This window comes from Actinosynnema sp. NPDC059797 (assembly GCF_042732085.1).
In the GTDB taxonomy this organism is placed as follows: domain Bacteria; phylum Actinomycetota; class Actinomycetes; order Mycobacteriales; family Pseudonocardiaceae; genus Actinosynnema.
Window position 1 is genome coordinate 55,631 of the sequence record NZ_JBHWIE010000002.1, and the last position, 57,671, is coordinate 113,301.

The 57,671-nt window shown below is 74.1% G+C and carries 46 protein-coding genes (2 of these 46 running past the window's edge); 28 read left to right on the top strand and 18 right to left on the bottom strand.

The window, feature by feature from the left end; all coding sequences use genetic code 11:
• Both ACFV4N_RS01200 and ACFV4N_RS01205 read right to left on the bottom strand, forming a co-directional pair.
• On the bottom strand, positions 1-84 hold the 5' end (the start) of the coding sequence (locus ACFV4N_RS01200) for an Rv3212 family protein (protein ID WP_499670467.1). Its footprint begins 1,230 nt before the window's first position; only the first 84 of its 1,314 coding nucleotides appear in the window; the start codon lies at positions 82-84; the stop codon falls past the left edge of the window.
• Positions 85-874: 790 nt separating this feature from the next.
• Positions 875-2,536, bottom strand: coding sequence for a DEAD/DEAH box helicase (locus ACFV4N_RS01205; RefSeq protein ID WP_499670468.1), 1,662 nt, complete (start codon positions 2,534-2,536; stop codon positions 875-877).
• A gap of 299 nt (positions 2,537-2,835) precedes the next feature.
• Here ACFV4N_RS01205 and ACFV4N_RS01210 point away from each other — a divergent pair, with 299 nt between their 5' ends.
• Both ACFV4N_RS01210 and ACFV4N_RS01215 read left to right on the top strand, forming a co-directional pair.
• Positions 2,836-3,513 (top strand): ferritin-like fold-containing protein, encoded by a 678-nt coding sequence (locus ACFV4N_RS01210; RefSeq protein ID WP_499670469.1) that lies wholly within the window; start codon positions 2,836-2,838, stop codon positions 3,511-3,513.
• A gap of 40 nt (positions 3,514-3,553) precedes the next feature.
• Entirely contained in the window at positions 3,554-3,781 is a 228-nt protein-coding gene (locus ACFV4N_RS01215) for a DUF3107 domain-containing protein (protein ID WP_499670470.1), read from the top strand.
• A 70-nt stretch (positions 3,782-3,851) separates the two neighbouring features.
• Here the strand turns inward: ACFV4N_RS01215 and ACFV4N_RS01220 are convergent, their stop codons facing one another.
• Positions 3,852-4,181 (bottom strand): DUF4873 domain-containing protein, encoded by a 330-nt coding sequence (locus tag ACFV4N_RS01220; protein WP_499670471.1) that lies wholly within the window; start codon positions 4,179-4,181, stop codon positions 3,852-3,854.
• Entirely contained in the window at positions 4,181-4,915 is a 735-nt protein-coding gene (locus tag ACFV4N_RS01225; RefSeq protein WP_499670472.1) for a TetR/AcrR family transcriptional regulator, read from the bottom strand. Before ACFV4N_RS01225 ends, ACFV4N_RS01220 begins: the two co-directional genes overlap by 1 nt.
• Before the next feature lie 64 nt (positions 4,916-4,979).
• Between ACFV4N_RS01225 and ACFV4N_RS01230 the strand changes: the two genes are divergently transcribed.
• Both ACFV4N_RS01230 and ACFV4N_RS01235 read left to right on the top strand, forming a co-directional pair.
• A complete protein-coding gene (locus ACFV4N_RS01230) occupies positions 4,980-5,879 on the top strand; it encodes an AurF N-oxygenase family protein (protein WP_499670473.1) in 900 nt (299 codons plus the stop codon).
• Positions 5,876-6,736, top strand: a complete 861-nt coding sequence (locus ACFV4N_RS01235) for an alpha/beta fold hydrolase (protein WP_499670474.1) — start codon at positions 5,876-5,878, stop codon at positions 6,734-6,736. Before ACFV4N_RS01230 ends, ACFV4N_RS01235 begins: the two co-directional genes overlap by 4 nt.
• Positions 6,737-6,778: 42 nt before the next feature.
• On the opposite strand, the gene ACFV4N_RS01240 is transcribed toward ACFV4N_RS01235, so the two are convergent.
• A complete protein-coding gene (locus ACFV4N_RS01240) occupies positions 6,779-7,435 on the bottom strand; it encodes a TetR/AcrR family transcriptional regulator (protein ID WP_499670475.1) in 657 nt (218 codons plus the stop codon).
• 138 nt (positions 7,436-7,573) lie between these two features.
• Here ACFV4N_RS01240 and ACFV4N_RS01245 point away from each other — a divergent pair, with 138 nt between their 5' ends.
• From ACFV4N_RS01245 to ACFV4N_RS01305, 13 genes are all read left to right on the top strand, one after another.
• Positions 7,574-8,557 (top strand): alpha/beta fold hydrolase, encoded by a 984-nt coding sequence (locus ACFV4N_RS01245; RefSeq protein WP_499670476.1) that lies wholly within the window; start codon positions 7,574-7,576, stop codon positions 8,555-8,557.
• Between the two features lie 69 nt (positions 8,558-8,626).
• Positions 8,627-9,658, top strand: a complete 1,032-nt coding sequence (locus ACFV4N_RS01250) for a DUF3152 domain-containing protein (RefSeq protein ID WP_499670477.1) — start codon at positions 8,627-8,629, stop codon at positions 9,656-9,658.
• 101 nt (positions 9,659-9,759) lie between these two features.
• Complete coding sequence (gene moeZ, locus ACFV4N_RS01255) at positions 9,760-10,932, top strand: adenylyltransferase/sulfurtransferase MoeZ (protein WP_499670478.1); 1,173 nt, start codon at positions 9,760-9,762, stop codon at positions 10,930-10,932.
• Between the two features lie 238 nt (positions 10,933-11,170).
• On the top strand, positions 11,171-11,968 hold the full coding sequence (locus ACFV4N_RS01260; RefSeq protein WP_499670479.1) for a TIGR02569 family protein: 798 nt from the start codon (positions 11,171-11,173) through the stop codon (positions 11,966-11,968).
• Positions 11,969-12,165: 197 nt separating this feature from the next.
• Entirely contained in the window at positions 12,166-14,139 is a 1,974-nt protein-coding gene (locus tag ACFV4N_RS01265; RefSeq protein ID WP_499670550.1) for a molybdopterin oxidoreductase family protein, read from the top strand.
• Positions 14,136-15,584 (top strand): FAD-dependent oxidoreductase, encoded by a 1,449-nt coding sequence (locus tag ACFV4N_RS01270; protein WP_499670480.1) that lies wholly within the window; start codon positions 14,136-14,138, stop codon positions 15,582-15,584. Before ACFV4N_RS01265 ends, ACFV4N_RS01270 begins: the two co-directional genes overlap by 4 nt.
• 100 nt (positions 15,585-15,684) lie before the next feature.
• Entirely contained in the window at positions 15,685-17,037 is a 1,353-nt protein-coding gene (locus ACFV4N_RS01275) for an MFS transporter (RefSeq protein ID WP_499670481.1), read from the top strand.
• Positions 17,038-17,152: 115 nt separating this feature from the next.
• The gene (nirB, locus tag ACFV4N_RS01280; protein WP_499670482.1) at positions 17,153-19,672 is read left to right on the top strand and encodes a nitrite reductase large subunit NirB; all 2,520 of its coding nucleotides are present in this window, start codon (positions 17,153-17,155) and stop codon (positions 19,670-19,672) included.
• The gene (gene nirD, locus ACFV4N_RS01285; RefSeq protein WP_499670483.1) at positions 19,669-20,031 is read left to right on the top strand and encodes a nitrite reductase small subunit NirD; all 363 of its coding nucleotides are present in this window, start codon (positions 19,669-19,671) and stop codon (positions 20,029-20,031) included. Before nirB ends, nirD begins: the two co-directional genes overlap by 4 nt.
• Positions 20,028-21,143 carry a uroporphyrinogen-III synthase gene (locus ACFV4N_RS01290; protein WP_499670484.1) on the top strand — a complete coding sequence of 372 codons (1,116 nt, stop codon included), beginning with the start codon at positions 20,028-20,030 and terminating at the stop codon, positions 21,141-21,143. The genes nirD and ACFV4N_RS01290 overlap by 4 nt, the downstream gene beginning before the upstream one ends.
• Positions 21,140-21,808, top strand: a complete 669-nt coding sequence (locus ACFV4N_RS01295; RefSeq protein ID WP_499670485.1) for a sirohydrochlorin chelatase — start codon at positions 21,140-21,142, stop codon at positions 21,806-21,808. Before ACFV4N_RS01290 ends, ACFV4N_RS01295 begins: the two co-directional genes overlap by 4 nt.
• A 370-nt stretch (positions 21,809-22,178) precedes the next feature.
• Positions 22,179-23,138 carry a pirin family protein gene (locus ACFV4N_RS01300; RefSeq protein ID WP_499670486.1) on the top strand — a complete coding sequence of 320 codons (960 nt, stop codon included), beginning with the start codon at positions 22,179-22,181 and terminating at the stop codon, positions 23,136-23,138.
• Positions 23,135-23,548: a tetratricopeptide repeat protein gene (locus ACFV4N_RS01305; protein WP_499670487.1), complete on the top strand. Its 414-nt coding sequence runs from the start codon at positions 23,135-23,137 to the stop codon at positions 23,546-23,548. Before ACFV4N_RS01300 ends, ACFV4N_RS01305 begins: the two co-directional genes overlap by 4 nt.
• Here the strand turns inward: ACFV4N_RS01305 and ACFV4N_RS01310 are convergent.
• Complete coding sequence (locus tag ACFV4N_RS01310; RefSeq protein ID WP_499670488.1) at positions 23,511-23,837, bottom strand: MGMT family protein; 327 nt, start codon at positions 23,835-23,837, stop codon at positions 23,511-23,513. The genes ACFV4N_RS01305 and ACFV4N_RS01310 overlap by 38 nt on opposite strands.
• A gap of 66 nt (positions 23,838-23,903) precedes the next feature.
• Between ACFV4N_RS01310 and ACFV4N_RS01315 the strand changes: the two genes are divergently transcribed.
• Both ACFV4N_RS01315 and ACFV4N_RS01320 read left to right on the top strand, forming a co-directional pair.
• Entirely contained in the window at positions 23,904-27,077 is a 3,174-nt protein-coding gene (locus ACFV4N_RS01315; RefSeq protein WP_499670489.1) for an ATP-dependent helicase, read from the top strand.
• Between the two features lie 87 nt (positions 27,078-27,164).
• Positions 27,165-30,827, top strand: coding sequence for an ATP-dependent helicase (locus ACFV4N_RS01320; RefSeq protein ID WP_499670490.1), 3,663 nt, complete (start codon positions 27,165-27,167; stop codon positions 30,825-30,827).
• A 158-nt stretch (positions 30,828-30,985) separates the two neighbouring features.
• Here the strand turns inward: ACFV4N_RS01320 and ACFV4N_RS01325 are convergent, their stop codons facing one another.
• On the bottom strand, positions 30,986-31,522 hold the full coding sequence (locus ACFV4N_RS01325; RefSeq protein WP_344040946.1) for a hypothetical protein: 537 nt from the start codon (positions 31,520-31,522) through the stop codon (positions 30,986-30,988).
• Positions 31,523-31,601: 79 nt separating this feature from the next.
• Positions 31,602-31,982 carry a DoxX family protein gene (locus ACFV4N_RS01330; protein ID WP_499670491.1) on the bottom strand — a complete coding sequence of 127 codons (381 nt, stop codon included), beginning with the start codon at positions 31,980-31,982 and terminating at the stop codon, positions 31,602-31,604.
• A gap of 58 nt (positions 31,983-32,040) precedes the next feature.
• On the opposite strand from ACFV4N_RS01330, the gene ACFV4N_RS01335 reads away from it, so the two are divergent.
• Both ACFV4N_RS01335 and ACFV4N_RS01340 read left to right on the top strand, forming a co-directional pair.
• On the top strand, positions 32,041-33,453 hold the full coding sequence (locus tag ACFV4N_RS01335) for a M20/M25/M40 family metallo-hydrolase (RefSeq protein ID WP_499670492.1): 1,413 nt from the start codon (positions 32,041-32,043) through the stop codon (positions 33,451-33,453).
• Positions 33,450-34,514 (top strand): potassium channel family protein, encoded by a 1,065-nt coding sequence (locus ACFV4N_RS01340; protein WP_499670493.1) that lies wholly within the window; start codon positions 33,450-33,452, stop codon positions 34,512-34,514. The genes ACFV4N_RS01335 and ACFV4N_RS01340 overlap by 4 nt, the downstream gene beginning before the upstream one ends.
• 182 nt (positions 34,515-34,696) lie before the next feature.
• Here the strand turns inward: ACFV4N_RS01340 and ACFV4N_RS01345 are convergent, their stop codons facing one another.
• Together ACFV4N_RS01345 and ACFV4N_RS01350 are read right to left on the bottom strand one after the other, a co-directional pair.
• Positions 34,697-36,274, bottom strand: a complete 1,578-nt coding sequence (locus ACFV4N_RS01345) for a sensor histidine kinase (RefSeq protein ID WP_499670494.1) — start codon at positions 36,272-36,274, stop codon at positions 34,697-34,699.
• Complete coding sequence (locus ACFV4N_RS01350; protein WP_499670495.1) at positions 36,271-36,948, bottom strand: response regulator transcription factor; 678 nt, start codon at positions 36,946-36,948, stop codon at positions 36,271-36,273. The genes ACFV4N_RS01345 and ACFV4N_RS01350 overlap by 4 nt, the downstream gene beginning before the upstream one ends.
• An 848-nt stretch (positions 36,949-37,796) precedes the next feature.
• Here ACFV4N_RS01350 and ACFV4N_RS01355 point away from each other — a divergent pair.
• Positions 37,797-38,240: a hypothetical protein gene (locus tag ACFV4N_RS01355; RefSeq protein ID WP_499670496.1), complete on the top strand. Its 444-nt coding sequence runs from the start codon at positions 37,797-37,799 to the stop codon at positions 38,238-38,240.
• On the opposite strand, the gene ACFV4N_RS01360 is transcribed toward ACFV4N_RS01355, so the two are convergent.
• Complete coding sequence (locus tag ACFV4N_RS01360) at positions 38,210-39,109, bottom strand: neutral zinc metallopeptidase (RefSeq protein WP_499670497.1); 900 nt, start codon at positions 39,107-39,109, stop codon at positions 38,210-38,212. The genes ACFV4N_RS01355 and ACFV4N_RS01360 overlap by 31 nt on opposite strands.
• Before the next feature lie 15 nt (positions 39,110-39,124).
• Positions 39,125-40,102, bottom strand: a complete 978-nt coding sequence (locus ACFV4N_RS01365; RefSeq protein ID WP_499670498.1) for a neutral zinc metallopeptidase — start codon at positions 40,100-40,102, stop codon at positions 39,125-39,127.
• 456 nt (positions 40,103-40,558) lie between these two features.
• Between ACFV4N_RS01365 and ACFV4N_RS01370 the strand changes: the two genes are divergently transcribed.
• The 5 genes from ACFV4N_RS01370 to ACFV4N_RS01390 all read left to right on the top strand — a co-directional run bounded on the left by ACFV4N_RS01370 (position 40,559) and on the right by ACFV4N_RS01390 (position 47,676).
• Positions 40,559-42,199: a DUF2207 domain-containing protein gene (locus tag ACFV4N_RS01370; protein ID WP_499670499.1), complete on the top strand. Its 1,641-nt coding sequence runs from the start codon at positions 40,559-40,561 to the stop codon at positions 42,197-42,199.
• A gap of 320 nt (positions 42,200-42,519) precedes the next feature.
• On the top strand, positions 42,520-43,806 hold the full coding sequence (locus ACFV4N_RS01375; protein ID WP_499670500.1) for a M16 family metallopeptidase: 1,287 nt from the start codon (positions 42,520-42,522) through the stop codon (positions 43,804-43,806).
• Positions 43,803-45,191, top strand: coding sequence for a M16 family metallopeptidase (locus ACFV4N_RS01380; protein ID WP_499670501.1), 1,389 nt, complete (start codon positions 43,803-43,805; stop codon positions 45,189-45,191). The genes ACFV4N_RS01375 and ACFV4N_RS01380 overlap by 4 nt, the downstream gene beginning before the upstream one ends.
• On the top strand, positions 45,188-46,138 hold the full coding sequence (nudC, locus tag ACFV4N_RS01385) for an NAD(+) diphosphatase (protein ID WP_499670502.1): 951 nt from the start codon (positions 45,188-45,190) through the stop codon (positions 46,136-46,138). Before ACFV4N_RS01380 ends, nudC begins: the two co-directional genes overlap by 4 nt.
• Before the next feature lie 335 nt (positions 46,139-46,473).
• Positions 46,474-47,676, top strand: coding sequence for an ROK family protein (locus ACFV4N_RS01390; RefSeq protein WP_499670503.1), 1,203 nt, complete (start codon positions 46,474-46,476; stop codon positions 47,674-47,676).
• A gap of 118 nt (positions 47,677-47,794) precedes the next feature.
• Here ACFV4N_RS01390 and ACFV4N_RS01395 read toward each other — a convergent pair whose 3' ends face one another.
• From ACFV4N_RS01395 to ACFV4N_RS01405, 3 genes are read right to left on the bottom strand one after another with little or no spacing between them, the layout of a single operon-like run.
• Positions 47,795-51,991: an SbcC/MukB-like Walker B domain-containing protein gene (locus ACFV4N_RS01395; protein WP_499670504.1), complete on the bottom strand. Its 4,197-nt coding sequence runs from the start codon at positions 51,989-51,991 to the stop codon at positions 47,795-47,797.
• Positions 51,988-53,157 carry a TIGR02678 family protein gene (locus ACFV4N_RS01400; protein ID WP_499670505.1) on the bottom strand — a complete coding sequence of 390 codons (1,170 nt, stop codon included), beginning with the start codon at positions 53,155-53,157 and terminating at the stop codon, positions 51,988-51,990. Before ACFV4N_RS01400 ends, ACFV4N_RS01395 begins: the two co-directional genes overlap by 4 nt.
• Complete coding sequence (locus tag ACFV4N_RS01405) at positions 53,157-54,635, bottom strand: DUF2397 domain-containing protein (protein ID WP_499670506.1); 1,479 nt, start codon at positions 54,633-54,635, stop codon at positions 53,157-53,159. The genes ACFV4N_RS01400 and ACFV4N_RS01405 overlap by 1 nt, the downstream gene beginning before the upstream one ends.
• Positions 54,636-54,687: 52 nt before the next feature.
• Here ACFV4N_RS01405 and ACFV4N_RS01410 point away from each other — a divergent pair, with 52 nt between their 5' ends.
• On the top strand, positions 54,688-55,656 hold the full coding sequence (locus tag ACFV4N_RS01410; RefSeq protein WP_499670507.1) for a cobalamin biosynthesis protein: 969 nt from the start codon (positions 54,688-54,690) through the stop codon (positions 55,654-55,656).
• On the opposite strand, the gene ACFV4N_RS01415 is transcribed toward ACFV4N_RS01410, so the two are convergent.
• The 3 genes in view from ACFV4N_RS01415 to ACFV4N_RS01425 are tightly spaced (at most 16 nt apart) and all read right to left on the bottom strand, a layout consistent with a single transcriptional unit that may run on beyond the window.
• Positions 55,598-56,392, bottom strand: coding sequence for an SURF1 family cytochrome oxidase biogenesis protein (locus ACFV4N_RS01415; protein ID WP_499670508.1), 795 nt, complete (start codon positions 56,390-56,392; stop codon positions 55,598-55,600). The genes ACFV4N_RS01410 and ACFV4N_RS01415 overlap by 59 nt on opposite strands.
• Before the next feature lie 16 nt (positions 56,393-56,408).
• On the bottom strand, positions 56,409-56,972 hold the full coding sequence (locus ACFV4N_RS01420) for a DUF1349 domain-containing protein (protein WP_499670509.1): 564 nt from the start codon (positions 56,970-56,972) through the stop codon (positions 56,409-56,411).
• 7 nt (positions 56,973-56,979) lie between these two features.
• Positions 56,980-57,671 carry the 3' portion of a fructosamine kinase family protein gene (locus ACFV4N_RS01425; protein ID WP_499670510.1) on the bottom strand. 139 nt of this gene lie beyond the right edge of the window, so only the last 692 of its 831 coding nucleotides appear in the window; its start codon lies beyond the right edge, outside the window — the gene reads right to left on this strand; its stop codon occupies positions 56,980-56,982.

The window sequence follows — 57,671 nt, forward strand, 5'->3', positions numbered from 1 at the left end:
GTCGTGGAGGTCGGCGGGCTCTTCCAGGACGTCCTCCTCCAGGACGACCCGCCCGTTTCCCTCCGCCTGCTCCGGCTGACCCACTGCCCGGCTCCCCGTTGGTCGGCGATCTGTCTGGCGGACATGCTGCCACCACGGGGAAGAGGTCGGTGTGAACCTCAGCCCCTGTGACACCCGAACAGCCCCTGTGACACCTGTCGGCCCAGGTGGCACCCGTCAGTCCTTGCGACACCCAACAGCCCCGGTGACACCGGTCAGCCCCGGTGACACCCCGACCGCCCTGGCGGCCAGGACCCGCCCGGACGGGGCCGCTGCTGCCGGGGGTCCCGGCCTCGGCAGGGCTCCGGCTCGGGTCGGCGGTGGCCTGGTGGGGCTCCGGCCCTGGTCGGCTGGTGGCCGGTGGGCTCCAGCCCGGCTCGGCTGGTGGCCCGGTGGGGCTCCGGCCCTGGATCGCTTTGGTCCGGTGGGGCTCCAGCCCTTGGTGGCCGTGGTCCGGTGGGACGCCGGCCCTGGGCGGCCGTGGCCTGGTGGGGCTCCGGCCCTGGGCCGGCTGGTGGTCCGGTGGGGCTCTGGTCCCGGGTGGCCGTGGTCCGGTGGGACCTTGGCCCGGGGGGCGGCTGTGCCTGGTGGGGCGAGGCCCTGATCGGGTCTCAACCCCGGTGGACCGCGGTCCGGGATTCGCGCCCCGGGAGTCGCCGCCTCATGGGTGGACCGCGGCCCTGGTGAGCCGCGGTCCTGTGGTGGTCGGCGCTCCTTACTCCATTAACCGAGTATCGGTAACGCCGTTTTCGTACATTGTCGGCCCATGATCACTCAATCGTGTGATCCGCGAACCGTCCAGCCAGGTCAAAAGCCCTGTTGGGCCGGGGTGAGCCTACTCGGCCGACGGGGTTTCCGCCGCCTCGCCGCCACCGGTGCGGCGGCGCCTGCGCCTGCGCGGACGGCTCGCGCCACCCTCGGCGGCGGCACCGCCCTCGGCGTCGGCGGGCGCGCCCGCGGGCACCTCGCTCGTCTTCTCCTCGCCCTCGACGGCCACGCCGGCACGGCTGCGGCGCCTCCGGCGCGGGCGCTTGGTCCCGTCCTCGCCGTCCGAGGACGACGAAGACGAGGACGACGACTTCGCGGGGGTCTCGTCGCCGCCCGCCTCGCCCCGGCCCCGACGCCGCCGGCGCGACTTCTTATCGGACTTCAGGTTCTCCTCGGGCTCGGCGTCCAGGCCCGCCCGCGTGCGCAGGCCCAGCGGCAGCCGGCCGGTCGAGCCCGCCGGGATGTCCAGGTCGGCGAACAGGTGGTCCGACGTCGAGTAGGTCTCCACCGGCTCCGGCTTGCCCAGGCCGAGGGTGTCGCTGATCATCTTCCAGCGCGGCTCCTCGTCCCAGTCCACCAGCGTGACCGCGACGCCCGTGCGCCCCGCGCGGCCCGTGCGGCCGATGCGGTGCACGTAGGTCTTCTCGTCCTCCGGGCACTGGTAGTTGATGACGTGGGTGACGCCCTCGACGTCGATGCCGCGCGCCGCCACGTCGGTGGCCACCAGCACGTCGATCTTGCCCGCGCGGAACGCCCGCAGCGCCTGCTCGCGCGCGCCCTGCCCCAGGTCACCGTGGACGGCGGCGGCCGCGAAGCCGCGCTCGACCAGGTCGTCCGCCACCTTCTGCGCGGTGCGCTTGGTGCGGGTGAAGATCATGGACAGGCCGCGTTCGCGCGCCTGGAGCATCCGGGCCAGCAGCTCGGTCTTGTCCAGGGCGTGGGCCCGGTAGACGAACTGCTCGGTGCGCTCGTGGATCGCGCCCGCGTCGTTCTCCTCGGCCCGCACGTGCGTGGGCTGGTTGAGGAACGTCCGGGCCAGCGTGATGATCGGCCCCGGCATGGTCGCCGAGAACAGCATGGTCTGCCGCTCGTCGGGCACCATGCGCAGGATCCGCTCGATGTCGGGCAGGAAGCCCAGGTCGAGCATCTCGTCGGCCTCGTCGAGCACCAGCCCGCGCACCTTGCCGAGCACGAGGTGCCGCTGCTCGGCCAGGTCGAGCAGCCGGCCCGGGGTGCCGACGACGACGTCCACGCCCTTGCGCAGCGCCGCGATCTGCGGCTCGTACGGCCGGCCGCCGTAGATGGCCAGCACGCGCACGCCCAGGTGCTTGGCCGCGTCGGTCAGGTCGTGGGTGACCTGGAGGCACAGCTCGCGCGTCGGCACCACGACCAGCGCCTGCGGCGTGCCGTCGCCGGGCGTGGTGATGCGCTGGAGCAGCGGGATGCCGAAGCCGAGCGTCTTGCCGGTGCCCGTGCGGGCCTGGCCGATGACGTCGTCGCCCGCGAGCGCGAGCGGCAGGGTCAGCTCCTGGATGGCGAACGTCCGCTCGATGCCGGCCTCGGCGAGCGCGCGCACGATCTCCTCGCGCACGCCCAGCTCGGCGAAGGTCGGCGAGTCGGTGAGCACCGGCGCGGGGGTGGCCTCCAGCGGGTGCGAGGTGTCCTCCGCGGGGAGGCCCGCCTCGCTGTGCTCCAGGGTCACGGGATCAACGGGGGTCTCTTCGTTCATCGCGGTCAGGGTGATCGCCTCTCTCGTACCAGCGCGCACGGCCTGTACGGGCCGCTCGACCGCGTCACCGCCGCTGGGCCGCCGAGGGCCGGGCGAGTCGCGGGAGGGGCCGGCGAGGTTTGTGCGCGCACCCTCTCCAGGCGGCACGGTGCCGCCGCAGTTCAGCCGTCGGCACCGCTGCGGGCCCCTGCTGGGCCGCGCCGCGCCGGGCGTCGAACAACCACAATACCCGTCGACCTGGACGATAGGGGCACAACGACGACGTCGCGGGTGCGGCGCGCCCGGCTAGGCTCCCCGGCATGAGCGAAGCGGAGGCGGGTCGGGCGGTGGCGGCCGAGGACTTCGCCGAGGGGGTCGTGGACCTGCTCGGCGCGATCGCGTACGGCGAGCTGTCGGCGTTCGACCGGATGGCCGAGGACGCCCGCACCGCGCCCACGCTGGCCGGGCGCGCGGCGCTGTCGCGGATGGCCGCGGCCGAGATCGGTCACTACGCGCTGCTGGACGGCTACCTGGCGGAGCGGGGCCGCTCGCTGGAGGAGGCGATGCGGCCGTTCGCGGCGGGCTTCGACGCCTTCCACGCCTCCACCGCGCCGCGGTCGTGGCTGGAGTCGCTGGTCAAGGCCTACGTGGGCGACGCGCTGGCGGCCGACTTCTACCGCGAGGTGGCCGAGTGGCTGGACGCGCCGACCCGGGAGCTGGTGCTGACCGTGCTGGCCGACACGGGGCACTCGGCGTTCGCCGAGCGCGAAGTCCGGGCGGCGTGCGAGGCGGACCCGAAGCTGCGCGACCGGCTCACCCTGTGGGGCCGCCGGCTGCTCGGCGAGGCGTTGACGCAGGCCCAGTACGTGGTGGCGGAGCGGGACGGGCTGGCGGAGCTGATCATCCGCGGTTCGGGGGACCTGGCCGGCATCGCCACGCTGTTCCGCCGCCTCCAGCAGAGCCACACGCGCCGCATGACCGCGCTCGGCCTCGGCTAGTGTTGGTTCGACAGCCATCAACGCGCGCACGGAGGTCAGCGTGGAGGTCAGGGTCGGCATCGCGGACAGCCCGCGGGAGCTCGTGGTGTCCAGCGGGCTCACCCCCGATGAGGTCGAGGCGCAGGTCGCGGACGCGCTGAAGGCGGGGTCCGGGCAGCTCGTGCTGGTCGACCAGAAGGGCGCCCGCTTCGTGGTGCCCGCGGCGCGCATCGCCTACGTGGAGATCGGTCCGAGCGACGCCCGCAAGGTCGGTTTCGTCACCGGCTGAGCCGTTCGACCGAGCCGCAGACGACCGGAAGGGCACCCGAACGGGTGCCCTTCCGCGTGTCGCGGTCCGCTCAGCCGACCCGGAACGGCGGGGTGGAGATCCCGGTCACGCGGTAGCGCCGCCACGGGTCCGGGTCGGTCAGCGACCCGTTCGCCGAGCCCTCGGGCGTGCGCAGCAGCGCGGTCCGCGCGCCGCCCTCCACCAGTTCGGCGACCTGCTCGTTCGCCGCGATCCGGCCGTACCAGTGGTAGCGGCCGTCGATGGGCTGGAAGTGGCCGCGCAGCTCGACGCTGACCGGCACCTCGCGCCGGTCGAACACCAGGACGGCCTCGCCGGTGTAGCCGTCGTCGTGCGAGTTGTCCTCGTGCTCCCCGTGCTCGTGCTCCTCCTGGCCGGACATCACGCCTCCTCGCCGTTGACGAGCCGCAGCCGGGGCTCGGGCAGCGCGCCCCCGGTGGCGAACTCCGAGGTCAGCGGGGCGTCCGGGTCGAGCTCGACGCCCGCGGAGCGCAGCAGCCCGTCGATGGCGTGCCAGATGATCGTGGTCAGGTAGTCGCTCAGGCTCGCCCGCGTCATCGACTGCCGGTCGAGCCACCAGTCGCCCGCGTTCTGCACCATGCCGACCAGGGCGTGCGCCCACGGCTCGGCGCCGCCGGAGTCCATGCCGAACGCCCGCAGGTAGTCGCCGAGCAGCCGCGCCAGCGCGTTGGCGATCATGGTCTTGTCCTCGCTGACCACGTCCTGCTCGACGGGGCGGTCCGCGAACGACGCGCGCACCACGAACCGGTACAGGTTCGGGTGCTCCTCGATCACCGACAGGTAGGCGTCGACGATCCGCTTGATCCGCACCCGGATGGGGCCCTCGTGGCCGATGGCCGGGCCGAGCCGGTCCATCAGCATCTCCGTGGCCCGCTGCCCGACCGCCAGGTACAGGTCGGACTTGTCGGCGAAGTGCCGGTAGAGCACCGGCTTGCTCACGCCCGCCTCGGCGGCGATCTCGTCCATGCCCACGTCGGGGCCGTGCCGGGCGACGGCGCGGATGGTCGCCTCGACGAACTCGGCGCGCCGCGCCTCGCGGTGGCCCTTCCACCGCTCGCGCCGCGCGTCCGTACCGCCCTTGACAGTTCGAGCCATGTGACGCACGCTACCAGAAGTAACCGTTACCTGAAGTAACATGTACCCGATCGTGGAGGGGCCGATGACGAGGGCGTTGAAGGTCACGGACCGTGAGAAAACCGCCGAACGGCTGCTCAACTCCTCCGCCGACAAGTTCTACGACCCCGAGGTCGACATCGACTGGTCCGCGCCGCTGGTCGACGGCCTCCGGTACACCCCCGAGCACCGCTGCTCGCTCTACGGCACCGCGCTGTGGGACCGGATGAGCCCGGAGCAGCGCATCGACCTGTCCCGGCACGAGGTCGCCAGCATCGCGTCCGTCGGCCTGTGGTTCGAGATCCTGCTGATGCAGCTCCTGCTCAAGGAGGTCTACCGCTCGGACCCGACGACCAGGCACGCCCAGTACGCGCTGACCGAGGTCGCCGACGAGTGCCGGCACTCCACGATGTTCGCGCGCATGGTCGAGCGCATCGGCTGCCCGCCCTACGGCCCCCGCCCGCACACCCACCGGCTCGGCAAGCTGCTGCCGGTGATCGGCTACGGCCCCGCCCTGTACGGCGCGATCCTGGTCGCCGAGGAGGTCCTGGACCGGCTCCAGCGCGAGACCATGGCCGACGAGTCCGTGCAGCCGCTGGTGCGCATGGTCAACCGCATCCACGTGCTGGAGGAGGCGCGCCACGTGCGGTTCGCCCGCGAGGAGGTCGTGCGCGGCGTGGCGCGGCTGACCCGCAAGGAGTTGCCCTACCAGCGGTGGCTGCTCGCCACCACGTCCATGTTCGTCACCCGGTCGCTGATCAACCCCGAGGTCTACGCCGCCGTCGGCCTGGACCGGGACGAGGCGCACCGGGCGGCCCTGGGCAACCCCCACTGGCAGGGGACGATCCGCTGGTCGGGCGAGCGGATCATGGAGTTCCTGGACGAGGTCGGCCTCGTCGGCAAGCCGGGGATGCGCGCGTGGCGCCGGTCCTTCCTCCTCGGATGAGCGCGCCGGTGAGGACCTTCACCACCTCGGACGGCGTCGGGCTGCACGTGGTGGACACCGGCCCGCGCGACGCGGCGACCACGACCGTGCTGGTGCACGGCTGGACCCTCGACCACACCTCGTGGGACGAGGTCGCGCGGGACCTGCCCGGCCGCGTGCTGCGCTACGACCTGCGCGGGCACGGCCGCTCCGAGCCCGCGCCGCCGGGCTCGGCCACCATCGCCCGGTGCGCCGACGACCTGGCCGAGCTGATCGCGGACCTCGTGCCCGAGGGGCGGGTCGTGCTGGTCGGGCACTCGATGGGCGGCATGACGATCATGGCGCTGGCCGAGCAGCACCCCGGGCTGGTCGACCGGGTCGCGGGCGTGGTCCTGGTCGCCACCTCTTCGGGTGAACTCGCGGGCACGACGCTGGGCCTGCCCGACCCGTTCGGCCGGCTGTTCCAGGCGGGGGAGAAGGCGCTGAACCAGCGGATCGCCCGGTCCCGGCAGCCGCGGCTGCTCAAGCGCACCGGCGCGGTGCGGCCGGGCCTGCGCTGGCTGCTGTTCGGCGAGCGGCCGTCCCGGCGGCACGTCGCGATGACGGCGGACATGGTGGGGCGGTGCCACCCGGTCGGCATGGTGGCGTTCCGGGGCTCGCTGGACGAGCACGACCGGCGCAAGGCGCTGGCCCAGTTGGCGCGGGTGCCGGCGGTGGTGCTGGCGGGCACGGCGGACCGCCTCACGCCGCTGAGGCACGCGCGGGTCGTCGCGGACGAGCTGCCCCACGCGGAACTGGTCGTCTACCCCGGCGCGGGCCACATGCTGCCGCTGGAGAGGGCCGCCGAGGTCACGGAGCACGTCAAGGCACTGCTGTAACCGGTGGGTGGGCCGCCTGGGGTGCAGGCGGCCCCCACGTCTTCAGTGGTCGGAGTGTTGCAGGGGGAAGCCGCCGCCGATGCCCTTCCAGGCCAACGTGGAGATCAGCGAGACCGCGTCCTCCTTCGGGACCTTCCGGTCGTCCGCCAGCCACGCCCGCGCCGTCACCTGCGACAACCCCACCAGGCCCACGGCCAGCAGCCGCGCGCGGTGCTCGTCCAGGCCGGTGTCGGCGGTGATGGTCTCGGTGATCGCGTCCACGCTGTCCGTCGTCGCCCGCTCCACGGCCTGCGCCACGGCGGGCTCGCCCCGCAGGTCGGACTCGAACACCATCCGGAACGCCTGGCCCTCGCCGTCCACGAAGTCGTAGAACGCGCCGACCGTCGCCTTGACCCGCTGCTTGTTGTCCGTGGTGGACTCCAGCGCGCTGCGCACCCGGTTCACCAGCTCGTCCACGTGGGACTCCAGGAGCGCCATGTACAGCTCCAGCTTCCCGGGGAAGTGCTGGTAGAGCACCGGCTTGCTGACGCCCGCGCGCTCGGCGATCTCGTCCATCGCCGCGGCGTGGTAGCCGTTGGACACGAACACGTCCTGCGCCGCGGCCAGCAATTGGGCGCGCCGGGCCGTGCGGGGGAGCCGAACGCCCCGTCCCGCGGCGCCGCCGTGGTGCCCGACCGCAGTCTGGGCCGTCTCCGTCATGGTGCCTCCAGCCAACCAATCATCGCGGAACCGGGAAGGGGTTGCCCCCGCCGGCTCGTCGGCAACCTTACTCGCTGGTAGGAGCGATTCGGGAAAGCTCCTCGTTTCACGGGGCGTCCGGGCAGGCATCCTGAGGTCGTGACCGAGACCCTGGAGGCGAGCAGAGCCGCCATCACCCACGTACCCCTGTCCTCCGCGCCCCTACCGCCACTGGACACAACGATCGGGCCGTGGCCTGGTGACTACGTCGAGGTCGAAGGGCACCGCGTGCACGTCCGGCGCACGCCGGGCGAGGGGACGCGGACGGCCGTGTACGTCCACGGCCTGGGCGGCTCGTCCACGAACTGGACCGACCTGTCCGCCCAGCTCGCCGGGTACGCGGAGGGGCACGCCCTCGACCTGCCCGGGTTCGGCCGCTCCGAGCCGATCGACGGTTACGACTTCCGCATGCTCACCCACGCGCGGGTGGTCATCGGCTACATCGAGTCCCTGGGCGTCGGCCCGGTGGACCTGTTCGGCAACTCCATGGGCGGCGCGATCACCCTCATGGTGGCCGCGTCGCGACCCGATCTGGTGAAAACGCTGACCTTGGTCTCGCCCGCCGTGCCGGACCTGCGGCTGAGCCTGCGCCGCGTGTCGGACCGCCGGCTGCCGCTGGCGTTCCTGCCGGTCGTCGGCGCCCGCGTGCGGCAGCAGCTCGCCACCGTGACGCCGCGCGAGCGCACCCACCAGATGCTGCGCCTGTGCTTCGCCGACCCCTCCAGCGTGCCGGACAACCGCATCCAACAGAGCGAGGACGAGTACACCGAGCGGTCCGCGCAGGCGTGGGCGGGCAACGCGCTCAACCGCAGCACGATCGAGCTGATCCGCACCTGGCTGGTGCCCCGGTCGAAGTCGATGTGGCTGCTGCCGCCGAAGGTCACCGCGCCGGTGCTGGTCATCTGGGGCGCGGAGGACAGGCTGGTCAGCGTGCGCAAGGCGCCCCGGGTCGCCCGGCTGCTGCCGCGCGGGCGGCTGCTGGTGCTGCCGGGCACCGGCCACGTGGCGCAGATGGAGCGCCCGGTGTCCGCGGCCCGCGCCGTGCTGGGCATGTGGGAGGCGGCCGACCGGGGCGAATGGTGAGGTGGATCGGTTCAGCTCCCAGCTCACCGGGGTCGGGCCGATCAACGCGGCTGTGGCACCCTGGTGGGCGTGAACCGGACGACGCAGGGCACGGCGGACCCCGCCGGGTCCCCCTCGGGTGACCGGCCGTCGCTGTCCGAGGACCGCTACCGCCGGGGCGCGCGGCGCACCGGCGCCGAACCGCTGGCGGCCTCGTGGGAACCGGCGGGCCGCCGACCGCGCAGGCGGCGCCGCGGGCTGAAGGGCCTGGTCGCGAACTACGGCTGGCGGGTCTACGCGGTGCCGGTGCTGCTGGTGCTGACCGCGCTGGTCGTGCTGGACACCGCCACGCCGGCGGGCACCGGGCAGAACACCGCGGCGAACGGCGGCGAGGTCGGCGACCGGGCCGTGCCGACCAGCCCCGCCACGCCCGCCGCCAGCGAGAAGCCGCCGGCGGACATCGACCTGAGGAACTTCCCGACCGCCATGCTGCCCGAGGGCCCGAAGTTCTCCGAGCAGGGCGCGGGCACGTGGCAGGTCGTCCCCGGCCGGACCGAGAAGGTCGGCGAGGGCAGGCTCTACCGGTACAACATCGCCATCGAGGACGGCGTGGAGCCCGCCGACTACGGCGGCGACCGCGAGGCGTTCGCGCGCACCGTCGACTCGTTCCTGTCCGACCCGCGCAGCTGGGTGGGCACCGGCCAGGCCTCGATGCAGCGCGTGGAGGGCGACGACGTCGACTTCACGATCAGCCTGACCACCACCGGCACCACGCACTCCATCTGCGGCTACTCGATCCAGTTCGAGTCCTCGTGCTGGCACCAGCCGACCGGCCGGGTGATCATCAACGTGGCCCGCTGGGTGCGCGGCGGCAAGGTCTACAACAACGACATCACGGCCTACCGCACGTACGCCATCAACCACGAGGTCGGGCACGTGCTGAACAACCCGCACGTGGGCTGCGCGGAGAACGGCAAGGCCGCGCCGGTGATGATGCAGCAGTCGTTCGGCGTGGCCAACGACTACGTCGCGCAGCTCAACTCGGTGCCCGGCGGCGACCGCAACGCCGTGCCCGCCGACGGCAAGGTGTGCACGCCCAACCCGTTCCCGGTATCCCCCTAGAGGGCTTCCCGAGGCGTGGGACGACTTCCCGCGCGGGAAGACGGCGGGGCAGGCTGGTGTTGTCCGTCGGTAGAGGACATGTTTCGTCGAGGAGGACTCAGATGGCGCTTCCGCCGCTCGTGGAGCCCGCAGCGGAGCTGACCAAGGAAGAAGTGGCGCGGTACAGCCGCCACCTGATCATCCCCGACGTCGGGGTCGACGGGCAGAAGCGGCTGAAGAACGCGAAGGTCCTGGTCGTCGGCGCGGGCGGGCTGGGCAGCCCGGCCCTGCTGTACCTGGCCGCGGCGGGCGTCGGCACGCTCGGCGTGATCGACTTCGACGTCGTCGACGAGTCGAACCTCCAGCGCCAGGTCATCCACGGCCAGTCCGACATCGGCCGGCCCAAGGCGGAGTCGGCGCGGGACTCGGTCGCCGAGATCAACCCGTTCGTGAAGGTGGTGCTGCACCAGGCCCACCTGAACTCGGAGAACGCGCTCGACATCTTCCGGGACTACGACCTGATCCTGGACGGCACGGACAACTTCGCCACCCGGTACCTGGTCAACGACGCCGCCGTGCTGCTGGGCAAGCCGTACGTGTGGGGCTCGATCTTCCGGTTCGAGGGCCAGGTCAGCGTGTTCTGGGAGGACGCGCCGAACGGGCAGGGCCTGAACTACCGCGACCTCTACCCCGAGCCGCCGCCCCCCGGCATGGTGCCGTCGTGCGCCGAGGGCGGTGTGCTGGGCGTGCTGTGCGCGTCGATCGGCTCGATCATGGTGACCGAGGCGATCAAGCTGCTGACCGGCATCGGCGACCCGCTGCTCGGCCGGCTCATGGTCTACGACGCCCTGGAGATGTCCTACCGGACCATCAAGATCCGCAAGGACCCGCAGAGCCCGAAGATCACCGAGCTGATCGACTACGACGCGTTCTGCGGCGTGGTCTCCGACGAGGCCCAGCAGGCCGCGGCGGGCAGCACCATCACCCCGCTGGAGCTGAAGCAGAAGCAGGACGCGGGCGAGGACTTCCTGCTCGTGGACGTCCGCGAGCCGCACGAGTACGAGATCGTGAAGATCCCGGGCTCGGTGCTGATCCCGAAGGACCGGATCCTGTCGGGCGAGGCGTTCGCGGAGCTGCCGCAGGACAAGCCGGTGGTGCTGCACTGCAAGTCGGGCGCGCGTTCGGCGGAGGCGCTGGCCGCGCTGCACCGGGCCGGGTTCAAGGACGCGGTGCACGTCGGCGGCGGCGTGCTGGCGTGGGCCCGCGAGGTCGACCCGAGCCTGCCGACCTACTGACCGGCTCCCACTGACCGCCTCCCACCGGGGTCGCCCTCGCCGGCGGCCCCGGTGGAGCGGGGTACCCCTCCGCGGCGGTCGCGCACCTCGCCGGCGCACGCCACGCGCGTGAGCCTGCTCACAGCTCCGCCGTCGTTGCTGAAACCGCATTATTGCGGTTAGGCCGAATGCGTGGACACCACAGGTTGCCGTCGCGAGGTCCACCACCGAGACGGCCCGTGCAGGTAGCGTGCCGGCCGTGAACCCGTCTCCGGAGCCGCCACCGTCGCACGTGCGCGCCGCGTTCGGCGCGCGGGACGCCGAACCGGAGCTGATCGACGGCGGCCCGGTCTGGAAGTGCGGCGACGCGGCCGTCCGGCCCGCGGGCAAGCCCGCCGAGGCCACCTGGGTCGCCAAGACCCTCGACGCGCTCGACGTCGACGACCTGCGCGTGGCCCGGCCCCTCCGCTCCACCGACGGCCGCTACGTGGTCGGCGGCTGGGCGGCCACCAAGTACCTGGCCGGCCGCGCCGAACCCCGGCACGACGAGGTCGTCGAGGTCGCCGTCAAGCTCCACCGGGCCACCGCCGGGCTGCCCAGGCCCCGGTTCCTCGACGCCCGCACCGACCTGTTCGCCACCGCCGACCGCCGCGCGTGGGAGGAGGGCGACGCCGACCTCGACCCCGACCTGGGCGGGCGGCTGTTCGAGCGGTACGCGGCGGAGCGCAAGCCGGTCGCGCTGCGCCCCCAGGTCGTGCACGGCGACCTGTTCGGCAACGTGCTGTTCGCGGGCGACGCGCCGCCCGCCATCATCGACTTCACCGCCTACTGGCGGCCCGCGCCCTACGGCGCCGCGGTCGTCGTGGTCGACGCGCTCGCGTGGGGCGGCGCGGACCACGGCATCCTGGGCCGGTGGGCCCACCTGGAGGAGTGGCCGCAGGTGCTGCTGCGAGCCGTCCTGTTCCGCCTCGCGGTGCACGCCCTGCACCCCCGGTCGGGCCCCCGCTCGCTGGTCGGCCTGGAGCGCGCCGCCGCGCGGGTGGCCGAGCTGCTGTGACCTCACCCGGGCGCCGCCCGCGCTGAGCAGTCAAGTTCGCGTGGACGAAACATCGCGCGTTCTGGCGTTAACAGCCCCTTCTTACCGTCGGCCGGGTGACCGACTCCACCGCCGCCGGCCTGCCCGTGCTCGACGCACCCCGCGCGAAAGCGACCGGGGTCGACACGCACTGCCCGTACTGCGCCCTCCAGTGCGCGATGACCATCACCGACGGCGCCGTGTCGCCCCGGGAGTTCCCGACCAACCGCGGCGGCCTGTGCCAGAAGGGCTGGACCTCCGCCGAGCTGCTGACCTCGCCCGCCAGGCTCACCACGCCGCTGGTCCGCCGCGACGGCGAGCTGCGGCCCGCGACCTGGGACGAGGCCCTCGACCTCGTGGCGGACCGGCTGGCCGGGCTGCGCGCGGCGCACGGCCCCGACGCGGTCGGCGTGTTCGGCGGCGGCGGGCTGACCAACGAGAAGTCCTACCTGCTCGGCAAGTTCGCCCGGGTCGCCCTGGGCACCTCCCAGATCGACTACAACGGCCGGTTCTGCATGTCCAGCGCCGCCGCCGCGGGCCTGCGGGCGTTCGGCCTGGACCGCGGCATGCCGTTCCCGGTCACCGACCTCGACGGCGCGGACGCCGTGCTGCTGGTCGGCGGCAACCCGGCGGAGACCATGCCGCCGTTCGTGCAGCACCTCAAGGGCGCCGAGCTGATCGTGGTGGACCCGCGCCGCACCGCCACCGCCGAGCTGGCCACCCTGCACCTCCAGCCCGCGCCCGGCACCGACCTGGCGCTCGCGCTGGGCCTGCTGCACACCGCGGTCGCCGACGGCCACCTGGACCGGGACTACCTGGCCGAGCGGACCGGCGGCTTCGAGGACGCCTGGCGGATCGCCGCCACGTGGTGGCCCGAACGGGTGGAGCGGGTCACCGGCGTGCCGGTCGCCGACCAGCGGGCCGCCGTGCGGATGCTCGCCGAGGCGGGCAGCGCCTACGTGCTCACCGGCCGCGGCACCGAGCAGCACGCCAGCGGCGCGGACACCGTGTCGGCGTGGATCAACCTGTCCCTGGCGCTGGGCCTGCCCGGCCGGCGCGGCTCCGGCTACGGCTGCCTCACCGGCCAGGGCAACGGCCAGGGCGGCCGGGAGCACGGCCAGAAGGCCGACCAGCTCCCCGGCTACCGCAAGATCGACGACCCGGCGGCCCGCGAGCACGTCATGGGCGTGTGGGGCGTCGACGACCTGCCCGGACCCGGCCGGTCCGCCTACGAGCTGCTCGACGCGCTCGGCCAACCCGGCGGCCCCAGGGCGCTGCTGGTGTTCGGCAGCAACGTCGTGGTCTCCGCGCCCCGCGCCCAGCACGTCGCCGACCGGCTGGCCGCGCTGGACCTGCTGGTCGTGTGCGACCTGGTGCTGTCGGAGACGGCCGCGGTCGCCGACGTGGTGCTGCCGGTCACCCAGTGGGCCGAGGAGGGCGGCACCATGACCAACCTGGAGGGGCGGGTCCTGCTGCGGCAGCGGGCCGTGCCCGTGCCCGAGGGCGTGCGCAGCGACCTCGACGTGCTCCAGGGCCTGGCCACCCGGCTCGGGCAGCCCGCCGAGCGGTTCCCCACCGAGCCCGAGGTGGTGTTCGAGGAGCTGCGCCGGGCCTCCGCGGGCGGCGCGGCCGACTACTCCGGCGTCACCTACGAGCGGCTGCGCGCCGGCGAGGCGCTGCACTGGCCGGTGGTCGAGCGGAGCACCCCGCGGGTCTTCCTGGACCGCTTCGCCCACCCCGACGGCCGGGCCCGGTTCGTGCCGGTCGAGCACCGCGGCCCCGCCGAGCTGCCCGACGCCGACTACCCGCTCCAGGCCACCACGGGCCGGGTGCTCCAGCACTACCAGTCGGGCGCGCAGACCCGGCTGGTGGCCGAGCTGAACGCCGCCGAGCCCGAGGCCTACGTGGAGGTCCACCCGGACACCGCCGCCCGCGCGGGCCTGCGCGACGGCGACCGCGCGGCCGTGGTGTCGCGGCGCGGCCGGACCGCGGCGCGGGTGCGCTGCGTGCCGTCCATGCGGATCGACGTCGTGTTCCTGCCCTTCCACTACGCCGGCGACGGCCGGGCCAACCTGCTGACCAACCCGGTGCTGGACCCGACCAGCCGGATGCCCGAGTTCAAGGTGTGCGCGGTCCGATTGGAGACGGTATGAGGAACGTTGTCGTCGTGGGCTACGGCATGGCCGGCGCCCGACTGGCCGACGAGATCCGCCGTCGCGACCCCGCGGCCGAGCGGGTCGCGGTGACCGTGCTGGGCGACGAGCGGCACCCCGCCTACAACCGGGTGCTGCTGTCCAGCGTGGTGGCCGGGTCCCTGACGGCGGACGCGGTGCGGCTGCACGACACCGACTGGGCCGCCCGCCACGGCGTGGACCTGCGGCTCGGCGAGTCCGTCACCAAGATCGACCGCACCCGGCGCGTGGTGCACGTGGGCGACGGCGAGGTGCCCTACGACGCGCTGGTCCTGGCCACGGGCGCGCGCTCGTGGGTGCCGCCGACCGAGGGGCTGCTCGACGGCAACGGCGAACTGGCCCCCGGCGTGGTGGCGTTCCGGTCGCTGGACGACTGCGCCCTGATCGTGGAGAAGGCGTCGCCGGGCACGCCGGTCGCGGTCATCGGCGGCGGTCTGCTCGGCCTGGAGGCCGCCCGGGGCCTGGCCGGCCGGGGCTGCCTGGTCACCGTCGTGCACCCGGTCGGGCACCTCATGGAGCGCCAGCTCGACCCGGGCGCGGGCCGCGTGCTCGCCAAGACCCTCGAGGGGCTCGGCATCGAGTTCCGCCTCGGCGCGCTGGCCGGGCGGTACGTCCCGGGCGAGGGCCTGGAGCTGGACGACGGCACGCACGTGCCCGCCGACCTGGTCGTGGTGTCCGCGGGCGTGCGGGCCGAGACGGCGCTGGCCGAGCAGGCGGGACTGGCGGTCGACCGGGGCGTCCTGGTCGACGACGCGCTGCGCACCAGCGACCCGCGCGTGCACGCCATCGGCGACTGCGCGCAGCACGTCGGCACGGTGTCCGGCCTGGTCCAACCCGCGTGGGAGCAGGCCGCCGTGCTCGCCGACCGGCTCACCGGCGCCGCGCCCGCCGCCCGCTACGCGGGCACCACCGTGGTGACCAGGCTCAAGGCCCGCGACGTCGACCTGGCCGCGCTGGGCGACGTGCACGTGGAGGTCGACTGCCCGGACGCCGAGGTGCTGTGCTTCCAGGACCCGGCGCGCGGCCGCTACGCCAAGCTGGTGCTGCGCGACGACCGGGTGGCCGGCGCGATCGTGCTCGGCGCGCCGGACGCCGCGGCGGCCATCACCCAGCTCTACGACCGCGGCCTGCCCGCGCCCACCGACCGCCTGGCCCTGCTGCTGGGCCGCGCGCTGCCCACCGCGGGCGGCGTCGAGGCCAGCCCCGCCGACCTGCCCGCGTCCGCCGTGGTGTGCCGCTGCAACACGGTCAGCAAGGGGCAGCTGGTCAGCGCCTGGCGGGCGGGCGCCACCACGGTGTCCGCCATCGCCGACGCCACCAGGGCGAGCACCGGCTGCGGCGGCTGCAAGGACGCGGTGTGCGGCATCGTCGACTGGCTCGCGGCCTCACAGCCCCAGCCCGCGTGATGTGCGCGGGAGTTGTCGGCCGCGACACCTCTTCCAACGCGGGGGTAATAGGCCGTTCCTACCGTTCGCACCAGAGCGAATCGGTGTTCGGGAGGGTCCTATGAGCACGGTGGTGGAGACCGGGGCCGTTGCGCCGCAGAACAAGCGCGGCGGGCGGTGGATCGAGCACTGGGAGCCGGAGGACCCGGCTTTCTGGGAGCGCACGGGCAAGCGCGTGGCGCGCAAGAACCTGGTGTTCTCGATCCTGGCGGAGAACCTGGGCTTCACGGTGTGGAGCCTGATGAGCATCGTGGTGGTCAGCCTCGGCCCCGTCGGGTTCGACTTCTCCGTGGGGCAGCAGTTCTGGCTGCTGATCGTGCCCAACCTCGTCGGCGCGGTGCTGCGCATCCCCTACACGTTCGCGGTGCCGCGCTTCGGCGGCCGGGCGTGGACCACGATCAGCGCCAGCCTCCTGCTGATCCCGTGCGCCATGCTGATCGTCGCGGTGACGAACCCGGGCACGCCCTACTGGTTCTTCCTGCTCACCTCGGCCGCGATGGGCTTCGGCGGCGGCAACTTCTCGTCCTCCATGGCGAACATCTCCTTCTTCTACCCGGAGGGCAGGAAGGGCCTGGCGCTGGGCCTGAACGCGGCGGGCGGCAACCTCGGCGTGGCCATGGTGCAGCTGGTCGTGCCGATGGTCATCACCATCGGCACGGGCGTGAACCTCGCCTACGCGGCCGCGTTCTGGATGCCGTTCATCGTGGTCGCCGCCGCCTGCGCGTGGTTCCTGATGGACAGCCTGGTGCAGGCCAAGCCGGACGGCACCTCCTACAAGAAGGCGATGACCAACAAGCACACGTGGGTGATGTCGTTCCTCTACATCGGCACGTTCGGCTCGTTCATCGGCTTCTCGTTCGCGTTCCCGTCGCTGATCAAACTGAGCTTCGTCGACTACAGGGGCTTCGTCGCGCTGGCGTTCCTGGGCGCCCTCATCGGCTCGGTGAGCAGGCCGTTCGGCGGGTGGCTGTCCGACCGGTTCGGCGGCGCGCGGATCACCCTGCTGACCTTCCTCGGCCTCGCGGTCGGCACGGTCGGCGTGCTGGTCAGCACCGAGGTCGGCAGCTTCCCGCTGTTCTTCGGCTCGTTCATCTGGCTGTTCGTGCTGGCCGGCGTGGGCAACGGCTCCACCTACCGGATGATCCCGGCGATCTTCGCCACCCAGGTGGCGGACGTCGCCTCGGCCAAGCGGCAGGCCGCCGCGGTGGTCGGCATCGCGGGCGCGGTCGGCGCGTTCGGCGGCGTGCTGGTCAACCTGGTGTTCAAGTTCTCGCTGGAGGGGAGCAGGACGCTCGCGCCCGCCCTCACGGCGTTCCTGGTGTTCTACGCGCTGTGCGTGACCACGACGTGGTGGTTCTACCTGCGGCGGCGCGTCTTCGTCCGGGTGCCGAGCCTCGCGTACGCGGGCGTCTGACGCACACCGCGCTGACGTGCGGCGTGAACCTGCTTTAACGCCTGCGCAACATTCGCGACCTTGGCACGACACGGTGCCCGGTGAGCATAACCGGGCAGAAGGAGGGGATTGGTCCATGACTCGAACGCTCGTGGTGGTCGGTCACGGCATGGTCGGGCACCGTCTCGTCCAGGCGCTGCGGGAGAAGGACGCGACCGACCAGTGGCGGATCGTCGTCTTCGCCGAGGAGAACCGCCCCGCCTACGACCGCGTCGCCCTGTCCTCCTACGTCGACACCTGGGACGCCTCCTCGCTCGCGATGGAGCCGCACGACGACGACCTGGTCGAGCTGAACCTCGGCGACCCGGTCGTGAGCCTCGACACCGCCGCCCGGGAGGTCCGCACGGCCGCCGGCCGCACCCAGCGCTACGACGCGCTGGTGCTGGCCACCGGCTCGATCCCGTTCGTGCCGCCGGTGCCCGGCCGCGACCTGCCCGGCTGCCACGTCTACCGCACCATCGAGGACCTGGACGCCATCCGCGCCACCGTCGAGGCCTCCCGGTCCGCGGGCCGGCACGCGGGCATGGTGCTCGGCGGCGGCCTGCTCGGCCTGGAGGCGGCCAACGCGCTGCGCGGCATGGGCGTGTCGCCGCACGTGGTCGAGCTGGGTCCCCGCCTGATGCCGCTCCAGGTCGACGAGGGCGGCGCGGGCCTGCTCAAGCGGCTGGTGGAGAAGCTCGACCTGACCGTGCACACCGGCACCTCCGCCTCGTCCATCGAGCGCGACGGCGACCGGCTCATCGCCAAGCTGTCCAACGGCACCGAGCTGGACCTCGACGTCGTGGTGTTCTCCGCGGGCATCCGGCCCCGCGACGAGCTGGCCCGCGCGTCCGGCCTGGCCGTCGGCGAGCGCGGCGGCGTCCTCGTCGACGGGGGCTGCCGCACCTCCGCCGAGCACGTCTACGCCATCGGCGAGTGCGCCAACCTCGACGGCGTGGTGTACGGCCTGGTGGCGCCCGGGTACTCCATGGCGGAGGTCGTCGCGGACCGGCTGCTCGGCGGCGGCGCGGCGTTCCCCGGCGCGGACACGTCCACCAAGCTCAAGCTCCTCGGCGTGGACGTGGCCTCGTTCGGCGACGCGCACGCCAGGCAGGAGGGCGCGCTGGAGGTCGTGGTCAACGACGCGGTCGCGGGCACCTACGCCAAGGTCGTGGTGTCCGACGACGCGAAGACCCTCCTCGGCGGCGTCCTCGTCGGCGACGCCTCCAAGTACCCGCTGCTGCGGCCGCTGGTGGGCCGCCCGGTGCCCGGCGACCCGGTGTCGCTGATCGGGCCGGCGGGCGGCGGCGCCGAGCTGTCCCTGCCGAACGACGCGCAGGTCTGCTCGTGCCACGCGGTCACCAAGCAGCACATCGTGGACGCGGTGACCTCCGGCGACGCGGTGGACGTGCCCGGCATCAAGGCGTGCACCAAGGCGGGCACCGGCTGCGGCTCGTGCGTGCCGATGCTGAAGAAGCTGCTGGCCGAGTGCGGCGTCGAGCAGTCCAAGGCGCTGTGCGAGCACTTCGACCAGTCGCGCGCCGAGCTGTTCGAGGTCGTGCGGTCCACCGGCATCACCACGTTCTCCGAGCTGGTCGCCCGCTTCGGCCGCGGCCGGGGCTGCGACCTGTGCAAGCCCGCCGTCGCCTCGATCCTGGCGTCGCTGGACCACGGCCACGTGCTGGGCCGCGAGCAGGCCGCGCTCCAGGACACCAACGACCACTTCCTGGCCAACATCCAGCGCAACGGCACCTACTCGGTGGTGCCGCGCATCCCCGGCGGCGAGATCACCCCGGAGAAGCTGATCGTCATCGGCGAGGTGGCGCGCGACTTCGGCCTCTACACCAAGATCACCGGCGGGCAGCGCATCGACCTGTTCGGCGCGACCGTGGACCAGCTCCCGCGCATCTGGAAGCGCCTGGTGGACGCCGGGTTCGAGTCCGGCCACGCGTACGGCAAGGCGCTGCGCACGGTGAAGTCCTGCGTGGGCACCACGTGGTGCCGCTACGGCGTGCAGGACTCCGTGGGCCTGGCCATCGCGCTGGAGCTGCGCTACCGGGGCCTGCGGTCGCCGCACAAGCTCAAGTCCGCCGTGTCCGGCTGCGCGCGCGAGTGCGCCGAGGCGCGCGGCAAGGACTTCGGCGTCATCGCCACCGAGAACGGCTGGAACCTGTACGTGGGCGGCAACGGCGGCTTCACCCCGCGCCACGCCGACCTGATCGCCTCCGACGTGGACACCGAGACGCTGATCAGGCTGATCGACCGGTTCCTGATGTTCTACATCCGCACCGCCGACCGGCTCCAGCGCACCTCGACGTGGATCGAGGGCCTGGAGGGCGGCCTGGACCACCTGCGCGCGGTGATCGTGGACGACAGCCTCGGCATCTGCGCCGACCTGGAGGCCGCGATGGCCAAGCACGTGGACGGCTACGCCGACGAGTGGCGCGGCGTGCTGGAGGACCCGGAGAAGCTGGCCCGGTTCACCTCGTTCGTCAACGCGCCGGGCACGCCCGACCCCACCATCTCCTTCCGCGAGGAACGCGGTCAGAAGGTTCCGGTCCTGCTCGGGGTACCCACCCCGGGCGGAGCGAACGACCAGGCGGAGGTTTCCCCATGACACCCGTGTGCGAGTTGAGCGCCCTGCTGCCCGACCGGGGCGTCGCCGCCCTGCTCCCGGACGGGACGCAGGTGGCGGTGTTCCTGACCTCGGCGGGCACGGTGCACGCGCTGGGCAACATCGACCCGTTCAGCGGCGCGGCCGTGCTGTCGCGCGGCATCGTCGGCGACCGCGGCGGCGTGCCGGTGGTGGTGTCGCCGGTCTACAAGCAGGCGTTCGAGCTGGCCGGCGGCAAGTGCCTGGACGACCCGGCCACCGCGGTGCCCGTGCACCCGGTGGAGGTGGTCGACGGCGTGGTGCTGGTCGGTCCGGCCGACGGGGCCCCGGTGGGCGACGTCGTCCGGGTCGGTTCGGCGTGAACGCCGCTCCGCTGGCCGGGTACACGATCGGCGTGACCGCCGCCCGGCGGGCCGACGAGCTGGGCGCCCTGCTGGAGCGCAAGGGCGCCACCGTGCTGCACGGCCCCGCGATCCGCATCGTGCCGCTGCCCGACGACGCGGAGCTGCTGGCCGCGACCAGGACCGTGGTGGAGGAGCCGGTGGACGTCGTGGTGGCGACCACCGGCATCGGCTTCCGCGGCTGGTTCGAGGCCGCCGAGGGCTGGGGCCTGGCCGCGCGGCTGCTGGCGAAGCTGTCCGGCGCGGCGGTGCTGGCCCGCGGCCCGAAGGCCAGGGGCGCGGTGCGCGCGGCCGGGCTGGTGGAGGAGTGGTCCCCGGAGGGGGAGAGCAACGCCGAGCTGCTGGACCACCTGCTGCGGTCCGGGGTGGCGGGCAAGCGCATCGCGGTGCAGCTGCACGGCGAGCCGCTGCCGGAGTTCACCACGACCCTGCGGGACGCGGGCGCGCACGTGATCTCGGTGCCCGTCTACCGGTGGACCGGCCCGCAGGACCCGGCGCCGCTGGAGCGGCTGCTGGAGGCCGTGCTGGCGCGCCAGGTGGACGCCCTGACGTTCACCAGCGCGCCCGCCGCCGCGTCCGTGCTGAGCACCGCCGAGCAGCAGGGCAGGCTGCCCGACCTGGTGTCGGCGCTCAAGGGCGACGTGCTGGTGGTCGCGGTGGGCTCGATCACCGCGGCGCCCCTGGTGCGGGCCGGGGTGCCGGTGGTGCAGCCCGCCCGCGCCCGCATCGGCGCGCTGGCCCGCGAGCTGACCCTGGAACTGCCCGCGCGGGCCACCCGCCTGCGCATCGCCGGCCGCGAGGTCGAGCTGCGCGGCCAGGCCGTGGTGGTGGACGGCGAGCTGCGCCCCGTGCCGCCCGCGCCGATGGCCGTGCTGCGCGCGCTGGCGGCCGCCCGCGGCCGGGTGGTCTCGCGCCGCGACCTGCTGGCCGCCCTGCCCGGCGGCGGAGAGGAGCACGCCGTGGAGACCGCCATCGGCCGGCTGCGGACGGCCCTGGGCGAACCGCGCATGGTGACCACCGTGGTCAAGCGCGGCTACCGCCTGGCCATGGACCCCGCCGGGGTGGCCGTATGACCCTCGTCCTGGTCGCCCACGGCACCCGGGACCCCGCCGGCGCCGCCGTGGTGGAGGAGATCGCCGCGCTGGTCCGCGCCCGCCTGGGCGGCGTGCCGGTCCGCGTCGCCTACGCCGACGTGCGCCAACCCGACGTGACGTCGGTCCTGTCGTCGGTCGACGGCCCGGCCGTGGTCGTCCCGGCCTTCCTGGCCGCCGGCTACCACGTCCGCGTGGACATCCCGGCCCAGGTGGCGGCCTCCGGCCACCCGGACGCCGTGATCACCGCCCCCATCGGCCCCGCCCTGGTCCCGGCCCTGCTGTCCCGCCTGGCGGAGGCGGGCCGGCGCCCCGGCGACTCGGTGGTGCTGGCCGCCGCCGGCTCCTCGGACCCCCGCGCCCTGGCCGACGTGCGCGCCGTGGCGGACGCCCTGTCCCGCCGCGTCGGCCGCCCCGTCGCCATCGGCTACGCCGCCACCGCCACCCCCCGCATAGCCGACGTGGTGGCCCAGTCCCCGGGCCGCGTGGCCGTGGCCTCCTGGCTCCTGGCCCCGGGCCTGTTCCACCGCGCGGTGGCGGCCTCCGGCGCGGCCGTGGTGGCCGCCCCCATCGGCGCCCACCTGCGCGTGGTGGAGGCGGTCCTCCTGCGCTACTACGAGGCCCGCTGCTTCCAAGACGTGGCCTGACCCCACCCCACCCACCCACCCGGCCTCGACCGAACAACTCACCGGTCCCGAACGTACGACTCGCGACACCGGAACGTACGACTCGCGATGCCTGACCGGACGACACGCCGACAACAGCCCTCCCCGACCCGCGTGTCCTCCGGCCAGGCATCGCGTGTCCTCCACTCGGACACCGCGAGTCGTACGTTCGGGACGCGCGAGTCGTACGTTCGGGACGCGCGAGTCGTACGTTCAGGGCGCGCGAGTCGTACGTTCGGGGTGCCTGTGTTGTGCGTTCGGGGCGGTGGGCGCGCGTGGAATAGTTGAGGTTTCAACCAGGTTGACGCGGGTGAGTCGCCCGGTCCGGGCGGCCCAGCCGAAGGAGGCAGCCATGCCCGCCGTCACCGCCGACACGCTCACCCTGCCCCGCCTCCCCGCGCTGCCCGACACCGCCACCGCGTGGCGGCCGGTCCGCAAGGTCGTCCAGGCGCGGAAGTTCCTGGAGGGCGAGGGCTTCCAGGTCCGCCGCCCCTTCCCGGGCGTGGACCTCGCCGACGCCGACCCGTTCCTGCTCCTGGACCACATGGGCGCGGTCGAGTACGGCCCCGGCGAGGCCAAGGGCGCGCCCTGGCACCCGCACCGCGGCTTCGAGACCGTCACCTACATGATCGACGGCGCGCTGGAGCACCGGGACTCCGCGGGCGGCGGCGGCCTGATCACCGACGGCGGCACCCAGTGGATGACCGCGGGCAGCGGCGTCCTGCACTCGGAGCTGCCGCCGCAGGACGTCATCGCCAGGGGCGGCCTGTTCCACGGCGTCCAGCTGTGGGTCAACCTGCCCCGCGCGGAGAAGTGGACGCCGCCGCGCTACCAGGACATCGCCGCCCGCGACACCACCCTGCTGTCCAGCGGCGACGGCGGCGCGCTGGTCCGCGTGATCGCGGGCGACGTGGCCGGCTCCACCGGCCCCGGCCTGACCCGCACCCCGATCACCTACCTGCACGCCACGCTCGGCCCCGGCGCCCGCCTCGACCTGCCGTGGCCGGAGGACTTCACCGCCATGGTCTACGTCCTCGCCGGCCGCGGCACCGTCGGCCACGAGCGCCGCCCGCTGGACGAGGGCCACCTGGCCGTCTTCGGCCGGGGCGGAGCGCTGACGATGCACGCCGCCACGACGTGGGACGTGCTGGTGCTCGGCGGCCTGCCCCTGAACGAGCCCGTCGCGCGCTACGGCCCGTTCGTGATGAACACGCGCGCGGAGATCATCCAAGCCATCGAGGACTTCCAGGCCGGGCGGCTCGGGCGGACCCAGGTCCCCCACGTCACCGCGGCGGACGAGGAGCTGTCATGACCGACGTCGTCGAACTGCTGCGCCGTGGCCGCGGTTTCCTGGCGGCGGGCGACCCCAGTGGCGCCGCCCGCTACCTCGCCGAGGCCGCCGAGCAGGCGCCGCGCGACCGCACCGTGCTCACCGAGCTGGCGCTGGCGCACTTCCGGTCCGCCGCGCTGGGCAAGGCCGAGCGCGTGCTGACCGAGCTGGTCGAGCTGGACCCGGCCGACGGCTACGCCCGCCTGCTGCTCGGCCGCACGCTCAGCCGCCAGAGCCGGCACGCAGAGGCGCTGCCGCAGCTCAGGCTGGCGGCCGCGCTGACCCGCGACCCGGAGGTGGAGCAGGAGGTGGCGCGCGTCGAAGCGCGCGTCACCCCGAACGTCACCACGGGCGTCACCACAACCCCGGAGGCTCCTCCGCGGGCTCCTTGACGGCCTCCTCCCACCGGTACTTGCGCAGGTCGACCTTGCCCTCCTGGTCGATCACGCCCTCACCGCGCAGCCGCTGCAACTGCTCTTCGGCGATGTGGGGCGCGCAAGTGCCGTTGGCGCGCAGCACCCGGTGCCACGGCAGGTCGTGCCCGTCGCCGTTGAGGACCTGGCCCACCAGCCGCGGCGACGGGGCGCGCGCCAGGTCGGCCACGTCGCCGTAGGTGGCGACCCGCCCGGCCGGGATGGAGCGCACGACCTCCCGCACCGCCTCGTGCAACTGTTCGTCCACGGGAAACAGCATTCCACGGCCTGCCGGTGACGGGTCTGTCGGTGGGCCGTGGTTCCATCTCCTGCCGTGGTGGTCAACAGGGCGCCGTTGCTGGTGCGGCCGGAGCGGCGGGAGGAGCCCCGCCGCGACTGGGACGCGCCCGCGCGGGAGGTGTTCGCGCACGCCGGCGGCCCGCTGCGGGTCCTCGGCGGTCCGGGCACCGGCAAGACGACGCTGCTGGCCGAGGTGGTCGCGGACCGGGTGCTGCGCGGCGGCGCGAACCCCGAGCAGGTGCTCGTGCTGGTGGCCAACCGGCGCGCGGCCGAGGCGATGCGCGCCCACGTCACCCGCCTGCTGGCCGGGCCCGCGGCCGACGGCGTGCTGCCCACCACCCAGGAACCGCTGGTGCGGACCGTGCACTCGTACGCGTTCGCCGTGCTGCGGGCGCAGGCGGTGCTCAACGGCGAGCCCGCGCCCCGGCTGCTGTCGGCGCCCGAGCACGACGCGGTGCTGCGCGAGCTGCTGGCGGGCGACGTGAGCGTGGGCGCGCCGAAGTGGCCCGCCCGGCTGCGGCCCGCCCTGACCCTGCCCGGTTTCGCCCAGGAGCTGCGCGACCTGCTGCTGCGCGCCACCGAGCGCGGCCTCGCCCCCGAGGACCTGACCGAGCTGGGCCGCAAGCACGCCCGCGAGGAGTGGATCGCGGCCGGCCTGTTCGGCACCCAGTACGAACAGGTGAACCTGCTGGCCAGCAGCGGGCAGGGCCACGCGCCGTCGTACGACGCGGCCGAGCTGGTCGGCAGCGCGCTGCTGGCCTTCGAGACCGAATCCGGGATCCTGGAGGCCGAGCGGCGGCGCGTGCGGCACCTGCTGGTGGACGACGCGCAGCACCTCGACCCGCTCCAGCTCGAGTTCCTGCGCGTGCTGGGCGACACCGCGCACGAGTTCGTCCTGGCCGGCGACCCGGACCAGGCGGTGTTCTCCTTCCGCGGCGCGGACCCGACCCTGCTCGGCCGGGCGGACGGCCCGGTGGTGGTGCTGCGGCGGGGCCACCGGATGACCCCGGAGATCCGCGCCGCGGTGGGCAGGCTCGCGTCCCGGCTGCCGGGCGCCTCGCCCGCCCGCGAGGTCGACCCGGTGGACGGCGAGGGGCACGTGCAGGTGCGGCTGTTCGCCTCCGCCGCGCAGGAGGCGAGCTGGGTGGCCGACCAGCTGCGCCGCGCGCACCTGGTGGACGGCGTGCCGTGGTCGGAGATGGCGGTGGTGGCGCGGTCCGCGACGCGGGTGCTGCCGGTGCTGCAACGCGCCCTGCTCGCGGCGGGCGTGCCGGTGGCCGTGCCGCACGACGAGCTGCCCTTGGGGCAGCAGCCCGCGGTGCTGCCGTTCCTGGCGCTGCTGCGCTGCGCGGCCGTGCCCGGGTCGCTGGACGAGGACACCGCGGCGATGCTGCTGGCCTCGCCCCTGGGCGGCGCGGACCCGCTGGCGCTGCGCAGGCTGCGGCGCGGCCTGCGGCGGCTGGAGCTGGCCGCGGGCGGCGACCGGTCCAGCGGCGCGCTGCTGGTCGAGGTGGTCGAGGACGACGACCGGCTGGCCGCGCTGGAGGACGCCGAGGCGCAGCCCGCGCGGCGGATCGCGGGCCTGCTGCGCCGGGCGCGCGAGGGCATCGCCAACGGGCTGACCGTCGAGCAGGTGCTGTGGGAGCTGTGGCGGTCCACCGGGCTGGAGCAGCGGTGGGTGGCGCAGTCCGCGCGCGGCGGCGTCTCCGGCACGCAGGCCGACCGGGACCTGGACGCGGTCGTGGGCCTGTTCGAGGCCGCCGCCAAGTACGTGGACCGGCTGCCCGGCTCCAGCGCCGACGGGTTCGTCGACTACCTGGAGATGCAGCAGATCGTGGGCGACACCCTGGCCCCGTCCGCGCCGGTCGGCGAGGCGGTGTCGGTGCTCACCGCGCACGCCGCCACCGGTCGCGAGTGGACGGTCGTGGCGGTGCCGGGCGTGCAGGAGGGGAGCTGGCCCGACCTGCGGCTGCGCGGGTCGCTGCTGGGCGTGGAGCGGATGCTCGACGTGGTCGGGGGTGTCCGGGCGGACACGGCGGCGGTGCTGTCCTCGATCGCGCCGATCCTGGCCGAGGAGCGGCGGCTGCTGCTCGTCGCCGCGAGCCGCGCCCGGCGGGCGTTGCTGGTCAGCGCGGTGCGCGGGGAGGACCTCCAGCCGTCGCGGTTCCTCGACGAGATCGAGGAGCTGTCCACCGACGCGCCCGAGCGGGCGGTGTTCACCCCGCAGCGCGGCCTGGTGCTGGCCGAGCTGGTCGGCGAGCTGCGGCGCGTGGTGTGCGATGACGACGAGCCCGACGGGCGCAGGCGGCGCGCGGCGGCCCAGCTCGCGCGGCTGGCCGCGGCGGGCGTGCCGGGCGCGCACCCGGACTCCTGGTACGGCCTGGCGGACGTGACCACGAACGATCCACTGTGGACCGAGGAGCACACGGTCAGCGTGTCGCCGTCCACGGTGGAGGTGCTGACCAAGTGCCCCCTGCGGTGGGTGGTGGAGCGGCACGGCGGCCAGGACCCGGCCGAGCTGGCGTCCGTCACCGGCACCCTCGTGCACGCCCTGGCGCAGGCCGCCGCGACCGGCGCGGACGAGAAGGAGCTGCGCGCCAGGCTGGACGAGGCGTGGGCGGCGGTGGACGCGGGCGCGCCCTGGTTCTCCCGGCGCGAGCGGATGCGCGTGGAGCGGATGCTCGACACGTTCCTCGACTGGCTCGCGTCCAGCCGCTCCCAGCTCACGCAGGTCTCGGTGGAGGAGGAGATCTCCGTCGAGGTGCCGCGCAAGGAGGGCGGGCCGTGGCTGCGGGTGCGCGGCCGCGTCGACCGGCTGGAGACCGACCGCGAGGGTCGGCCGGTCGTGATCGACGTGAAGACCGGCCGGAACCCGGTGACGAAGAAGGAGGCCCAGGAGCACCCGCAGCTCGCGGTGTACCAGCTCGCCACCGCGCTCGGCGGGTTCACCCACCTCGGCCTGGGCACCGACCCGGGCGGCGCGCGGCTGCTCTACGTGGCCAAGGAGAACAAGAAGACCGGCGCGGCCGAGCTGGAGCAGACGCCGCTCGACGAGCAGGGCGTGCGGGTGTGGCTGGAGGCCGTGCAGGTGGCGGCCGGGTCGAGCGTCGGCCCCGCGTACCGGGCGGAGGAGAACGGCGACTGCGACCGCTGCCCGGCCCGCACCTCGTGCCCGATCCACTCCTCCGGGCGGCAGGTTAGCCAGTGAGGGCCGTCCTGAGCAGGCAATAATTTGTCGCCCTGCGGGTCGCCGTAGGTAGCGGGGCGTGATGTCGAAGAATGCCCCCTTGTGGTCGTGCCGGGTGGGGTCGAACGAGCGGGTGAGCCGGGGGCGCTCGCCAGCCCGTTCGAGGTCGCCGAAGCACTGGGGCTGCCGAGGCCGACGCCGGAGCAGGCCGCCGTGGTCGCCGCGCCGGGCGCGCCCGCCCTCGTCGTGGCCGGCGCGGGCGCGGGCAAGACCGAGACCATGGCCGCCCGCGTCGTCTACCTGGTCGCCAACGGCTTCGTCACGCCCGACCGAGTCCTGGGCCTGACCTTCACCCGCAAGGCCGCCCGCCAGCTGTCCGAGCGCGTCCGGGCCCGGCTGCGGCGGCTGGCCGGCTCACCGCTGCTGGACCGGCTCGACCCGAGCGGCGAACGCCGGGCCGCCGTGCTGACCACCGAGCCCGTCGTCCTCACCTACCACGCCTACGCGGGCCGGCTCGTCGGCGAGCACGGCTTGCGGCTGCCCGTCGAACCGGGCGTGCGGCTGCTCACCGAGACCGCGGCGTGGCAGCTCGCGCACCGCGTGGTGTCGACGTGGGCGGAGGACATCGAGACCGACAAGGTCCCGGCGACCGTGACCAACTACCTGCTGTCGCTGGCGGGCGAGCTGGGCGAGCACCTGGTCGAGCCCGACCAGCTCCGCCGGCACGCCGAGCGGCTGTGCCGGGCCGTCGAGTCCGCGCCGCGGACCAAGCGGCAGGGCGAGGCGCTGCCGCAGTCGTTGCAGGCCGTGGTCAACGCGCAGCGGCTGCGCGCGAACCTGCTGCCGCTGCTGGAGGCCTACCAGGCGCGCAAGCGGCGCGAGGCGGCGATGGACTTCGCCGACCAGATGTCCCTGGCCGCCCGGCTCGCCCTGGAGCACCCCGAGGTGGTGCGCGGCGAGCGCGAGCGGTACGGCGCGGTCCTGCTCGACGAGTACCAGGACACCGGCCACGCCCAGCGCGTGCTGCTGCGGTCCCTGTTCGGCCGGGGCGAGCCGATGCCGGTCACCGCGGTGGGCGACCCGGCGCAGGCCATCTACGGCTGGCGCGGCGCGTCGGCGGCCAACCTGCCGAGGTTCGTGCACGACTTCCCGCCCGCCCGCAAGTACGGGCTGCTCACCAGCTTCCGCAATCCGCCCGAGGTGCTGGCCCTGGCCAACGCGGTGGCCGCGCCGCTGCGCGCGATGGGCCTGGACGTGGAGGAGCTGCACGCCCGCGACGGCGCGGGGCCCGGCGACGTGCGCGTGGCCCTGTTCGACGACATCCGCCGGGAGCTGGACTGGCTGGCCGACACCGTGGCCGCGCAGTGGGAGGCGCACCTGGACACCAGCGACGAGCCGCCGACCGCGGCCGTGCTGGTCCGGCGGCGCTCCGACATGACCGCCATCGCGGCGGCGCTGCGCGAGCGCGGCCTGCCGGTGGAGGTCGTCGGCCTGGGCGGCCTGCTGGACGAACCGGAGATCCGCGACCTGGTCAGCGCCCTGCGCGTGCTGGTGGACCCCCTGGCGGGCACCGCCGCCGCCCGCCTGCTCACCGGGTCCCGGTGGCGGGTCGCGGCGCGCGACCTGGCGGCGCTGTGGGCGCGGGCCCGCGAGCTGGCGGGCGCGCCGACGCGGCAGGCCGTCGTGGACGACCCGCTGTCCGTGCTGGCCGACGCCCTGCCCGGCGAGCACGCCGAGCAGGCGGGCCTGGCCGACGCCCTGGACGACCCGGGCGACCCGACCGCGTACTCGGCCGAGGGCTACCGCCGCATCCGCAGGCTGGGCGCCGAGCTGTCGGCGCTGCGCCGCCGCCTGGACCAGCCGCTGCCGGAGCTGGTCGCGGACGTGGAGCGCACGCTGCTGCTGGACATCGAGGCCCTGTCCCGCCCCGGCGGCGTCGGCCGGGCGCACCTGGACGCGTTCGCCGACGTGGTCAACGACTTCGCCGCGGCCAGCCCGTCCGCGACGCTGCCCTCGCTGGTCGACTACCTGCACACCGCCGAGCAGGCCGAGGACGGCCTGGAGCCGGGCGAGGTGGAGGTGGCCGAGAACCGGGTGCAGGTGCTGACCATGCACTCGGCGAAGGGCCTGGAGTGGCACATCGTGGCCGTCCCGCACGTGGTGAAGGACGTGTTCCCGGGGCGCAAGAAGTCCTCGTCGTGGCTGCGCACGGTGCCGGAGCTGCCGGCGGACCTGCGCGGTGACGCGGAGGACCTGCCCACGTTGCGGCTGCAGCCCCACTACGACCGCAAGGAGGTCGAGGAGGCGCTCGTCCGGCACGAGGACGACTTCGACACCCGGAGGCTGGTGGAGGAGCGCCGGCTGCTGTACGTGGCGCTGACCAGGGCCGAGCACAGCCTGCTGGTGTCCGGCCACTGGTGGGGCGAGACGGGGGACAAGCCGAAGGGGCCCTCGACGTTCCTGACCGAGATCCGCGCGGCGGTGCTGGCGGCGGAGCACCCGCCGGCGGACATCGCGGTCTGGGCGCCGCCGCCGGCGGAGGACGCGCCGAACCCGCTGGCGTCGCAGACGAAGACGGCCCAGTGGCCGGCCGACCCCCTGGGCCGGCGCCGCGCGGCGGTGGTGGAGGGGGCGGAGCTGGTGCTGGCGGCGCTGGAGCGCCTGCTCGCCGAGCCCGAGCCCGTCGAGGTCCCGGAGGGTTCGGGCTCGGGCTCGGCGGAGGCGGTGTCCGGCCACGCCGACGACGTCGTGCCGCCCGAGGAACCGGCCCCGGTCGACGACCCCGCCTTCCACGACCTGGCCGGGGATGACCTGACCCCGCACGACCCGACCCCGGACGGGCCGCCGCCGCCCGACGAGCCCCCGCCGTACGACGACCTGCCCCCCGAACCGCCCGACTTCGAGCCGCCGCCGGACCTCGCGCCGCCGGCCGACCACGCGCCGCCGCCGGACCTCGCGTCCCTGCCCGACTTCGAGCCGCCCGCCGACCTCGTCGACGGGCGGCCCGGCCCCCCGGGGCCCGACCCCGCGGAGCCCGACCTCACGGCGGACGATTTCGCGGCGGACGACCTCGCCGCGGACGACCTACCGGAGGACGACCCCGAGGGCTGGGCCCGCGACGTCGACGTCCTGCTGGCCGAACGCGCCGCGGCGGCCGACCGCCGGGAACGCGTGCTGCTGCCCGAGCACCTCACGGTCAGCCAGCTCGTCGAGCTGGCCGCCGACCCGGACCAGCTGGCCCGCCGACTCCGCCGCCCGCTGCCGTTCCCGCCGAACCCCCTGACCCGCCGGGGCACGGCGTTCCACACGTGGCTGGAGCAGCGGTTCGGCGCGAGCCGCCTGTTCGAGCTGGACGAGCTGCCCGGCGCCGCCGACGAGGGCGCCGCACCCGACTCGGACTTCGGCCGCCTCCAGGAGGCGTTCCTGGCCAGTGACTGGGCGCGCCGCACCCCCTACGACGTCGAGGTGCCGTTCGAGGCCGAGATCGAGGGCATGTCGGTGCGCGGCCGGATGGACGCGGTGTTCGCCGACGAGGACGGCGGCTGGACCGTGGTCGACTGGAAGACCGGCTCGGTGCCCGACGAGGAGCGCCTGCCGGCGCTGTCCGTGCAGCTGGCGGCCTACCGACTGGCGTGGGCGGCGCTCACCGGAACGCCCGTGGAGAAGGTGCGCGCGGCGTTCCACTACGTCCGCCACGACCACACCCTGCGCCCGGCCGACCTGCTGGACGCCGAGGGCCTCCGCAACCTGATCCGCTCGATACCGAACTAGCCGGCCCCGAACCAGCCGGCCCTGAACCAGCCGGCCCGCCCCAGCCTGTCTTGGCGTCCTGGCCTGCCCTGGTCAGGCATATCCTGCTCCGGCCTATCCGGCCCCGACCGTCCTACCGGTCCCGGGCCTCGCCGGCGCCGTTCCCGGTGTCCGCACGCTCAGCCGAGCACCCGCGCGTCCGCGGGCACCTCCTTGAGCACCCGCTCGTACAGCACCTCCAGCAGCCACCGCCCGAACAGCGACGGCCCGAACTCCGTCGACCGGTCCTCCGGCGGCACCACCAGCTCGGCCGCGCCCGACGGGTCCACCGAGACGACCCCGATGCCGTAGTAGTCCAGCTCGATCAGCGGCCACGACTGGCCGCCCTGCGGCGCGGGCAGCACCACCGAGCACGGCGCGAGCGTCATCAACGTCCCGCACGACTGCAGCGCGCGGTCCACCGTCGACTCCCCGACCAGGACGCCGACCAGCTCCACCGCGGGCACGGGCAGCTGGTCGTGCGCGGCGGGCTCGAACCACGAGCGGAACCACGAGGGGTCGGCCTGCGGCGGCCAGCCGTTCGCGCTGCGCCACTCGTGCACGTCGGCGCGAACCCGCACGACGGCCGAGACCTGGTGGCCCAACACGGCGACGTCGGGGACGACGATGCCGCGCCAACCCAACGCCGACGCGGCACGGTGGAGGAGCGGTTGCACTCGGGCATCCTAGAACTGGTTGCGGTTTCAATGACAGACCCATCGGCGCGCTGGGTGTCGACCCGGGCGCTGAGGGTGATCAGGACGTCGACCGACCCACGCGCAGCGCCCACAGGACCAGCGGCACCTGGAGCGGCAGCCGCCCGTACGCGATCGCCCTGGCCTTCGGCGACTTCGTGCGGTGGTCGAGGGCCATCTTCACGTTCGCCGGGAACACGGCCGCGAAGAACAGCGCCGCCAACTTCCCACCCAGCCGGCGCGTGCGCGGCACGGCGACCGCGGCGGCCAGCGCCACCTCCGCGACCCCGGAGGCGTAAGTCCAGGTCCGCGGCTTGCCCGGGAGCGAGCGCGGCACGATCGAGTCGTACGGGCGCGGCTTGGCGAAGTGCGTGACACCTGCCACACCCAGCAGCCCCGCCAGCGCCGGCCCCGACCACGATCGGGAACGAGTGGGTTCCATGAGCCCACCCTGTCACGTCGGCCCGCGAACGGCGCTCCCGGGGTTATCCTCCCGCAACGTGAGCGGTGATCCCGAAAAACCGGAACATCCCGAGCGGGCGGCCGTGGCCGCGTCCGCCGCCGACTTCCTGGCCGGGCTGCGCGAGTGGCTGGCCATCCCGTCGATCGGCGCGGACCCGGCGCACGGCGGCGACGTGCTCGCCTCCGCCCGCTGGCTCGCCGACGCGCTGCGCCGCGACGGCTGGCCCGACGTCCGCGTCTGGGACTCGGGGCCGGCGCTGCCCGCCGTGTACGCCTGCTGGCCCGCCGCCGACCCCGACGCGCCGACCGTGCTGGTCTACGGCCACCACGACGTGCAGCCGGTCGACCCGGTCGAGCGGTGGCAGCACCCGCCGTTCGAGCCGACCCTCGTCGGCGAGGAGCTGTTCGCGCGCGGCGCGAGCGACGACAAGGGGCAGGTCGCGATGCACCTGCTCGGCGTCCGGGCCCACCTCGCCGCGACCGGCGCCACCCGGCCCGCGGTGACGCTCAAGCTGTTCGTCGAGGGCGAGGAGGAGTCCGGCTCGCCCCACCTGACCCGGCTGCTCGACGACCACCGCGACGACCTCGCGTGCGACCTGGTGGTGTTCACCGACACCCCGCTGTACGCGCGGGACGCGCCCACGGTCTGCACCGGCCAGCGCGGCGTCTACGGCGCGGAGGTCGTGTTCACCGGCGGCGACTCCGACGTGCACTCTGGCCGCGCGGGCGGCAGCGTGCCCAACCCGGCCACCGCGATCGCCAGGCTCGTCGCGGCACTCCACGACGACGACGGGCGCGTCCGGCTGCGCGACTTCTACGCCGACGTGGTGGAGCCCACCGAGGCCGAGCGCGCCGACTACGCCGCGCTGCCGTTCGACGAGGCCGTGTGGCTCGCCAACGCGGGCGGCGCGCAGGCCCTGTCGGGCGAGCCGGGCTGGTCCACCCTGGAGCGGGTGTGGGTGCGCCCGACCGCCGAGGTCAACGGCATCAGCGGCGGCTACACCGGGCCCGGCCTGAAGACGATCGTGCCCGCCGAGGCGTCGGTGAAGCTGTCGTTCCGGCTCGTGCCCGACCAGCGGCCCGAGCGGGTCGCCGACGCGCTGCGCGAGTTCGTCCGGGCCCACACCCCGCCCGGCCTGCGCTCCGAGGTGATCCCGGCCGGCGACGGCACGCCGCCGTACGCGGTGGACGTGGCGCACCCGGCGGTCGGCGCGGTGCGCGACGCCGTGGAGGCCGCGTTCGAGCAGCCCGTGAGGTTCAGCCGAACGGGTGGCTCCGGCCCGGCGGCGCTGCTGCACGGGTGGCTGGGCGTGCCGGTCGTGTACCTGGGGGCGACGTTGCCGGATGATCGCATCCACGCGCCGAACGAGCGCGTCGTCGTGCCCCAGTTGCTCCGCGGCGCCGAGGCCGCGGCCAGGCTGTGGCGGCTACTCCCGGAGAGGTTGTCATGATCCGCCGGACCCACCACGGCGAGCCGCTGGCCGAACGACCGGGCCACACGCTCGTCGGCGTGATCAGGATGCCGGACTCGTCGCAGAGCCCGGTCCGCTCGATCGTCAAGCGGGTCATCGGCGCCACCGCCGCGCTCACCGCGGCGGTCCTGATCGTCTACATCGGCCGCGACGGCTACCGCGACGTCAACGAGGACGGCCTGTCCCTGCTGGACGCGGTGTACTACGCGACGGTGTCGCTCTCCACGACCGGCTACGGCGACATCACGCCCGTCAGCTCCCACGCCCGCCTGGTCAACGTCCTGGTGATCACGCCCCTGCGGGTGCTGTTCCTGATCGTGCTGGTCGGCACGACCCTAGAAGTGCTCACCGAGCGTTCGCGCCAGGCGTTGCGCATCCAGAAGTGGAGGACCAAGGTGCGGGACCACGTGGTGGTCATCGGCTACGGGACGAAGGGCAGGTCCGCGGTGAGCGCCCTCATGGGCGACGGCATGGACCCCGGCCAGATCGTCATCGTGGACACCTCCCAGGAAGCCCTGGACGCCGCGTCGGCCATCGGACTGGTCACCGTCCACGGCTCGGGCACCAGCAACGACGTCCTGCGCGTGGCGGGCGTGCCCAGGGCCAGGGCGGTGGTGGTGGCCGCCAACCGCGACGACACGGCGGTCCTGGTCACCCTCACCGCCCGCGAGCTGGCGCCGAAGGCCCAGGTGGTCGCCTCGGTGCGCGAACGCGAGAACGAACACCTCCTGCGCCAGTCCGGAGCCGACTCGGTGGTCGTCTCCAGCGAGACGGCGGGCCGCCTCCTGGGCATGGCGACGGCGACCCCGTCGGTGGTCGACATGGTCGAGGACCTGCTGACCCCGGACGCGGGCCTGGCCATCGCCGAACGGGACGTGGAACCCTCCGAAATCGGCGGCTCACCCCGACACCTGCCGGACATCGTGCTGGGCGTGGTGCGCGAAGGCACCCTATACCGGATCGACGCCCCGGAAGCGGACGCGGTGGAAGCAGGCGACCGCCTCCTCTACGTCAAGAAGGTCACCCCGCCGAAGGAGTAGGTCGAAGCAGCAGCTCGAGGGAGCAGGCCGCCGGAACAGGCCGCCGGAGCAAGTCGCCGGAGCAAGTCGCCGGAGCAGGCTCGAGGGAGCAGCCCGAGGAAGCGGAGCGGCGAAGGCAGGTGGACCCAACCCACCTGCCACCGCCGCCCCACCCTCCGCAAGCACCGTCCCCGAAACCACCGTCACTCCACAAGCGGCAACCGCACCACAAACGCCGCCCCACGCCCAGCCGCCGCCGGTCTACCACCATCCGAACCGCCGGGGTCGCCGGCACCCGAGCCGCCGATCCTCGAGCCGCCGATCCTCAGACCGCCGCCACTCGAATCGCCAACACTCGGATCGCCGCCGCCCACCTTGCGGTCAGCCGTCCCACTACCGGCCACCTCGCGGTCAGTCCTCTCACGGTCAGCCACCCCATGGCCGGCCATCCGATCGCCGGTCATCCGATCGCCGGTCATGCCCTTGGCCGCATCCATCACCCCTCTCATCCTCAGCGTCGGCTCATCGACGTCATCCCGCATCAAGGCGGTGACCTGGTCGGCATCCGTGCAGGTCAGCTCCCCTCCGTGGGCTCGCACCACACCGCGCGCGATGGCCAGCCCGAGCCCCGAGCCACCCGACCGCCGATCACGCGCTTCGTCCAGCCGGACCAGCCGGTCGAAGATGCATTCCCGGTCGCCAGGCGGCACCCCGGGCCCGTTGTCGAACACCACGAGCAGCGCGAAGCCACCCGCCGCCGACACGGAGAGCCTCACCCGCCCTGAGAGGCCGGTGGCCTGCCGGGCGTTGTCGGCGAGGTTCGCCAGCACCTGCGCTAACCGCTGCGGGTCGACGGAGACGAACACCGACACGCCCTCGACCTCGATGTCGAAGTCGGGCGCGAGCAACCGCGTCCGCCCCACCTCGGCCTCGGCCAGCGCCAGCAGGTCCACGCGTTCGCGGTGCAGTTCGAGCCCGACGTCGATCCTGGCCAGCGCCAGCAGGTCGTCCACGAGCCGCCCGGCCCGCCGTGACTCCCGCACCAGCAGCAGGTTCAACCGCTCCCGCTCCTCGGCGTCCGAGGTCTGCATCAGCGCCTCGGCCACCGCCTGCACGCCCGCGATGGGTGTCCGCAGCTCGTGCGCCGCATCGGCCACGAACCTCTTGGTCCTCTCCTCCGATCCCTCCAGCGAATCCAGCATGTCGTCGAACGCGGCCGCCGTCCGGCCCAGCTCGTTGTCCGTCGACGACGGGTTGAGCCGGTACCCGCGCTTGCCCTTGGCGATCGAGCGGGCCAGCGTGGTCATCGCGTCCAACGGCGCCAACGCCCGCCGCACCGTCCACACCAGCGCCGCCGCCGTCACCGCCAGCCCACCGAACCCGACCAGCAGCAACAACCGTCGCAGCCGCACCTGCGCGGCCGTGATCACCGACGACTCGGCGTAGAGCGTGATCACCGACCCGTCCACCAGTTCCCGATCGACCTGGTTGGCCACCCCCTCCGAAGGTGCTTTCCCGAACACCGCCCCGCCCGGCATGACCAGCCGGACCTCCACGCCCCGACCTTCCAACCGGTTGACCAGGTCCGCCCCGCGCACGTGCTGCTTGACCAGTTGCTGAGCCACCCGCGCCTTCTCCAGCAACGCGGTCTCGACATCCCGCTTGGACTGGGCCGCGAACAGCCCGTCCACCAGCAGCACCACCCCGAGCAGCACCACCCCGAGCACGCCGATCACGTACAGCGTGACCCGACGTCGCAGCGAGACGGTCCGCAGGCTCACGTCTCGTCAGCCCTGAGCACGTAGCCCAGCCCTCTCACGGTGTGCAGCAGACGCGGCCCGTGTTCCTCCAGCTTCCGGCGCAGGGCACTGACGTGCACCTCCACCAGGTTGGGGTCGTAGTCCTCGTAACCCCACACCGCCGTGAGGATCTGGGTCTTGCCCACCACGCGCCCGCGCTGCGCCGCCAGGTACCGCAGCAGCCGCAGCTCGGTGGCGGTCAACTCGATCGGCGCGCTCCCGCGCAGCACCACCGCCGAGTCCGCGTCGACCACCAGGTCACCGATCTGCACGGTGGACGGCGTGCGCCCCAACCGCCGCAGCACCGCACTGACCCGCGCGACCAACTCGGCCAACACGAACGGCTTCACCACGTAGTCGTCCGCGCCCCGGTCCAGCCCTCGCAGCCGATCGGACACGCCGTCCCGGGCGGTCAACATCACCACCCCGGCCCCACTGGTCCGCCGGATCACCTCCAACAACGCGAAGCCGTCCCGACCGGGCAGCATCACGTCGAGCACCACGAGGTCCGGGCGGAACCGGCTCAGCTCGCCTTCCAGGTCCCGACCGTCCGGCCGGACCTGTACCTGGTAACCCGCGTCCCGGAGGGCGGAACTCACCGCCGCACCGATCGCTTCCGCGTCCTCGATCACCAGTACTCTGGCAGCAGTCGACACCTCCTCATTCTGCGACGTCCCGGGCCGCGATTCCGCGTCGCTTCGATCTAGGGACCGCCACGGATCGAACCCGATGACCATTCATTTCCCCAGGCGAGTCCGACGGGACTCGACTGACTGATTCGCTGATTCGCTGGTTGGCCGACCGGCCGACTCGGCCGGTGAATCGGCTGGTTGGCTGGTTCGGCTGGCCGGCTACGGCCCGCACTCGGCAGGCAGGGCAGGTTGAGCCGGTCGGCTCGGCTGACTGGTCGGCTCGGTTGACTGGTTGGCTCGCGCTGGACGAACGTCGGCTCGACGGCCTGTCGGCCTGTCGGCCCGTCGGTTTGGCGAACTGTGCGCTCGGCGGATTGCGCGCTCGTGGGCGGCCGAGACCGGTCGCGGTCCGTCGGAGTCGTGTGTCCGCGGCTGTCGCAGGTCCGGCAGTCACCTGTTCACCGCCGCCAGTGGCCGGGCGAACCACGGGCATGCGGTGAGCCGGCACCTCCGAACCAGCAGGCTACGAGAGCCGGTGTGGCCAAGCCGGCCGTGCGCGGGCCGGGAACCCACGCCTCGGCGACCGCGATCGACCCGGCCGCCGCCGACCACGACCGTCGCCGGCGCGCGGCGACGCTCTTCGGCCCGGCGGCCCGCTCCAAGGCGGGGGATCAGCCGGTGCTCCTCGGGATCGGAACCCGTCTCCTGCCGCGATTCCGACCTGTTCGATGACTTCGGGGGTTTTGTTCATGGGTTGATTTTCGAACGGGTGTTCGATGGTTGACAAGATCACGATCGGGTGATCCGGGGCGGTCCGGAACACCCGCCCACCCCCACGACAACCGCCCGTCCCGTCTGCGACCATCCACGCTGTGGCGGCTCCGCGAAGCCCGGTGAGATGGGCGCTGGTCCTGCTGGTAGCGGGACTGTTGGGCGTCGCGGCGGTGGTCGCCCTCTGGTGGCCGAACGCCTCGACCGGGACCGGGACCCGACTGGCCCCGGCCACGGTCGTCGAACCTGCCTCCTGCGGCGGCGCGGACGCCTACGACCGCGTCGAGGTCCAAATCGGCGACGAGGTGCGCACCGTCAAGCTCGACGGCTGCGGCCACCAGGAGGACGAGGTCGTCGAGGTCGTCCTCCCCGCCGACACCACCGGCGAGTTCACCGTCCAGGCGGCCGCCAGCGCCCCCGCCGGGATGCCGTTCGAAACCAGGCTGGCCGCGACGCTCCTGTGCCTGAGCGGTCTCGCCGGCGGCCTCTACGCCTACCTGCTGACCAGGCGTTCTCAGCCGACGGCCGCCGTCGGCGCGGCGTAGGTGTTGCACGCCGTCGTCGTGCCCGCCTCGAACCCGACCGAGGCCCATTCGGCCTGGTTCTCGGGGTTGCCGTGCGCGTTCTTCTCCGGTGGTTCCTCCACCGCGTACTGGAAGTCCTCCGCCGCCTCGGCGGCCAGCGCCGGCCCGATCGACCCGGACGCCGCCGACAGGAACATCCCGGCGAAGCAGTTCGCCTGGAGCTCGATCCGCCGCGACATCTCCAGGCCCGCCGGCGTCCGCTCGCCCGAGGCCACGATCCTGCCGTCCGCCGCGCGCAGCATCCCGCTCAACGCCTGCACGTGGTGCCCGTACTCGTGCGCCAACGTCGCCAGGTGCGACCCGGCGCGCTCACCGCCGCCGTTGTCGCGCAGCCGCCGCGTGGGCATGTAGATGGTCCGGTTGCGGCCGCAGTAGTAGGCCACCGCCTCGCTCTCCGCGGGCGCCGAGCCGCACGGCCCCTCGGCCAGCTCCGGGGACGTGTCCAGCGCGGGCGGCGAGAACGGCAGGTTCGCCTGCTCCAGCACGGGCCGCCACGCCTGGTCGAGGCACGCCGTGCCCGCCTTGTAGTACGTCGACAACTGGGTGTCCGACAGTCCGAACCCCGGCAACGCGCACGCCACCGCGGGCAGCTTCGTGGGCGTGACCAGCAACGGGTGGTCGGCAAGCCGGTGCACGGCCCGAGGTCGCGGCTCCTCCGTGCCCCTCGCGGGGTCCGGGGCGGCGTCCGGCACGGCCACCGGCCGCCCGCCGATCCGCCGGGACGACTCCAGCTGGGTCACCGCACCGAGGCCCAGCACGCACGACACGATCAGCGCGAACACACCGATGAGCGCGATCGGGTTGTTCCTGGGCTGCTCGGGTGTGCGCACGGTCCTCCAGTCGGGTCAGCTGACTTCCGCCGCGCCGGCCACCCAAGTGTTGCACGCGCTCGTGTTGTTGTTTTTGAACCCGTGGTTCACCCAGGCCGCGTTCCGCTCGGGCGCGCCGTGGTCCCGGTTGGGGTAGATGGGGTAGTCGCCGCGGTTGCCCGCGTCGGTCAGCGCGACCGAGATGACGTCGCCGGGCACCGCGCCGTGCGACAGCGGGGCCAGCGTCATCCCGCCGAAGCAGGTCGCCTGGAGCTCCTTGCGCCGGTTCAGCTCCAGGCCGGCCGGGGTGTCCCAGCCGCCCTGCTCGTACTGGGCCTCGCCGGAGGCGCGCAGGATGCCGGACAGCCACTGGACGTGGTGGCCGTACTCGTGGGCGAGCTGGCCCAGGTACTTGCCGGGGTGGTTGGGGTTGGCCGCGCCCTGCTCGTTGGCGTAGTGGTTGGGCGTCCAGTAGATGGTGCCGTCGCAGTACATGGCGGTGCGGTCGGGTCCCATGGAGCCGCACGTGTTGGTGATCTGCGAGGTCACCATGACCAGCTCGACCGGCTGGTAGGGCAGGTTGGCCTTGGTGAACGACGGCTTCCACATCGCCTCGATGCACGGCAGCGCGGCGCGCAGGAACTGGTCCTGCCCGGCGGGCGAGTAGTCCATCGCGGGCAGCGGGCAGCCGTCGATGTCGAACGCGCCCAGGTCCGCCGAGTGGATCGGGTTGTCGCCGAGCGCGATGACGGCTTTCGGGCCGGACTTCGGCGTGCTGGCCGACGGTCTCGTCGTCTCGTTCGCGGTCGTCGTCGTGGTGGTGGTCGTGGTCGTCGGTTCAGGCGAATAGGTGTAACTCGAATACCCGGAGTAACCGGAGTCGCCGGCCTGGTTGGAGTCGCGGGTCGCCGCGATGATCCCGATGGTCGCGATGCCCAGCACCACGAAGCCGATCAGCAGCACCGCCACCAGCGGGCCCTTGCTCTTGCTGCGCGGCAGCGGCGGGTAGGGCATCGGCGGCGGGCCCCACCCCGGCGGCGGTCCGGGTGGCGGACCCCAGCTCACGGGGGGTGGCTGGGGCGGCGCCACCGGTGGTCCGGCGTTCGGTCCGGGCCAGGGCGGGGGTCCGGCCTGCGGCGGCCCGACCTGCGCGGGCCCGACCTGCTGAGGGCCGACTTGAGGGGGTCCGACCTGCTGAGGGCCGACCTGCTGGGGGTCCATCGGCGGGGGACCGCCGGGCTGCGGTCCCCAGGGCGGAGGACCGGACGGCGGGGGCTGCTGGGCGGGCCACTGGCGGGTCGGCGGCGGCTGCCGGTGGTGCAGCGGCGCGGGCACCGGCGGAGGGCCAACCGGTCGTGGCGGCGGCCAGCCACCCGGCGGTGGTGGTTGCGTCATCGCTGGTGGTCCCCCATGTCGCGGATGCCCGAATCAGCATTGGAGCTTAGGGGAACTCCGCTATCCTGCGCGGCCGTGTTGAGAAACTGGGGAGCGGCCGCGATCTGCGCGATCGCGCTGGGCACGGGCGCAGGCGTCGCGGTGGCGCAACCGAGCAGCCCGGCCGGGCTGCCCGGGACGGTCAACGTCGACGTGCGCCTGAAACTGGAGCGCGACGGCCGGTTGACCGTGACCGAGGTGGTGACCGTCCCCGAAGGAAAATCAGCCAATCGTGTGGTCCCGCTACGCATCGCAGTCGGCGGCAACCGCGACCGCGTGTACGAGGTCGCCAACGCGACCGTGGACGGCGAGGGCACGGCTACAGCATCGGCCGACGAGTTCTCGATCGCACTCCGGGCGGGCACGTCCACCGTCACCTACGCGGTCGTCGGCGCCGTCGCGCAGATCGGCGACACCCTCGAACTGCGCTGGCAGCCCGCGAGCGGCTGGGACGTCGAGCTGGACTCCGTCAGGGTCTCGGTGATCGCCCCGGACGCGCCGCGGTCGGTGAACTGCCTGGCCGGCGAGCCGGGTACGGCGAAACCGTGCACCACCGCGGAGCTGGGCGACGGGCGCGGCGTGCGGGCCACCGAGATCGGCCTGGCGCCCGGCGAGCGGGTCGACGTGGCGGTCGGCCTCCAGGAGGGCGCGGCGCCGGCCAACGCGCGCGTGGTCGAGTCGGCGGGCCTGGCCGCGGCGTTCGCGCTGACCCCGGCGACCGGCGCCGGGCTCGGCGCGCTGGTCCTGCTGCTGCTCGGCGGCGCGGTGCTGCTGTGGTACCTCCGCGGCCGCGACGCGCGGGCCCTGGCGAGCGACGTCGGACCGGTGGACGTGCTGGTCACCGACGCGGCCGGGCGGGTGGCGTTCGCCTCGCCGGACGGCGTGCTGCCGGGGCAGGTCGGCACCGTGGTCGACGAGCACGTGGACGTGGTCGACGTGACCGCGACGATCGTCGACCTCGCGGTGCGCAACTACGTGTGGATCGAGGAGGTCGGCGGGCTGGACTGGCGCTTCGTCCGCCGCAACCCGGCCGACCCGTCGCTGTCGGGCTACGAGCGCGCCGTCTACGAGGCGCTGCTGCCCGACGGCGTGGACGCGGTGCTGCTGTCCGAGCTGCGCGGCCGGCGGATCGACCTGTCGCGCGTGCGGGACGCGCTGTACGCCGACGTGGTGGCGAAGAACTGGTTCGCGCGGCGGCCGGACGCCGAGCGGAACCTGTGGTGGTGGGCCGGGGTCGGGTTGGGCGTGCTGGGCGCGGTGCTGACCGCGGTGTTGGCGCTGGTCGGGACGGGTGCGCTGTTCGGGCTGGTGGTGGTCGCGGCGGGGGTGGCGCTGGCCGTGGGCGCGCGGTCGATGCCCGCGCGGACCAAGCGGGGCAGCGCCCTGCTGGAGCACGTGCGGGGGCTGCGCGGGTACCTGCACACGGCGACGCCCCGGGACATCCCGGACGCGGACCGGGAGATGGTGTTCTCGCGGTCGCTGCCGTACGCGGTGGTGCTGGGGGAGACGGAGCGGTGGTTGGCGGCGTTCGCCGGGACCCGGCCCGGGCTGTACTGGTTCGGCGAGGCGGAGAGCGGCGGTGACCTGCGGCGTTTCGCCCACCGGTTCCCGACGTTCCTCGGCGCGCTGGACGGGGTCCTGGCGCAGGCCGGGCACCTGCGGTCGCTGCGGGGCTGATCACGATCACCCGATGGTGACCTTGCCTCCCGTCGAACACCCGTTCGACAATTGACCCGTCCGGCCACCGACCCCGCGGGCGACGGGTGAGGAGCCGGGCGCGGCGGCCGAAGCCGACCCGGTGCCCAAGCGCGTGGCTCCACCGGGCCGGGGTGGCCGGTCGGTGCGGGTCGCGTTCCGGGTGCACCCGGAACGGGCCCGGCCGTGGAGCGGTGGTCGACCGGTCCGAACCCGGTCGGTTCGCGATGGGCGTAGCGGGGTGGCGCGGCCGGCGGGTGACCTGCGGCCCGAGTGGCCGCCGAAACCCGTAGGCTGCGCTCATGGCGCTACCCGAACTGCACAGGTTCACGCTCCCCAACGGCCTGCGGGTGGTGTTCGCACCAGACCGCAGCGCCCCGGTCGTCGGGGTGAGCGTGCACTACGACGTGGGATTCCGCTCCGAGCCGGAGGGGCGGACGGGGTTCGCGCACCTCTTCGAGCACCTGATGTTCCAGGGCAGCGAGAGCCTGGAGAAGCTCGCCCACTTCAGGCACGTGCAGTCCTCGGGTGGCACGTTCAACGGCTCCACGCACCCCGACTACACCGACTACTACGAGGTGCTGCCGTCGGCGGCACTGGAGCGGGCGCTGTTCCTCGAAGCGGACCGCATGCGCGCGCCGAAGCTCACCGAGGAGAACCTGCGCAACCAGATCGACGTGGTGAAGGAGGAGATCCGACTCAACGTCCTGAACCGACCGTACGGGGGGTTCCCCTGGATCCTCCTGCCACCGGTCCTGTTCCAGACCTTCCCGAACGCGCACAACGGCTACGGCGACTTCACCGACCTGGAGAACGCCACCGTGGACGACTGCGCCGCGTTCTTCGACACCTACTACGCGCCGAGCAACGCCGTGCTGACGGTGGCGGGCGACTTCGACGTGGAGACAACGAAGGCGCTGGTCGAGAAGCACTTCGGCGACGTGCCCGCCCGTCCGGCGCCGCCCCGGCCGTCCTTCGCCGAGGCGCCGCCGAAGGGTGAGCTGCGCGCCGAGCACACCGACGCGCACGCGCCGATGCCCGCGCTCGCCCTGGGCTACCGCGTCCCGGACCCGGTGAACGACGTGGAGGGCTACCTCACCTACCTGGTCCTGGCCGGGGTGCTGACCGACGGCGACGGGTCGCGGCTGCAGCAGCGGCTGGTGCACCGCGACAGGCTCGTGGTGGAAGTCGGCTCCGGGTGCGGTCTGTTCGGGCCGCTGGAGGCGCGCGACCCCGACACGTTCAGCATCACCGCGATCCACCCGTCCGAGGTGACCGCCGATCGGATCATCGCGGTGGTGGACGAGGAGCTGCTGCGGCTGGCCGAGGAAGGGCCGACCGCGCAGGAGCTGGCGAAGGTCACCGCCCGCTGGGCGTCGACCATGCACCGCGAGCACGACCGGCTGACCAGCCGGACGCTGGGCCTCGGGTCGGCCGAGCTGCTGTTCGGGAGGGCCGAGCTGCTGTACGAGCTGCCGGAGAAGCTGTCCGGCATCACCACCGACGAGGTCGCCGCCGCGGCCAAGGCGCTGCGGCCGGACTCGCGCGCCGTCCTGATCCTCAACCCGGCCAACGGAGGTAACGAGTGAGCGCCCCGACCAAGCACCGCAGCGCCGAGGAGATCGGCCGTACGGCGCTCGGGCCTCGCCCGTTCCCGGAGCTGGGCGGGCAGCGGGCGGCGGCGGACCTGGACACCGTCGATACGACGCTGGCCAACGGCCTGCGGGTGATCGCGGTGCGCCGGTCGTCGGTGCCGCTGGTGGAGGTGCGGCTGCGGATCCCGTTCGGGGACCCGGCGTCCTCCAGCACCGGCTCGACGCACGCGGCGCGCGCCGAGCTGCTGGCCAGCACGGTGCTGACCGGCACCGCCACCCGCAGCCGGGTGGACGTCGACACCGAGCTGGCGCTGGTCGGCGGCGAGCTGGACGCGGCGGTGGACCCGGAGCGGCTGGCGTTCACCGGCAACGCGCTGGCGGCGGGTCTCGACACCGTCCTCGACGTGCTGCGCGACGCGCTGACCGGCGCGACCTACCCGAACGAGGAGGTCGAGCGGGAGCGGGCGCGGCTGGTCGAGCGGATCCGGCTCGCGCGGTCGCAGCCGAGCGTGATCGCGCGGGAGGCGTTGCAGCGCCACCTGTACGGCGACCACCCGTACGCCAAGGAGATGCCCGAGGCGGACGAGGTCCTGTCGGTGACGCGCGACGACGTGCTGGCCCTGCACGCGGCGGCGGTGCTGCCGCGCGGCGCGGTGCTGGTGCTGGTCGGCGACGTGGCGCCGGACGCGGCGGTGCGGGCGGTCGAGAACGCGCTGGGCGGGTGGACGGCCGAGGGCACCGCGGTGACGCTGTCGCCGCTGCCGGTGGTCCGGGGCGGCGACGTGCTGCTGGTGCACCGGCCCGGCGCGGTGCAGTCGCAGATCCGGCTCGCCGCGCGCGCCCTGGTGCGCACCGACGAGCGGTACCCGGCGCTCCAGCTAGCGAACCTGGTGTACGGCGGGTTCTTCTCCTCGCGCCTGGTGGAGAACATCCGCGAGGACAAGGGCTACACCTACCACGCGCGGTCGTACCCGGAGTTCACGCCGGGCGGCGCGGCGCTGCTGGTGGACGCCGACACGGCGAGCGAGGTCACGGCGTCGGCGCTGCTGGAGACCCGTTACGAGCTGGCCAGGATGGCCCTGTCGCCGCCGTCGGAGGAGGAGGTGGGCACCGCCTGCCGGTACGCCGTCGGGTCGCTGCTGACCGCGACGTCGTCGCAGGGCGGGTTGGCGTCGTTCCTGGTGAACCTCGCCGGCCTGGGCCTGGGCGTGGACTGGTTCCTCGGGCACCCCGGGCGGCTGGCCGCGGTCACCGTCGAGCAGGTGGCCGAGGTGGCGCTGGAGTTCTTCGCGCCCACCGCGTTCACCGGCGTGCTCGTGGGCGACGCCGACAAGCTGACGCCGCGGCTGCGGGCGCTGGGCGGTGTGGCCCTGCCGTGAGCTTCGAGCTGGTGGAACTGCCGGCGCTCTCGCGGTTCACCGTCGACCGGCGGGAACCGCTGCGCGGTGACGAGCGGCGCCTCGCGCAGCTGTGGCCGAAGTCGCGCGTCATCACCGTCGACGCGCACGGCCGGGCGCCGGTGGCCGACCGCGGGACGCGCCTGGTCGACCACCCGGCCACGGACTTCGGCGACGAGCCGCCGGACACCGCCGTGCTGCTCGGCGAGCAGGACGGCGTGGCGTACTGGGCGGTGCCGCTGACCGAGGACGAGACGGACGTCGCGGCGCCGTCCGGGCGGGCGTGGTTCCAGGCGGAGCTGACCGACGAGCAGCAGTGGCTGGACCTGCGGGCGGCCGGCGCGCTGCTGGACGACACCGGCGCGGGCCTGTTCACCTCGGCGGTGGCGCTGTTCCACTGGCACCGCTCGGCGAAGTTCTGCGCGGTGTGCGGCGGTCCGACGGAGTCGATCAAGTCGGGGTGGGCGCGGGTCTGCGAGCGGTGCGGGCGCGAGGAGTACCCGCGCACCGACGCGGCCGTGATCTGCCTGGTCCACGACGGCGCCGACCGGGTCCTGCTCGCCCGCGGCGCGGGCTGGCCGGAGGGGCGGTACTCGGTGCTGGCCGGGTTCGTCGAGGCCGGCGAGTCGCTGGAGGCGTGCGTCGCGCGGGAGATCGAGGAGGAGGTCGGCGTCGAGGTGGGCGAAATCCGCTACCTCGGGAGCCAGCCGTGGCCGTTCCCGCGGTCGCTGATGGTGGGCTTTGAGGCGGTGGCCGACCCGACCGAACCGCTGCGCCTGGCGGACGGCGAGATCGCCCAGGCCAAGTGGGTCGACCGGGCCGACGTGCGGCGGGCGCTGGCCGAGCCCGGGAGCGTGCCGGACCTGCTGCTCGCGCCGGGCGCGTCGATCGCCTACCGGATGATCCAGTCCTGGGTGGCCGCCGGCTAGGACCACCTCGGACCGCCGGGACCCGGGCGGGCGATGGTGCGCCCGGGTGCCGGACGTGCCGGACGTGGTTCGGCGGGTGAGCCGTGGCGGCCCGCGTTGCCGGTTCGTGGTGTCGGTCGGTGGCGCTGGTCTGTGGTGCTGGTCGGTCGCGGTGGGCGACGTGGTGATCACGGTGGCGATCCGGGGCGGTGGAACGGGTGCCGTTCGGGTCCTTCGCACGGGTGGTCCGGGCGGAAACTGTCGGTGGCGCACGGTGAATCGGGCTCTTCCGGGGGTGCGGGGGGATAACGTCGTGTGTCCACCGCGACTTGTGGCGGACATCGCCAACCGGCCTGATGGGGATCGCTGTGCACCGCAAGCTGACAGTGCGCGACCTGCGCGCCGGCAACCGGGCGCGAGTGCTGCGCGCGCTGTACTTCGACGAGCCGCGCAGCCGGCAGGAGTTGGCCGGGATCACCGGGTTGAGCCAGGCGTCGGTGAGCAACGTGGTCGGCGAGCTGATCTCCGAGGGCGTCGTGGTGGAGGCCGGGCAGGTCGACTCGGACGGTGGGCGTCCCCGCGTGCTGCTGCGGGTCAACCCCGCGTTCGCGGCGGTGGTCGGGGTGGACGTCGGTGAGACGCACGTGCTGGTCGAGGTGTTCGACCTGACGCTGCGGCGGCTGGCCGTGGCCGCGTCGCCGATGGAGCCGGACGTGCACTCGGTCGACGACGTGGCGGGGCGGGTCCTCGACGGCCTGGACCGCTGCCTGCGCGACAGCGGGGTGGAGGACGTGCTCGGCGTGGGCATCGGCGTGCCCGGGTTCGTCGAGCGGGGGCTGGTCTACGCGCAGACCGTGGGCTGGCACGGCGTCGCCCTGGAGCGGATGCTGCGCGCGGGCACCGACCTGCCGTTGTTCCTGGACAACGGCGCGAACACGTTGGGCCAGGCCGAGATGTGGTTCGGCGCGGGCCGGGGCGCGGGTGACGCGGTGGTCGCGCTGATCGGGTCGGGCGTCGGCGCGAGCGTCATCGCCGGCGGCGTGCTCTACCGCGGCTCGTCGGGCGGTGCGGGGGAGTGGGGTCACACGACCGTCGCCCTCGACGGCAGGCCCTGCCGGTGCGGCGCCCTCGGTTGCCTGGAGGCGTATATCGGCGCGTCCGGCGTGGTCGAGCGGTACCGGGCGGTCGAGCCGGACGTGCCCGCCGAGCAGGAGGCGGCGTTAGCCGCGCTGGTCGCCGACGGGTCGCGGGCCGCGCGGGACGTGCTCGCCGAGACCGCCCGCTACACGGGGTTGGGCATCGCGAACCTGATCAACCTGTTCAACCCGTCCCGCGTGATCGTCGGCGGCTGGGCCGGGCTGCTGCTCGGCGCCCGCATCCTCGACGACGTCCGCGCCGAAGCCGCCCGCCACGCCCTGCACCGGCCGTTCGAGCAGGTGTCGATCACCCTGTGCGAACTGGGGCCGGAGTCGGTGGCCCTGGGCGCGGCGACGCTGCCGGTGGCCGAGTTCCTCGCGGCGGGCGGGGTGCGCCGCCAGGCGCCCAGCCGAGTGGGCTGACCGGTCCGACCGGAGCGGGCGTCGCCGGGGGCCGGGGAGCCGAGGACCGGGGAACCGGCGTGGTCGGGGCTCCCCGTGCTCCGGGTGCTCAGGGTTCGGGTGCTCAGCGTTCGGGTGCTCAGGGGTCGATGCGGTCGAGCGCGGCGCCGTCCCAGGTCGTCTGGATGCACGCGACACCGCGACCGTTGCGCGGGCGCAACACGTCGTAGATGTGCATGCGCGGGATCTTGTCGGACACGCCCCAACCACTCGGCCAGGTGATCACCCAGTCCATGTCCAGGTCCACCAGCAGGCCGAGCATGCGCGCGATCGTCGGGTCGTCCAGCCGCTCGAACGCCTCGTCCAGCAGCACCAGCCGCAACGGCGAGAAGTCACCGCTCACCGCGTCGTAGAACGAGGCCGCCGCCGCGAACAGCGTGACGTACGAGATCAGGCGCGTCTCACCCGACGACAGTTGCCGCAGCCGGCGTTCGCGCGGCCCGCCGTCCGGCCCGGTGTCGGCGACCGTCACGGTGAACTGGTGCCACGTCCGGTAGTCCAGGGCCCGCGCCAGCACCTCCGCGTAACTGCCGCTGTGGGTGTCGCGCTCCTGCTCGATCCGCTCGGTGAACACCTTCCGCAGCGTCGCGTCCTGCTCCGGGTCGCGCTCGGCGTAGGGCAGGCGGACCAGGCCCAGGGCGTCGCGGGTCTCCTCGTCCAGCGCCGCCGAGTGCTTCCACGCCAGCTTGACGTGCACGCCCTGGCTGGACTTGGCGCGGGCGAGGACCTCGTTCATCCGCTTGCACAGGTCCTCGGCCACCGCGATCTGGCTGCGCAGCCACTCGGCGAGGTCGCGGATCAGGTAGTCGGCGAAGATCCGCTGGTACTGGTCGTCCAGGAACCCCCTCTGCTCGCTCAGCTTCGCCGTCACCCGGCGCGCGGCGGTGGCGACCGGTCGGGCGCCCTCCTCACCGGTGACCATGACCGTCAGCAGCCCCGCGTGCTGGTCGGCGGCGATGTCGTGGCTGCCCGCCAACGACGTCTGCAACGCCTGGAGCTTGGCGATCACGGTCGCCTCGCTCGCGGCACGGCGGTCGGCCGCGACCAGCGCGGCGCGCACCGAGGTCACGTCCGCGGGCACGTCCGGCAGCGCGGCCGCCAGGATCCCGGGCGCCTGGACGGTGGCCCTGAAGTGCTCGGCGGCGCGGGTCGCGGCCTCGCGCGCGTCACCGAGCTGCTCGGCCGCGGTGTCGAGCTGGGCCGACAGCTTCGCGGCCTGCTCGCGGGCGGCGGTGACGTCTTCGCGCACCCGCTTGATCTCGGCGCGCATCTCCCGCCGCGAACGCTCCAAAGTGGACAGCTGATCCGCGATCTCGCGGGCCTCGCCGCCGATGGCGTCGGCCAACTCGGCCAGCGCCGACGCCTGCGTCGCGTAGTCCTGGCACCGCGACTCCGCCTCGGCCTCGGCCGCCACGCGATCCTCCACCGCCGCGTGGTACCGGTGCCCGGCGTCGGTGAGGTCCGCCACCGTGCCCCGGCACTGGCGCCCCAGCACGTCACCCAGCCGGTCCGCGGTGCGCTGCGCCTCGGCGGCCGCGGTGCGGGCTTCGCGGAGCCCTTCGGTCGTCGCGGGCAGCCCGGCGTCACCGGCCTGCCGGACCAGCGCCGCGCGCGCCGCCTCGTTGCGGGCCTCGGCCTCCGTCAACTCCGCCTGCAGCCGCTCCGCGCGTCGGGCGGCGCGGTCGGCGGACTCCTGGGCGCCCTGGAGGCGGCCGTGCCGGGCGACCAGGTCGCGGTCGGCGGGGAAGCGCTCCAGGTGGGCCTCCCACTGCTCGACCAGGCGGCGTGCGGAGGCCAGGTCCGACTCGGCCGTGCCCAGGTCCGCGCGCAGGGTCGCGAGCTCGTCCTCCAGCTCGGCGATCCGGCGCTGCCGCGCGGCTTCGCGGGCGCCCGCGCCGATGAACTCGGCCGCGTCCTTGTGCCACGTCCCGGTCAGCACGCCTGCCTGCCAGCGGCCGTCCGGGGTGACCGCGAACGGGCCGTGATCCAGGGAGACCGAGGCGAGCAGGTCGGCCACGGTCCGCGCGGGCACCGGGGAGTCCGGTCCCACTGCGGGGACCAGCACCGATGCCAGGGACGGGTGCGGTGCCGGCTCGCCTGCCACGGCGAACACGTCGCCGGACCCGACGAGCGTCCCGCCGACTGCGGCAAGTGCGTCACTGGCAGGGGCAAGCGTGTTGTCGGCCGCGGTGGTGGTGTACGGGGTCGTGGTGGGCGGGGTGTTGTGGGTTGGGGGCTCCGGGGTGGTTTCGGCGTCCGTTTCTCTCAACCGATGGTTGGTAACGGTGTTTCCGTACATCTTCGGGCCATCTTCACCCCATGGTGTGACCCAGGCGTCGAGGAGGCCCGAGGCTTCCAAGGCCGCTTCGAGGCCGGCCCGGTGCTCCGCCCCCACCGACGGGTGGAAGTCAACCAGGCGGTAGAACGGCGCGCCCGTCGAAGGATCGCGATCGGGTGAGGTGAACCTCGACCGCTCGGGCACCCGGGACGTGCCCGCGCGGAGGGCCGCCAGTTCACCGTCACGCGCGTTGATCAGCTCGGTCAGTTCCGACCGGCGCCGCGCCGTGGCGTGGGCGCGGTCCCTGGCCGCCGCCACCAGGGGGCTCACCCATTCGCGCGCCGCGGTGGTGAGGGCTCGGGCGGTGGTCGGGTCGGTCGTGGTGGGGAGGGTCAGGGGGGTCGGCGGCTGCGCGTCGGCGAGGGGGCCGGTGGTCCGCCACCCGTCCACCTCCGCCAGCCACGTCTGCGCGACCTCCGCGAGTTCCCGCGCCTCCTCGTCCCGCAGCGCCGCAGCCTCGGTCGCGGACCGCCGGGCGTCCTCCGCGGTCTGCCGCAGCGCGTCCAACCGGCGCTGGGCCTCGTCCAGCGCCGCCGCCTCCTCGGCCAGCGCCAGCGCGAGCGCGCCCCGCTGCCTGGCCGACGAGGCGATCTCCGCCGTGCGCGCCGCGGCGGGGGACAGGGGCAGGTCGGTCGCGGCGGGCGGCACGCGGCGTTCGATGGGCAGCGGTTCCGCTTCGGGGTCCGGCTTCGCCCGCACCGACTCGGTGCGCGTCCCGGCCTCGACGACGCCGACGCGCGGCACCTCGGGCAGCGGCAGCTCCAGGCCGGCCGTCCGCAGGTGGTGGCGCAGCGGCTCCACCAGTTCCTCCGCCGCGCCCAGGTCCTCGGACAGGCGCCGCAGGAGGCGGAGCACGCCGTCGACCGCCCCGTCCTCCTGGGACCGCTGCCTGGCCGCCACCTCCAAGGCGGCGACGGCGGACGACCGCTTCTCCGCGACCAGCTTCTCGCGCGTCCGGAGGTCCTGGAGGTCCCGGAACGCGGGCAGCTCCTTCAGCGCGCCGATGGTCTCCTCGGCCTGCTGCTCCGACGCCTCCAGCGACGTCAGCGAGTGCTCGGCCGCCGCCCGCGCGGAGAGGGTCTCCTCCAGCGACGCGGACAGCCGGGCCGACCCGCGTTCGAGCTTGCGGACGTTCTCCTCGGCCGCGCCGAGCTTGTCCGAGGCGGTCTTCAGGCCGCCGGACGCGTAGTCCGAGTAGGTCTTGAGGAACGTGCCGAGCGCGGCGTCCGCCGTGGTCAGGCGGGTGATGTTCTCGCGGATGGACTCCAGGTCGTCGAACGACGTGGCGAGCTGCTCGACCATGGCCTGGTCCAGCGGCGGCAGGGCGTCGGACAGGATCTGCTCCAGCTGGCCCTCCAGCACCTTCAGCCCGACGTCCGGGTTGCGGAGGGTGCGCTGGAGGTGCAGGAGGTCGCCGTAACGGGCGGCGGGCACGCCGTAGACCTGCTCGGCGACCTTCGCCCGGAACGCGGCCTCCTCCAGCACGCAGTCCGCGCCGATCAGCTCGCGCAGCTGCGCCGGGCCGAGCGGGGTGCGGTCGAACGTCAGCGAGAGGTCGTGGCCGACGCGGGCGGGGGTGACGAAGCGCCACGAGTCGGTGATGGCCTGCGACGTCTTGGACGCCTTCACGCCGAGGCCGCAGGTCAGGAACTCGCCGGAGTCGCGGGTCAGCTCGACCCACGCGTACCCGATGCGGTTGGGTCCGCCGTCGTAGTCGTCGAGCATCAGGCGTCGCAGGGACACCGTGTCGAAGCCCTTGGAGCCGACCTGCCGCAGGTCGCCGTCCAGGCACAGCGGCAGCAGCAGCTCCAGGGTGCGCGACTTGCCGGAGCCGTTGGTGCCCTGGAAGATCGCGCGCCCGCCGGAGAAGTCGAACACCTGCTCGGTGTACTGCCAGATGTTGACGATGCCGCCCCTGTGCAGCCGCCACCTGTTCACGCGGTCTCCTCATCGAACAGCGACCAGCTCGGCTCGGCCGGGACGGCCACCGGTCGTTCCACTTCGCGTTCCGGGTCGCCGTCGGGCACGGGGACCCAGCGGTGCGCGACCGGGTTGAGCAGCCAGCCGTCGTCGGAACGGGCGGCCAGGCCGGTGCGCCGCAGCAGCTCCAGCACCTCCTCGACCAGCCGGTCGAGGTCGTCGGTGAACTGCCGGGACCAGGCGGTCGGGTAGTCCTCGACCAGCCGCGCGCACACCGCCCGCAGGTCGGCCGCCGCCACCGGGTGCCGCCCGTCCGGGCGCGGCGGGGCCTCCAGCAGGTCCGGCAGGGCCAGCAGGGCGATCCGGGCGACCGTGGAGGTGCCCGGGAAGTACAGGTCGGTGAGGTAGTCCTCGGGGTCGGCGGCCAGCACGCCCTCCGCGCGGCGCTCGGTGCGCAGCCCGAAGCACGTCTCCAGCAGCGCGGACTCCTTGCGCTGGTTGCGCCGCAGCCACTCGGCCTGCTCGGGCGGCAGGTCCGCGTAGAGCACGACGGGGTTCTCCACGAGCTTGCGCCGCACCGCGTGCTCGACGCCGCGCGGTCCGGGCCGGGCCGCCAGCTCGACCAGCCGCTCGGGGGACGTGGCCTCGGCGACCGGGCCGGTGAGCAGCTGCCCCAGCAGGTCGGTGTCGACGGTGATCAGGGCCTCGGTCTGCACGTCGACCGTGCCCTCGGTCTCGTGCAGCACGCCCAGCGACACCAGGTGCCGCAGCGCGGCGGTCAGGGCCCGCCGGTCGGCCACGTCGTCGACGACCTCGACACCGGCCTCGGCGGCGGCGGCGCGGATGTCGGCGACCAGCCGCGACAGCAGCGCCTGCCGGCCGACGCCGGTGAGCACCGCGAGGGTGAGCGCCAGGTACGCGTAGCCGCGCGGCGACATGCCGGGCACGCCGCGCGAGTCGTCGTCCACCGGCCCGGACTTGTAGAGCCGGGCGAACCGCCGCTCGACCACCAGCCGGTAGCCGAGCAGCCGCGCGAACAGGTCCTGGAGGGTGACGCGGTGGCGGTAGGTCAAGGCGACCAGTTCGCCGTCCGGCCCGTCGGCGCGCAGCAGCGGACGCCGCAGCAGGGTGCGGGCGCAGCGCACGGCGTTGGCCGCGTCGATCTCGGAGAGGCCGTCGAACATCAGTCGAGCACCAGCGTGGAGTCGTGCAGGGTGAGGGTGCCCGCCGCGGACCTGATCCGGGTGACCTGCCCGGCGGCGGGTGAGACGGTGACGCGCAGCCCGCGCACGGGGTCGGTGGCGGAGCCCGCGTCGGCGGCGGTGTCGCGCTGCGCCATGGCCAGCGTGAGCAGCTCGCACAGCACGCCGAGCGCTTCGCCGGACAGCGTCGTCGTGGCCAGGGCGGGCGCCGCCGCGGCCAGTTCGGCGACGGACGCGGCCCGCCGCTCGTCGGCGTCGCGCGCCTCGGCCAGCAGCGACTGCTCGGTCATCGGGTCGTCGAGGATGCGGGAGGCGCGGCCGCGGCCGCTGCGGTCGGCGCGCGACCGCACGCTCACCGGCACGTCCACCACGGGCCCGTCGCGCCACGGCGTGCGCTCGTCGTCGCGGTCGTGCTCCGGCTCGGGCGAGACGTGCCGGGCCGAGTGCAGGCCGAACGCCGCCGCGTACAGCCGGTGCCCCCGGGACGCGTCGCCCTGGTCGAACCACGCGGCCAGCTTGAGCAGCTCGGCGCGCCTGCCGGGCAGCAGCCCGCCGCCCGAGGTGGCCCGCTTCACGCTGGCCAGCAGCGACCCGATGGCCCGCGCGGTGGCCTCGCGCAGCGCCGTCACCTGGCTCGGCCGGCCCGGCCGGTCGACGAACCAGTCGGTCAGCTCCTGCCAGTCCTCCGCCGACCGGCCGCGCGCCCGCTCGACCCGTTCGCCCAGGTCGGCGCGGCCCAGCAGGCGCAGCAGCTCGTCGCGGGCCGCGTTCAGCCCGGCCAGCGCGGCGGCGATGGCGGGGGTGTGCCGCAGCACGTCCTCCACGACCATCTGGATGTACTCGACGAGCAGGTTGCGGAACCCGGAGATCTCCTCCGGCGCCAGGTGGTGGCGGGTCACGACCTGCCCGAGGTAGGCGTAGAAGTCGCGCACGGTGGCGGCCAGCTCGGCGTGCTGGAGGAACAGCGTGGTGACCTGCTCGGCCAGCGCCTCCCGGGACCGCCGCGCCTCGCCGACCAGGGCCTCGGACAGGGTGCGCCCGAGCTGGCCGAGGCCGCGTTCCACGGCGGGCAGCAGCTCCCGCGACACCTCGCGCGCGCCCTCGGGCACGCGCAGCAGCTCGTCGACGTCGCGCTGCACCCGCACGGCGAGCTTGCCGACCTGGTAGCGCACGCTGCCGTGCTGGAACTCGGCGATGCTGGAGGCCACCACCTCGCGCCTGCCCTGCACCAGGTTGCCCCACTCGACCAGCTGCTTGAGCCGCTTGATGACGTTCTCGATCTGCGACTCGCCGGGCTCGACCCGGCCCTCGCGCTCGGCGCCGGCCAGGGCGCCCGCGACCTCGCCCGCGGACAGGTCGGCCAGCAGCGTGGACGTGAACAGCCGCATGATCGCCAGGTACGTGCGCTGGTGGTCGCGCGCATCCAGGTACGCGTAGAGCTTCAGGCGGGCTGGTTCCACGCCTGCCCACCCTAGTGCCGGGCACCGACGGGCCCGGGGATACCGTGCCCCTGTGAGTCTGGGGCGGGCTGTGGGGCTGGTGTTGGGGGTGGCCGCGGACGCCGTGCTCGGCGACCCGAAGAGGTACCACCCGGTGGCGGGGTTCGGGCGCGCCGCGTCGGCGCTGGAGCGCCGGCTGTACCGCGACCACCGGGCGGCCGGGGTCGCGCACGTGGTCGCGCTGGTCGGCGGCACCGTGCTGGCCGGTGTCGCGGTCGAGCGGCTGGCCGGGCGGGACCAGGCGGTGCGGGCGCTGACCACGGCGGCGGCCACGTGGGTCGTGCTGGGCGGCGCGTCGCTGGCCGACGAGGGCACCGCGATGGGCCGCGAGCTGGACGGCGGCGACCTGGCGGCGGCCCGCGACCGGCTGCCCGGCCTGTGCGGGCGCGACCCGTCGAAGCTGGACACGATGGGCCTGGCCAAGGCCACCGTGGAGTCCGTGGCGGAGAACACCTCCGACGCCGTGGTCGCCCCGCTGTTCTGGGGCGCGGTCGCGGGCGTGCCCGGCCTGCTCGGCTACCGGGCGGTGAACACGCTCGACGCGATGGTCGGCCACCGCAGCCCGCGCTACCGCCGGTTCGGCTGGGCCGCCGCGCGCCTGGACGACGTGGCGAACCTGGTGCCGTCGCGGCTGGCGGCGCTGCTCACCGCGCTGGGCGCGCCGGTCGTCGGCGGGTCGGCGGGCGAGGCGTGGCGGACGTGGCGGCGGGACGCGGCGGCGCACCCGAGCCCGAACGCCGGGCAGGTGGAGGCGGCGTTCGCGGGCGCGCTGGAGATCCGGCTGGGCGGCCGCACGGTGTACGCGCACGGCGCGGAGGACCGGCCGGTGCTCGGGCACGGCCGCAACCCGGACGCGGGCCACGTGACGCGGGCGGTGGAGCTGTCGCGGGTGGTCGGCGCGTCGGCGGCGGCCGCGACCGCGCTCATCGCGCTGGTGCGGCCTCGTCTTCGGCGAGCATCTCGGCGACGGACTTCCGCCTGACGCGCGGCCCCTCGTGCAGCGCGCCGCCGGGTCGGACCTCGCGGACGGTGAAGTACAGCCAGCCGGCCAGGGCCATCGCGCCGAACGCGATCCACTGGAGCGCGTAGGAGAAGAACGGGCCCGCGTCCAGCTTGGGCAGCGGCAGCGCGCCCTCCACGCCCGGCTGGTCCTCGGTGAGCTGGAAGTAGCCCGGCCGGATGTCCAGGCCGGCCGCCCGGCCCACCACGGCCGGGTTGATCGCGTACACCTGGCGGTGGCCGTCCTCGGTGAACGCGTCCCGGTCGTCCGACTCGCCCGCGCGGGTCCACGCGACCAGCGTCACCTCGCCGGTCGGCACGGGCTTCAGCTCCGGCACCCGGATGCCGTTGACCGGCCGCACGTAGCCGCGGTCGACCAGCACGACCGGGCCGCTCGCCAGCTCGAACGGGGTCAGCACCTCGAACGCGGCCTCGCCCTGCACGGTCCGCAGCCGCGCCACCGCCTGCGCCTCGGGCAGGTAGCGGCCGGTGAGCGTGACGCGGCGCCACTCGAAGTCGGTGTTGGGCCGGTCCAGCAGCCCGTCGACGGGCACCGGGTCGGTGCGCACGGCCGTGGTCACGGCGCTGTTCTGCGCGTCCCGCTCGGTGTCGCGGTCGAACTGCCAGGGCGCGAGCAGCGCGAAGCAGGCGCCCGCGAACACCCACACCGTCAACGTCAGCGCGAGCCAGCCGGGACGCAACAGGAACCTCAACCGCACGCCACCACGGTAAGCCCTACGCCGATGTGACCTGAATCCGGTCGAACCGGACAGTGAAACCGCCCCCGGTCGGCGCCGCCGCCATCACCCCGACCAGCGCGGGCACGTCGGGCGGGAAGTACGCCAGGCGCAGCAGGTTGACCGGCTCCTCGTCGCCGAGGCCGTAGCGGAGGGTCACCGCGTCGCCCTCGCGCGCCGCGGAGATCGTCATCCGGTCGGCGCGGGCCACACCCACCACCGACCAGTCGGAGAACTCCCTGGTCACGACGGTGCTGATCTGGAACTCGCCGTCCACCAGCTCGGCGCCCGCCTTGATCCAGGTGCGGTCGTCCACGCGGAGCGCGATGCCCGCCTGGTCGTACTGGGCGGCGTAGTCGGCGGTGAACGACGCGGTGAAGGAGGCGTCGCCGATCACCGGGACGCCCAGCAGGTGCCCGGAGTCGCGGTCGTACCCGTAGTGGGTGGTGCGCCAGAAGTCGGTGTCCGGGTCCGCGGTGACGGTCAGCCCGGCGTCGGCGGACCAGGAGCGGGGCTCGTTGATCCAGCGCCAGCCCTCGTGGCCGAAGAGTCGCATCCCCATCGGACCATCATGTCAGCGCACGGGCCGCGGCCAACGCCTGTTGGGCGTAACCCCGGCCGAACAGCACGGCGTGCACCAGGACGGGGAACAGCTGGTGCAGGGGGATGCGCTCGCGCCAGCCGTCGGCCAGCGGCGCGGTCTCGTGGTAGGCGGCGAGGACGCGGTCGAGGTGGGGGCAGCCGAACAGGGCGAGCATGGCCAGGTCGCCCTCCCGGTGGCCGCCGTGGGCGGCGGGGTCGATCAGCCACGCGCGGCCGTCGGCGGCCCAGTGCACGTTGCCGTTCCACAGGTCGCCGTGGAGGCGGGCGGGCGGCTCGTCTGGCGCCTCGACGGGGACCCGTTCGACGCGGCGGGCCTCGTCGGGGGTGAGGGCTCCCCGGTCGACGGCGAGGCGGGCGTAGTGGGCGATGCGGTCCTCGCGGAACCAGTCGGCCCAGGTGTCGCGCGGGGTGTTGGGCATGGGGGCGAGGCCGATGGCGGCGTCCCGCGGGCCGCCGGGCGGTGGCGCGCCGAACGCGGGGGCGCCGGTGGCGTGCAGGCGGGCGAGGGCGCGGCCGAACTCCTCGGCGGCGGCCGGGGACGGGCGGCCGGGTTCCACCTGGTCGATCACGAGCCACCGGTCGTCGTGGCCGCGCACGCCGGGCACGGGCGGGCCCTCCGGTTCGGCGAGCCAGTCGAGGGAGGCGGCTTCGGCGAGGA

What these genes read in the sequence shown, in the direction of transcription:
- ACFV4N_RS01205 (WP_499670468.1), bottom strand. Translation starts at nt 2,536, where the DNA reads ATGAACGAAGAGACCCCCGTTGATCCCGTGACCCTGGAGCACAGCGAG.
- ACFV4N_RS01295 (WP_499670485.1), top strand. Translation starts at nt 21,140, where the DNA reads ATGACCCTCGTCCTGGTCGCCCACGGCACCCGGGACCCCGCCGGCGCC.
- ACFV4N_RS01305 (WP_499670487.1), top strand. Translation starts at nt 23,135, where the DNA reads ATGACCGACGTCGTCGAACTGCTGCGCCGTGGCCGCGGTTTCCTGGCG.
- ACFV4N_RS01330 (WP_499670491.1), bottom strand. Translation starts at nt 31,982, where the DNA reads ATGGAACCCACTCGTTCCCGATCGTGGTCGGGGCCGGCGCTGGCGGGG.
- ACFV4N_RS01420 (WP_499670509.1), bottom strand. Translation starts at nt 56,972, where the DNA reads ATGGGGATGCGACTCTTCGGCCACGAGGGCTGGCGCTGGATCAACGAG.
- ACFV4N_RS01375 (WP_499670500.1), top strand. Translation starts at nt 42,520, where the DNA reads ATGGCGCTACCCGAACTGCACAGGTTCACGCTCCCCAACGGCCTGCGG.
- moeZ (WP_499670478.1), top strand. Translation starts at nt 9,760, where the DNA reads ATGGCGCTTCCGCCGCTCGTGGAGCCCGCAGCGGAGCTGACCAAGGAA.
- ACFV4N_RS01230 (WP_499670473.1), top strand. Translation starts at nt 4,980, where the DNA reads ATGACGAGGGCGTTGAAGGTCACGGACCGTGAGAAAACCGCCGAACGG.
- ACFV4N_RS01210 (WP_499670469.1), top strand. Translation starts at nt 2,836, where the DNA reads ATGAGCGAAGCGGAGGCGGGTCGGGCGGTGGCGGCCGAGGACTTCGCC.
- ACFV4N_RS01390 (WP_499670503.1), top strand. Translation starts at nt 46,474, where the DNA reads ATGGGGATCGCTGTGCACCGCAAGCTGACAGTGCGCGACCTGCGCGCC.
- ACFV4N_RS01225 (WP_499670472.1), bottom strand. Translation starts at nt 4,915, where the DNA reads ATGGCTCGAACTGTCAAGGGCGGTACGGACGCGCGGCGCGAGCGGTGG.
- ACFV4N_RS01275 (WP_499670481.1), top strand. Translation starts at nt 15,685, where the DNA reads ATGAGCACGGTGGTGGAGACCGGGGCCGTTGCGCCGCAGAACAAGCGC.
- ACFV4N_RS01340 (WP_499670493.1), top strand. Translation starts at nt 33,450, where the DNA reads ATGATCCGCCGGACCCACCACGGCGAGCCGCTGGCCGAACGACCGGGC.
- ACFV4N_RS01400 (WP_499670505.1), bottom strand. Translation starts at nt 53,157, where the DNA reads ATGTTCGACGGCCTCTCCGAGATCGACGCGGCCAACGCCGTGCGCTGC.
- nirB (WP_499670482.1), top strand. Translation starts at nt 17,153, where the DNA reads ATGACTCGAACGCTCGTGGTGGTCGGTCACGGCATGGTCGGGCACCGT.
- ACFV4N_RS01235 (WP_499670474.1), top strand. Translation starts at nt 5,876, where the DNA reads ATGAGCGCGCCGGTGAGGACCTTCACCACCTCGGACGGCGTCGGGCTG.
- ACFV4N_RS01270 (WP_499670480.1), top strand. Translation starts at nt 14,136, where the DNA reads ATGAGGAACGTTGTCGTCGTGGGCTACGGCATGGCCGGCGCCCGACTG.
- ACFV4N_RS01265 (WP_499670550.1), top strand. Translation starts at nt 12,166, where the DNA reads ATGACCATCACCGACGGCGCCGTGTCGCCCCGGGAGTTCCCGACCAAC.
- ACFV4N_RS01300 (WP_499670486.1), top strand. Translation starts at nt 22,179, where the DNA reads ATGCCCGCCGTCACCGCCGACACGCTCACCCTGCCCCGCCTCCCCGCG.
- ACFV4N_RS01240 (WP_499670475.1), bottom strand. Translation starts at nt 7,435, where the DNA reads ATGACGGAGACGGCCCAGACTGCGGTCGGGCACCACGGCGGCGCCGCG.
- ACFV4N_RS01220 (WP_499670471.1), bottom strand. Translation starts at nt 4,181, where the DNA reads ATGTCCGGCCAGGAGGAGCACGAGCACGGGGAGCACGAGGACAACTCG.
- ACFV4N_RS01365 (WP_499670498.1), bottom strand. Translation starts at nt 40,102, where the DNA reads ATGCCCTACCCGCCGCTGCCGCGCAGCAAGAGCAAGGGCCCGCTGGTG.
- nirD (WP_499670483.1), top strand. Translation starts at nt 19,669, where the DNA reads ATGACACCCGTGTGCGAGTTGAGCGCCCTGCTGCCCGACCGGGGCGTC.